Origin of the sequence: Massilia litorea (assembly GCF_015101885.1) — a bacterium.
GTDB lineage: Bacteria > Pseudomonadota > Gammaproteobacteria > Burkholderiales > Burkholderiaceae_D > Telluria > Telluria litorea.
Genome location: NZ_CP062941.1, coordinates 1,139,098 through 1,196,768 on the forward strand (window position 1 = coordinate 1,139,098; position 57,671 = coordinate 1,196,768).

Sequence of the window (57,671 nt, forward strand, 5' to 3'; positions counted from 1 at the left end):
TGGCGCCCGTGATGCGGCGCTGGTCGAGGATGTTACGGCCGAACACGGCCGCTTCATACTTGCCATTTGCCCAGGTGTAACCCAGGCGCAGGCCGCCTTCGGTCAGCGGCTTGCCGGTGAACTCGGCCGCTTCGTACAGGAAGAAATTGATCTTGCTGCGATACGACCAGTCGGTAAACACGAACACCTCGCCGTCGGCGACCGGCGCGCTCCAGCGCGCGGTGGCGTTGACGATCCAGCGCGGCGCCTGCGGCAGCATGTTGCCGTTGATGACGACGCGGTTGGCGGCGTTGATCGGATCCAGGATGGTGCAGGAACCGCAGCGGTTCACCGACAGGCTGGCGTCGCGGATTTGCGTGTAGTTGTAGCTGGTGCTGCCGGTCACGCGCAGCGACGGGCTGATCGCCGCCTCGACGTCGAGCTCGACACCGCGGCCCTTGGTTTTATCCGCGTTGATCAGGCGGTTGACGTTCGAGTTACCGCCCACGACGGTCAGCTGCTGGTCCTTGACCGTGTAGTCGTAGACCGAGAAGGCGACCCGGCCGCGGCGGTCGAACAGGTCGGCCTTCACGCCGGCTTCGACCGAGGTGATGGTCTCGGCATCGGCCACCGTGATCGGCACCGAGGCCGAGGCCGCCGCGATACTCGGCGCGCGGAAGCCGGTGGCGACGCGGCCATACACGTTTACGGACGGGGTCAGCTTGTAGGTACCGGACAGGTCCCAGCTGACCTTCGCCTTACTGGTGTTCACGCCGGTGTCGCCGATCTGCACCACGTTTTCGTTGACGACCGTATTGAAATCCTTCTTGTCCTTCGTGTAGCGCAGGCCGCCACGGACATCGAACACGCTCGAGACTTTATAAGTGGCCGAACCGAACACGGCCCAGGCCGTATTGTCCTGGCGGCTGAACAGGCGCGAGGTGCGCGCGCCGGTCGTGCTGCTGAAATTGTCGCTGCCGCCGGTAGCCGATTCGTCGAACCAGTACACGCCTGCCTGCCAGTTCAGGGGGCCGGCGTATTCGGATTCGAGGCGCACTTCCTGGCTGTACTGCTTCAGGTCCTCGATCTTGCTGGCGGTCTCGACCTGGAAAGGGATGAAGCCGGGACCGGCCGGGGTGCCGCCGTCGATGTCGCCGCGGCTGTTGTAGTCGCCAATGGTCTCGTAGCCGGTGACCGAATACAGTTTATAGTCGCCCAGGTCCCAGGACAGGCGGGCGTTGGCGCCGCGGGTGGTCAGATTCTGGAAGTTCTGCGCGTTCGTGACGATGCGGTCGAGATCGAGGCCGTCGGCGATGTCGTTCGTGCCCTTGCGGATCAGGTTGGCACGGAACAGGCGCGCGCTGCCGCTCGTGGTGCGCTGGTGCAGGTTGAACAGGGCGCTGAAGGCGCCGGCCGGCTTGTACAGGAATTGCACGCGTTCGGCGTGTTCGTTGTAGCCGTCGAGGTCGCCGCGCTTCTGGGTCTGGGCGAGGTCGGCGAAGTTTTCCACGTAATCGTCGCGGTGCTGGCGCAGGGCCGAGAAGCGCATCGCCCATTCTTTCGAGAGCGGCACGTTGACGGCGCCGTCGACGTTGATCGTGTTGTGGGTTGCAATGGAGGCGTTGTAATAGCCTTCGAGCTTGTTCAGGCTCGGCTTCTCGGATTCGAATTTCACCACGCCGGCCGGGGTGTTGCGGCCGAACAGGGTGCCCTGCGGCCCGCGCAGCACTTCGACGCTCTGCAGGTCGAAGATCGGGAAGCCTTTCAGAATCGGGTTTTCCTGCACCACGTCGTCATAGATCAGGGAGACCGGCTGCGAGGCGAAGGTGTTGAAATCGGTATTGCCGTAGCCCCGGATGTAGAAACGCGGGAAGGTACGGCCGTTCGACGATTCCACGTTCAGGCTCGGGAGCTTGCCGGCCAGCAGGCGGATGTCCTCGCCGCCCGACACCAGCACGTCGAGCTTTTCGCCGCGCAGGGCCGAGACCGACACCGGCACGTCGCGGATGTTTTCGGTGCGCCGCTGGGCGGTGACGGTCACGGTCTGCAGGGCGCCGGTGCTGGCGGCCGGGGCTGCTTCCTGGGCCAGGGCCGAACCGGCCGGAAAGGCGGCGCCCAGCGCCAGCAGAGCGTGCGCGTGCACGACGCGGCGGTGCATCTTGGACATCTTGATCATGTTGTTCCTTGAAGTGAGAAAAAAACGCGATGCCGCTACTTCCTCCATGCGCCGCCAGGCGGCCGGCGGTTTACCCGCCACGGCACCTGCATCTTTGTCGATGTCTCAAGATTGCCGCTGAATCAAGCCGCTATTGTTTCCGATGGCGGGCTGGCAAGGCAAGCGCGGGAGGCCTTGCACGACCCGATTAACAACACTTCCTTCAACCACCGGTACTGCCGCCGAAAACGGGGTTTTCCACTTTTTTAGAAAAACCCTTGCATATCCGCGAAGCCATACGCTATGATTCGGGCCTCTTCAGACGCGATGACAAACGTCAGACGAACAGAATACGGTGAGCGGGGCGCTTAGCTCAGTTGGTAGAGCGGATCCCTTACAAGGATTAGGTCGGGAGTTCGAGCCTCTCAGCGCCCACCAGCATTCAGTTCGAAACGAGGAACCGATCAGTAAAAACGGAGCGGTAGTTCAGTTGGTTAGAATACCGGCCTGTCACGCCGGGGGTCGCGGGTTCGAGCCCCGTCCGCTCCGCCAGCATCAAGGAAAAAAGGTCCGATTCGTCGGGCCTTTTTTCTTTTCCGTTTCCGTTTCTCTTTCGTACGCGTTCGCGAACGAACAGTCAGCCGCTGCCAGGCCATGATATTGATGAACTTTAGCCGGCCTTCGCCACGCCCCTGCCGGCAACCGCAGACCTGGACTCTTGATGCAGCATACCTCCCCTAGCGCTCCCCTCCTCGACACCAACGCCCTGGGACTGCAACTGTTCGAAAGCAGTCCCGATTGCCTGAAACTGCTCAGCAATGACGGCCATATCGTGGCGATGAACCGGAACGGCATCTGCGCCATGGAAATCGACGATTTCAAGCGCTTTGCCGGGGCGCTATGGAAATCCTTCTGGCCACAGGAAAGCCAGGCGGCGGTCGATGCGGCGCTGGCGCTGGCGCGGGCCGGCGGCATCGGCCAATTCAAGGCCTACTGCCCGACCGCCGCGGGCACCCCACGCTGGTGGGAAGTCATGGTCACCGCGGTGCGCGCCGAAGACGGCCAGCTGCAACATCTGCTGGCGGTCTCGCGCGACGTGACTGCGGCGCATGAGACCGGCGTCGAGCGCGAACGGCTGCTCAAGGAGGTGCAGGCCACCAACGCGCGCATGGCCGACATCTTCAACCAGACACCCGCCTTCATGGCCGTGTTCAGCGGCCCCGACCACGTCATCGAGCTGATCAACGAACGTTACCAGCAACTGGTCGGCAAGCGCGACCCGGTCGGCCAGCCGATACGCCAGGCGCTGCCGGAAGTCGAGGGCCAGGGGTTTTTCGAATTGCTCGATGAGGTCTACCGCACGGGCGAACCGTTCACCGGCACCGACATGCCCGTCATGCTGCAGCGCCAACCGGGTGCGGCGCTGGAGGAACGCTTCATCGACCTGGTCTTCACGGCCCTGCGCGATCCGGACGGCGCCATTACCGGCCTGCTGGTCCATGGCGTCGACCAGACCGAGCGCACGCTCGCCGCGGAAAAGCTGCGCGCCAGCGAAGAACGCTACCGGACCCTGTTCGAGTCGATGGACCAGGGTTTCGCCATCCTCGAGATGATCTTCGACGCTGGGAACAAGCCGGTCGATTACCGTTTCCTCGAGATGAACGGCATGTTCGAGCGCCACACGGGCCTGGCCGAGGCCACCGGCAAGACGGCCAGGGAACTGGTGCCGGAACTCGACCGATTCTGGTTCGATACCTACGGCCGCGTCGCGCTGACCGGCGAAGCGGTCCGCTTCGAGAGCGAAGCGGCCGCGCTCGGACGCTGGTTCGATGTCTACGCCACGCCGATCGGCGGCGCCGGCAGCGGCAGGGTCGCCCTCCTGTTTTCCGACATCACGGCCAGGAAGCGCTCCGACGAGCAGCTGCGCCACCTGGCGGCCGACCTGTCCGAAGCGGACCGGAGAAAAACGGAATTCCTGGCGACGCTGGCGCACGAGCTGCGCAATCCGCTGGCGCCGATTCGCAGCGGCCTGGGTCTCATGCGCCTGTCCGGCGACAATGCCGGCGCGGTGCGCAGAGTGCGCGAGATGATGGAGCGGCAGGTCGGCCACATGGTCCACCTGATCGACGACCTGCTCGACGTGGCCCGCATCAGCGGCGGCAAGCTCGAACTCAAGCGCGAGCGGGCGGGCCTGGCCAGGATCCTCTCGAGTGCGGTGGAAACGAGCATGCCGCTGATCGAGGCGGCGCGGCACCGCCTGAACGTGGCGCTTCCCGACCAGGAACTGGTGGTCGATGCGGACGTCACCCGGATCGCCCAGGTGGTGGCGAACCTGCTCAACAACGCCGCCAAGTACACCCCCGCCGGCGGACGCATCGACCTGTCGCTGCGCGACGACGGGGAATTTGCCGTCGTGACCGTGTCCGATACCGGGGTCGGCATCCCGGCCGATTCCTTGATCAGCGTGTTCGACATGTTCAAGCAGGTCGAGCGCCACGTGGAACGTGCCCAGGGCGGCCTCGGCATCGGGCTGTCGCTGGTGCGGCGCCTGGTCGAGATGCACGGCGGTTCGGTGACGGCGGCCAGTGCCGGCGCCGGCAAGGGCAGCACCTTCGAAGTCAGGCTGCCGCTGGCCGCCAGTGGCGCCACGCAGGCGCCTGCCGCCCAGGCGGGAGACGCCGGCGCGGCAGCCGGCCCGTGCCCGGGCTTACGGGTGCTGGTGGTCGACGACAACGTGGATGCGGCCTTGACCCTCTCGATGATCCTCGAGGCCAGCGGACACACGACGCGGGTGGCGCACGACGGCGTGGCGGCCCTGCAGGCGGCCGTTGAATTCATGCCGCAGGTCGCCTTCCTCGATATCGGCATGCCCGGGCTGAACGGGTATGAAACCGCCAGCGCCATGCGCATCAAACCGGGACTGGAAAGCATCACCCTGGTCGCGCTGACCGGATGGGGGACCGACAGCGACCGCCTGCGCTCGAGCGATGCGGGTTTCGATCACCACCTGACGAAACCGGCGCAATTGGGCGCGGTGCAGGATCTGCTGGCGCGCCTGGCGCACGCGTGATATCAGGCGCGGCGCCGGCCCACTAAACCGGCCTCGACCCGATTGCGTCCGTTTCTCTTGGCCTCGTACAGCGCGTGGTCGGCGCGCGCGAGTGCGGTGGCTAAATCTTCCTCGGGGTCGATCAGGACCACGCCGACGCTGACCGTCATCGTATAACTGTTGCCGCAGGTGAGCAGGCGGGTGTCGAGCACGCCCTGGCGCAGGCGCTCGGCGGCGTGCATTGCGCCGCCGAGGTCGGTGCCCGGCAGCGCCAGCGCGAACTCTTCTCCGCCCAGGCGGCCCAGGATGTCGTGCTCGCGCAGCGAATCCATGCAGGTCGCGGAAAATTTGACGAGCGCCTCGTCGCCCGTCGCATGGCCGAAGCGGTCGTTGAGCTGCTTGAAATGGTCGATGTCGAGCATCAGGACGGTAATCGGCTGGCGCAGGCGCAGCGCGAGGAGGCGCGCCGCCTCGGCGCGGGCGAAGAAGGCGCGGCGGTTCAGCAGGCCGGTCAGGTCGTCGGTCGTGGCCAGGCGCTCCATGCGCGCATCGTCGCGCTGCTTGCTCATCAGGATGAAACCGCAGCCGTTCACGATCAGCAGCAGGTAGCCGGCGATATACGCCATCGCTTCGCCCCATTGCGGAACGGAATGGCCGGCAAGCACAATCACCGCCCAGACCGCCAGGGTGGCGCCGGCGCCCATGTCGGTGGCGCCGATCAGGCGTTGCAGGGCGGTCGCGCCGGGCAGGCGCGGATGCATCAGGATCGCGCCTGTCGTGAATGACCCGAGACCCATCGCCAGCGATACATAGACGATCAGCTGCAGGTGCGGCAAGCCGTTCAGGGAGGCGGCGCAGGCCAGCAGCAGGTAGAGCGCCGAGACCGGCACCAGGTAGCGCCGCAACTGGGGATAGCCGAAGAACATGGCATAGGCCGCCGCCTCGAGCATCAGGCCGGCGATCCAGCCCGCCGATTCCGCGATCGCCAGCACCGGCAAGCCCGTGGCCGGACGCACCACTGCCAGCAGCTGGGTCGCGCCGAAGGCCATGCGCGCCCACATCCATACCTTCAGGCCAGGGGTCGCGCCGGTGCTGCGCAAATAGGGCACCATCAGCAGGGCAAACGCAATGTTGCCGATGCCGACTGCCAGCATGTAAAGGTGATGATCGATCACTGCAAAATTCCTTGTGGGCGAGCTGTGGCCCGCAAGTGGCGCAGGCTTATTTCGGCAATCGCCAGAGCGATCGAAATCTTATTCAACAGCTAACAACTGTTTCCCAAAGGAATTATCTTACACGGTTTCGTCAAATACCTTCATACACTTCATTGCTTTAGTGGGTGTGCTCGGTAATCGATGCAGCGCGACGGTGCAAGGCCGACAATGTTACGTCGCCAGTGAGCAACAAGTCTCCGCAAATAAAAAAACCGGCCCCTGCATTGCTGCAGGAGCCGGCCTTTTTGCCGATCTTGAGGATGGCAGACCTATTTGCGCGGACCCTTGGGCTTGGTCTTGATGGTCGCCAGGATCGACGGCCGCGCCCGCTCGGGTGCAGCAGGCGCCGCACGGCCGCCGGCCACTGCCCGTTCCGGCTTGCGCTTCGCATTGGCGGCGATCTGGTGCGCCTGCACCGGGAGTTGCGGCATGCCGCCTTGTCGCTTGCGGTCGCCCGCCACGGCCGTGCCGGTCTCTTCCGACGGATGCCAGGCCGGCACCAGGTGGCGTTCACCGTTGCCGATGAGGTCACCCCGGCCCATTTTGACCAGGGTTTCGCGCAGGATCGGCCAGTTTTCCGGATGGTGGTAGCGCAGGAACGCCTTGTGGGCTTTGCGCATCTTGCCGCTCCTCGCCGTTTCCACGACTTCCGAATCTTCCGTTACCTTTTTCAGCGGATTTTTACGGGTGTGGTACATCGTCGTCGCCATCGCCATCGGCGTCGGCGTGAAGGTCTGCACCTGGTCGAGTTTAAAATTGTTCTTCTTCAGCCAGAGGGCGAGATTGAGCATGTCCTCGTCGGTACTGCCCGGGTGCGCGGCAATGAAATACGGGATCAGGTACTGCTTCTTGCCGGCCTCGATCGAATACTTGTCGAACATGCGCTTGAATTCGTCGTAAGCGCCGATGCCCGGCTTCATCATTTTTGACAAGGTGCCCTGCTCCGTGTGTTCCGGCGCGATCTTCAGCAGGCCACCCACGTGGTGCGTCACCAGTTCCTTCACGTATTCGGGCGAGCGCACGGCCAGGTCGTAGCGCAGGCCGGAACCGATCAGGATTTTTTTGACGCCCGGAATCGCGCGCGCCTTGCGGTACAGCTGGATCAGCTTGCTGTGGTCCGTGCCCAGGTTGCTGCAGATGGTCGGATACACGCAGGACAGGCGGCGGCAGGACTCCTCGATGCTCTTTTCCTTGCAGGCGAGGCGGTACATGTTCGCGGTCGGGCCGCCCAGATCCGTAATCGTGCCGGCGAAATTCTTCGTCGTGTCGCGGATCAGCTCGATCTCGCGCAGGATCGACGGCTCCGAGCGGCTCTGGATGATGCGTCCCTCGTGCTCGGTGATCGAGCAGAAGGTGCAGCCGCCGAAGCAGCCACGCATGATGTTGACCGAATAGCGGATCATTTCCCAGGCCGGGATGTGGGCCTTGCCGTAGCTCGGGTGCGGATTGCGCGCATACGGCAGGTCGTAGACGTTGTCCATCTCGTCCATCGCCAGCGGCAAGGGCGGCGCGTTCAGCCAGACGTCGCGGTCGCCGTGCGACTGGACGAGGGCGCGCGCATTGCCCGGGTTCGATTCGAGGTGGAACACGCGCGAGGCGTGCGCGTACATCACCGGATCTTCGCTGACGGTTTCAAAACTCGGCAGGCGCACCACGGTCTTCATCGCTTTTTCGCGCGCCGCGGCTTGGCGCTGCTCGCGCGTCATGATGATCACCGGTTTGACTTCCGGCTCCGGCTGCGCGTTCTCGGTGGCGCAGGCTTTGACATCTTCCTGGGCCATCGCATACGGGTTCGGGTGCGTGTCGACCCGGCCCGGCACGTCCACGCGGGTGGAGTTATGGACCGACCATTCGGCGTCCGGCAGCCAGCCCGGTTGTACCAGGAAAGCGGTGCCGCGGATGTCGCGGATCTCCTTGATGCTCTCGCCTGCCGCGATGCGGCGCGTGACGTCGACCAATGCGCGTTCGGCATTCCCGAAGATCAGCAGGTCCGCCTTCGATTCGAACAGCACCGAACGGCGCACTTTATCGGACCAGTAATCGTAGTGGGCGATGCGGCGCAGCGAGGCCTCGATCGAACCGATCACGACCGGCACGCCGGGATAGGCTTCGCGCACGCGCTGGGCGTAGACGGTCACCGCGCGGTCGGGGCGCTTATTCGGCTCGGCGTTCGGTGTATAGGCGTCGTCGGAACGGATTTTACGGTCGGCCGTGTAGCGGTTGACCATCGAGTCCATGTTGCCGGCGGTGATGCCCCAATATAAATTCGGCTTGCCCAGTGCGCGGAAGGGTTCCGCGGAATGCCAGTCCGGCTGGCTGATGATGCCGACCCGGTAGCCCTGCGCTTCCAGCAGGCGCCCGACCAGCGCCATGCCGAAGCTCGGATGGTCGATGTAGGCGTCGCCGGTGACGAGGATCACGTCGCACGAATCCCAGCCCAGCGCATCCATTTCGGCGCGGGTCATCGGGAGGAAAGGCGCGGCAGGTGCGCGGCTGGAGCGTTTTGGGACGCTTGCGAAGAGATTGGTTGGGGAGTTCATTGGCCGGTATTCTACCGGAAAACCGGTTGTCCGGCTGCTCCCCTCCCTGAAAATGGCTTATCTATCAATGACTTGTGGTTGAGATCCCACCTTAAATGCCCATGCTCGACAGGATATTCCCGAGCTCGCGCAGCGTGGCTGCCACATTCGGGTGGCGCGCGGTGAAACGGGCACTCAGTTCCTGGGTGCGCGAGCCGAGGCCATAGGTGTTGGTATCGAGGTCGGCCTCGGCGCGGCGTTCGAGCACCTGCTTGATGTCGCCGTCGAGCTGGCGCAGCAGCATTTGCAGCTCTTCGTCGACCTCGTCCGTTTCGGCGAGGCTGCGGTGCAGCGTTTTTAAATGCGCCTTCAGGTTCGAATCGTTCTCGTTCAGCATGTCGTTCTCGCTAGTTGGTGAAGCGGGTTTCGAGGTACAAGGCCTCGACCTGCTCGCGCGCCCAGGGGGTGCGGCGCAAAAACTTCAGGCTCGACTTGATGCTCGGGTCTTTCTGGAAACAGTTGATGTCGATCCGGCGGCCGAGTCCCTCCCAGCCATAGTGCTCGACGAGGCGGGTTAACAGGGATTCTAAGGTAATACCGTTCAAGGATTGAACACTCATCGCTGGGGTGGTCTTTATCGTGGTTGGATTCAAGGGATTTATACACCACGTCGGGTGTGCACGGGCACGAAAAACGCGTGGGCTCGAGAGCCCACCCTACGGTGCACAACGGCCACTGGCTGTCGCGTAACGTAGGGTGGGCTCTCGAGCCCACGCGTATCGGACTCTTGAGCATTCGCGACGGTGACAAACGACTGCCACCTTCAACGAACCATCACTGCCCGGTCAAGCCACGACGCTCCAGCAGCGGCTGCACTTGCGCATCGCGCCCGCTGAAATTGCGGTACATCTGCATCGCGTCCATCGTACCGCCGCGCGACAGCAGGGTCTTGCGGAAGTGGTCGCCGTTCTTGCGGGTCAGGCCGCCGTGTTCCTTGAACCAGTTGACGGTATCGGCGTCCAGCTTCTCGGCCCACAGGTAGCCGTAGTAGCCGGCCGAGTAACCGCCCGAGAAGGTGTGCGAGAAATAGGTGGTGCGGTAGCGCGGCGGCACCAGGGCAAAGTCGACGCCCGCCTTTTTCAGGGCCTCGGCCTCGAAGGCCACCACGTCGGTCGGGATCTGGTTCGGCGACAGCTGGTGCCATGCCTGGTCCAGCAGCGACGCGGCCAGGTACTCGGTGGTGCGGAAGCCTTCGTTGAACTGCTGCGACGCCTGCACCTTCTCCAGCAGTTCTTTCGGCATCGGCGCGCCGGTCTGGTAGTGCTTGGCATAATTGGCCAGCACTTCCGGATACGCCATCCACATCTCGTTCACCTGCGACGGGAACTCGACGTAGTCGCGCGGCACGCGCGTCAGGCGTGGGTATTTCACGTCCGAGAACATGCTGTGCAGCGCGTGGCCGAACTCGTGGAAGGTCGTGCGCACTTCGTCGTAGGTCAGCAGGGTCGGTTCGCCCGCGGCCGGCTTGGGGATGTTCAGGTTGTTGGCGATCACCGGCCGGGTACCCAGCAGTTTGCTCTGCGCGACCCAGGCGTTGGCCCAGGCGCCGCCACGCTTGGTCGAGCGCGCGTACGGGTCGAGGGTGAAGATCGCGAGCTGCTTGCCGTCGGCGTCGAACACGTCGAAAGTCCGCACGTCGGCATCGTAGGTCGGCAGGTCCTTGCGTTCCTTGAAGCTGATGCCGAATTCCTTGTTGGCGGCGAAGAACACGCCGTCCTGCAGCACGCGGTTCAGCTCAAAATAGGGGCGCAGTTGCGAGGCGTCGAAGGCGTAGCGCTGCTGGCGCACCTTGTCGCTGTAGAAGGCCCAGTCATGGGCCGCGGCCTGGAAGCCGCCCTTCTCGGCATCGATCACCTTCTGGATTTCGAGCGCTTCCTTCTTCGCGTTGTTCACCGCCGGCTTGGCGAATTCGGCCAGCAGGCTGTTGACGGCGCCGGTGGTCTTCGCGGTCTGCTCTTCCAGGTTGTAGGCCGCGTAGTTCGGGTAGCCCAGCAGCGCGGCGCGTTCGGCGCGCAGCTTCGCGATCTTGAGGACGACGTCGCGGTTGTCGAATTCGCCGCCGCGCGAACCGCGTCCCATCGATGCCGCCAGCAGCTTTTCGCGGGTGGCGCGGTTGGTCAGCACCGACAGGCCGGCCTGCTGGGTAGTATTCACGACCGGGATCGCGAACTTGCCGTCCATGCCGCGCTTTTTCGCTTCCGCAGCGGCCACGGCGATCTGCTTGTCCGACATGCCGGCCAGTTCGTCGGCGCTGTCGACGATCAGCGCCGAGGCATTCGCTTCCTTCAGCACGTTCTGCGCAAACTGGGTCGACAGCGCGGCCAGCTCGCCGTTCATGGTCTTGAGTTTCTGCTTGTCGGCGCTGGACAACTTGGCGCCGGCGCGTACGAAATCGGTGTGGTAGCGCTCGACCAGGTATTGCGACTCGGCGTCCAGTCCCAGCCTGGTGCGCTTGTCGTACAGCGCCTTGACGCGCGCATACAGTTTCGGGTTCAGGCGGATCGCATCGCTGTGGGCCGACAGCTTCGGCGCCAGTTCCTTGTCGAGGGCGATCAGGGTGTCGTTGGTGTACGAGCCGGTCAGGGTGTTGAAGGCGCTGCCGACGCGGTTCAGCAGCCGGCCCGAACGTTCCATCGCGACGATGGTGTTATCAAAGGTCGGCGCCGCCTTGTTGTTGGCGATCGCTTCGATTTCGGCGGCCTGCTGGCGCATGCCTTCGGCGTAGGCGGGTGCGAAGTGTTCGTTCTTGATCTTGTCCCAGGCCGGGTAGTTGAACGGCAGGGTGCTCTGTTTCGCGAAGGGGTTCGATGCGTCCAGCAGGGAGGCCGGCTCGGCATAGGCGAGGTTGGCCACGGCGGCGGTGGCGGCGACGAGCAGGATGTGATGACGATTCATTGTGTCTCTATCTTGTGGTGGTAGTGCGGTGAAAATTCGATGGCAATGCGGTGCGTACGTCCGCGTGGGCACAAGTGCCCACCCTACGGTGCACTACCGTCCGTTGAACTGGCGAGGGACGGTGGTGCACCGTAGGGTGGGCTCTCCGAGCCCACGCGGAACGACGATCATCAATTCCCGGTCAGTCCGCGGCGCTCGAGCAGCGGCTCGATGATCGGATCGCGCCCGCGGAAATCGCGGAACAGGTTCATCGCCTCGGTGGTCCCGCCGCGCGAGAGCAGGGTCTTGCGGAAATGGTCGCCGTTCTTGCGCGACAAGCCGCCGTTTTCCTTGAACCACTCGACGGTGTCGGCATCGAGCTTCTCGCTCCACAAATACGCGTAGTAGCCGGCCGAATAGCCGCCGTTCATCGAGTGCGAAAAATACGTCGTGCGGTAGCGCGGCGGTACCGGGGCGAAGTCGACGCCGGCATCTTTCAATGCGCTCGCTTCGAAGGCCAGCACGTCGGTCGGGATCTGCGCCGGGGTCAGCTGGTGCCAGCGCTGGTCAAGCAGCGAGGCGGCCAGGTATTCGCTGGTAATGAAGCCCTGGTTGAACTTCTTCGACGCGACGACCTTGTCCAGCAGCGCCTTCGGCATCGCCTCGCCGGTCTTGTAGTGCTTCGCGTAGTTCGACAGGACTTCGGGCCAGATCGCCCACATCTCGTTGACCTGGGATGGATACTCGACGAAGTCGCGCGGCACGTTCGTGCCCGAGAAGTGCGGGTACTTCACGTTCGAGAACATGCCGTGCAGCGCGTGGCCGAACTCGTGGAAGGCGGTGCGCACTTCGTCGTAGGTCATCAGGGTCGGCTCGCCGGCTGGCGGCTTCGGGATGTTCAGGTGGTTCGCGACCACCGGGTGCTTGCCCAGCAAATGCGACTGCGACACGTATTCGTTCATCCAGGCGCCGCCCTGCTTGTTGGCGCGGGCGTAGGGGTCGAAGATGAAGATCGCCAGCTGCTTGCCGTCGGCGTCCATCACGTCGAAGGTGCGCACGTCTGGGTCGTAGACCGGCAGGTCCTTGCGTTCCTTGAACGACAGGCCGAACTCCTTGTTCGCCGCAAAAAACACGCCGTTGGTCAGCACGTTGTTCAGCTCAAAGTATGGGCGCAGCTGGTTCTCGTCGAAGTTGTACTGGGCAGCGCGCACTTTATCCGTGTAGAAGGCCCAGTCGTGGGCGGCGATCTGGAAACCACCTTTTTCGGCATCGACGATCTTCTGCATCGCCGCCGCTTCCTTCTTCGCATTGCCGATCGCCGGCTTGGCCAGTTCGGCCAGCAGCTTGTTCACGGCGGCCGGGTTCTGCGCCGTTTCCAGTTCCTGCGAATAGGCCGCGTAGTTCGGGTAGCCGAGCAGGGTCGCGCGTTCGGCGCGCAGTTTGACCAGTTTCAGCACCACGTCGCGCGTGTCGAACTCGCCGCCGCGCGAACCGCGCGCCATCGAGGCGGCCTGCAGGCGCTCGCGTACCGCGCGGTTGGTCAAATGGGCCAGTGGCGCCTGGATCGTCGTGTTGGCGATGGTCAGCACGTACTTGCCGTCCAGGCCGCGCTTCTTCGCCTCGGCGGCGGCGGCCGTGATTTCGGCGTCGGACAGGCCGGCCAGCTCGTCGCGCGTGTTCAGCACCAGGGCCGAGGCATTCGCTTCCTTCAGCACGCGCTGCGAGAATTCCGATTGCAGCGAGGCGATCTGGCCGTTATAGGCTTTCAGTTTTTCCTTGTCGGCGGCGGACAACTTCGCACCGGCGCGCACGAATTCCTTGTAGTAGCGCTCCAGCAGGAACTTCGCTTCCGCATCCAGGCCCAGCTTCTCGCGCCTGGCATGCAGGGTCTCGACGCGCTTGAACAGCTTCGGGTTCAGGTAGATCGCATCGTTGTGGGCAGCCAGCTTCGGCGACATCTCGCGGTCGACGGCGTCCAGGCGGTCGTTCGTGTTGGCGGTCTGCAGGTTCGAGAACACGGCCGACACGCGCGCCAGCATCTGGCCCGAGCGCTCCATGGCGACGATGGTGTTGTCGAAAGTCGGCGCCTTCGGATTGTTGGCAATGCCTGCTATTTCCCGCAGCTGCTCGCGCATGCCGGCGGCGTAGGCCGGCAGGAAGTGTTCGTCCTTGATCTTGTCGAAGGCCGGGTAGTTGAACGGCAGCGCGCTCGGCTTGGCGAAGGGGTTCGACGCGTCAAGGACGGTCCCGGATCCAGTGGGGGCTGCGAAGGCTGCGCCGGCGAAAGCCAGGCTGGCTGCGATGATGAGCATTTGTGGGCGTTTCATGGTCTCTCTCACGAACTCGAAAGGGCTGCCCGCGGGATCGCCGCCGACAGGTGCGCGGAGGATCATAGCAGGGTTTATTGCCGTATCGTCACAGTGAAACAAAGCGCATACAAAGATGTATAGACAAGACAGCGGCAGTCCACTTCATCCCGTGTAAATTGCTTGGAAGATAACATTCCGGCTAAGATGGTGGCCTTGCCGCAGATCGGCAGAGCCCCATCCCAACCGGAGCGCGAATTGAAACAGCTTGTCTTTGGATTTGCCCTGCTGGCCGCGGCCGGCGCCGCATCGGCACAAACCCCGGTGCCGTACACGCTCGAGAATACCGAGGTGCGCGAGCTGCACGCACGCAAGCTCAAACGCGATTACCAGGTTTTCGTGGCGCTGCCCGATTCCTACCAGGGCAGCACGCGCAGCTATCCGGTGGTGTTCGTCACCGACGCCAACTACGCCTTCCCGATCGCACGCAACATCACGCAGCGCTTGACGAAACATGCGGGCATGGAAGAGACGATCGTCGTCGGCCTGTCGTATGCGAAGGGAGATACCGGCGTCTACAGCCGCCGCCGCGACTACACGCCGACCGTGCCGCGCAAGCACGACTACCGCTCCGACATGCCCGGCCGGAACGTCGCGCTTGGCGAAGCGCCGGCCTATGCCCGTTTTATTGCCGACGAGGTGATCCCGCTGATCGCGAAACACTACCGCGCCGACATGAAGCGCAAGTTTTTCGTGGGCCACTCCTACGGCAGCCTGCTCGGCCTGCAGATCCTGTTCAGTGAACCGCGCATGTTCGAGCATTACATCCTCGGCAGTCCATCGCTGTGGTACGACGGCGGCGTGATGTTCGACCGGCTCGAAACCTACGGCGAGCGCCACCGCGATTTGCCGGCGAACGTCTTCTTCGGCATCGGCGCCCTGGAACGGCTGGCGCCGGGCAAGAAGCGTTCGCGCGACGAAGACAATGCCGACATGGTGGCCGACCTGCGCGACTTCGACAGCGCGTTAAAAGCGCACCGTTATCCGGGCCTGCACACGCAAGTCAAAGTGTTTGCGGAGGAGGACCACGCGAGCGTATTCCCGCTGGTGCTGACGCACGGGCTGCGGGCGGTGCTGCCATCGAAGAAGTGAGGTTTGACGAGGCGTGCTAGGATCACGCCTTCCCCCCGCCTCTTCCCCCATGCCTCCAGCCTTGCGTTCCTCGTATGATGCGATCGTCGTCGGCAGCGGTCCGGGCGGCGCCGGCACGGCGCGCGAACTGGCGCGGCGCGGCATGCGCGTGTTGGTGCTGGAACAGGGCGGCGCCGCCCCCTTGACAGGCACCGTGGGCCAGATGGCGTCGATGGCGGCCGTGCCCGGCAAGGGCGCCTATATCCACCGGGACGCCTCGCTGCTGGTGGCCGGCATTACGCTCGGCGGAAGCTCGGCCATCAACTTCGCGACGGCCGCGCCGCCGCCTGCCGCCATGTTCGAACGCCATGGCATCGATCTCGCACCGGCGCTGGCCGCATTGCGTGCCGAGCTGCCGCTGGCTCCCCTGCCCGATCGGCTGGTCGGCCCGATGGCCGCGCGCATGATGAGCGCCGCGCGCGCTTTGTCTCTCGACTGGCACAAGCTCGACAAGATGATCCGTCCTGAAACCTGCCGCAGCGGCTGCTGGCGCTGCGTCTACGGCTGCCCGTTCGGCGCAAAATGGACGGCGCGCGATTTTATCGACGAGGCCTGCCGCCATGGCGCGCAGCTGTCCGACCGGACGCGCGCGCTGCGGGTGCTGGTCGAGAACGGGCGCGCGGCCGGCGTCGAAATCGAGCGCGACGGCAAGCTCAGCACCGTCAGCGCCCCGGTCGTCGTGCTGGCCGGCGGCGGCCTGGGCAGCCCGCGCCTGCTGCATGCCTCCGGCCTGGGGCCGAAATACGTTCCCTTCTTCAGCGACCCGGTGGTGGCGGTGATGGGGACCGTGGACGACATCGAGGGCGGCGCCGAGGTGCCGATGGCGGGCGGCCTGCATCTGCATGAGGAAGGGGTAGCGCTGGCCGACCTGACGCTGCCGCAACCGATGTATGCGGCCTTTGCGCTGCAGGTTGGCCGTGTCGACCGTATATTCGCGCACCGCCGCACCCTGTCGATGATGGTCAAGATCCGCGACGAGATCGGCGGCCAGGTTGGCCCGCGCTGGGCCGATAAAACGCTGCAGGAATCAGACCGCAAGAAACTGGCGCACGGGGTCGGACTGGCGAAAGCGATCCTGCGCGAGGCGGGCGCGCATCACATTTTTAAAAGCTGGCATTTCGCGGCGCACCCGGGTGGCAGCGTGCGCATCGGGGAAGGCGTCGATGCCGATCTGCAGACGTCCACGCCTGGGCTGTTCGTGTGCGACGCGTCTGTGATTCCCGAGCCATGGGGCTTGCCGCCGACCCTAACTCTGCTGTGTCTCGGCAAACGGCTCGGCGGGTGGCTTGATCGTGGGGTGGCGTCCTGACTCCCCGCCGCGGGGCTGCATGAATCGATCCCGCAAGCGCAGGAATGGCCGCTCCACCATCAGATACAGCAGCGTTGCCACCAGCAGCGCGGCGGCGATGTACACGCCAGACGCGATCACATCCGATCCTCCCGACGCCTCTCCAATACGATCGCGTACGACGTGAAAGACTGCTTTATGGGTCAGGTACAAGCTGAACGCAATCCTCGCCAGGAACATTGACCCCGGCACCCTCATCCGCCCGAGCCAGCCGCGTTCCGTGGCCGCCGCAACCAGCATGCCGCCAAAGCTGAGCGCCACCAGCGGAAACACGACCACGGCGCCCCAGAAGCTCGCCAGATCGACACGCGTCGCCGCTACCAGGCCCGCGAGACCAAGCGCCAGAAAAACAGCGCTGCGCCGCGTGGCCCATGCCCACCACGACGGACGGAACACCTGCACCGCCGCCAGCGTCACGCCGGCCAGCAATCCGTCCAGGCGCGCATAAGTCGGGTTGTAGATCAGCGCGACAAAGCGCGCGACATAACCGCCCTCGCCGAGATGAGGCGCGACGCCGGATTGCCAGAGCGCGCCACGCAGCAGCATGCCGCCGACAAGGACCGCCAGCGCGACGGCGGCCGTGCGGCGCATGCCCGGATACCGCGCCAGCAGCCACACGACGGGCGGCAGCAGCACATAAAAATGCTCTTCCACGCAGAGGGACCAGGCATGCGAGAACGCCAGCCGGTCAGCGTCCGGCACCAGGTTGACCGTAAAACTCAGGAACTGCCAGAGCGGGCGCAGGCCGGGGCTTTCGCGTACGGCCGGTACGGCGGCGTAGATGGCCAGCACTGCCAAATAGGCGGGCAGCACGCGCAAGGCGCGGCGCAGCAGGAAGCCGCGCCAGGAAGGCTGGCCGCCGACGGCAAGGGGCCGCAGCAGCTGGCCGCCGATCAGGTAGCCGCTCAGCACGAAGAACAGGTCGACACCCATCCAGCCATGCTCCACCACACCCGGCAAGGCGACGCCATAGCTGGTGAGGTGGTACAGCATCACCCACAGGATGGCCAGCGCGCGCAGCAGATCCAGTCCGCTCTGGCGCGGCCTCATCGGTGATCGGACCGCATCAATAATGCGGCGGCCGTTCGTTCACCGGAGTTTGCCGCCCGATCTCGCGCATGGCCCGTAAATGCTCGGCCAGCTGCTGCACGATGCCCTCGAGCTGGTCGATGCGGCGCGCCTGCTGGTAGACGGTCCCGTTCAACGAGTCGACCAGGTCTTCCATGTGCGCCAGCTTGATTTCGATATCGACAAAACGGTCTTCGTGTTCCACGGCGGTTCCTGGCATTTTTAACGAGCGCGCATTATGACATCAGCTTGCCGGCATCCGGCTTCGGCGTATTCAGCAAGGCTTTCAAACTGGCCAGGCGGTCCTTCGGGCTGATCACCTCCGACTCGAGCGGCACGGCAATGCCCTCGTCGAGCGCCATCTCCTTGATGAAGCGCGAGGGGTCGCAGTGCACCAGCTCACCGGCGCGCTTTCTCTTCTTGCACCAGGTGACCTGCAGCGTGCGCTGGGCGCGCGTGATGCCGACGTACATCAGGCGCCGCTCTTCCTGGATGCGGGCGGCGATCTTTTCGATCGGGTCGTCCGGGTCGCCTTTATGGGGCAGGATCCCCTCTTCCACGCCGACCAGGTAGACGTGCGGATACTCGAGTCCCTTGGAGGCGTGCAGGGTCGACATGCGCACCGCGTCCTGCTCTTCATCGGAGCCTTCGAGCATCGACATCAGCGCCACCATCTGCGTCAGTTCGAGCAGATTCTTTTCTTCGCCGGTGCCGTCGCGCCCGCCGTTGCCGCGCTCCTTCAGCCAGTTGGTGAATTCTATGACGTTCTGCCATTTCGCCTGGGCCGCACGGTCATCGAAGTTCTCGTACAGGTAGTGCTCGTAATTCATCTCTTTCATCATGTCGTCGAGCACCTGGGCGGCGTTTTCTCCGCTGCCCGAGGGTCCCGGACGGCTGGCGCGCGCTTCGAGCTCGTTGATGAAATGGCAGAAGTCGCGCAGCGGGTGCAGTTGGCGGTCGGCCAGCTTGCCCTCGATGCCGCCCTTTAAAGCCGCTTCGAACAGCGAGCAGTTCCACTGCTTGGAGAATTCGCCCAGCACCTCCAGGGTCGCCATGCCGACCCCGCGCTTGGGCGTCGTGACGGCGCGGATGAAGGCAGGATCATCGCCCTCGTTCGCGATCAGGCGCAGATAGGCGATGATGTCCTTGATCTCGGCTTTATCAAAAAAGCTCTGGCCGCCGGAAATCGTGTACGGAATGCGTTCCTTGCGCAGCGCCTGCTCGATGATGCGCGCCTGGTGATTGCCGCGGTACAGGATCGCGAAATCCGACCATTTATTCTTGCGCTGGAAATGGTCGGACGAGATCATCATCGCAACCTGGTCGGCTTCCTGCTCGTCGCTCTGCATGCCGAGCACTTTGATGGGCTCGCCCAGTCCATGTTCCGACCACAGGGACTTCTCAAAAATCTTCGGGTTGTTGCCGATGACGGCATTCGCCGCCTGCAGGATGCGCGTCGTCGAGCGGTAGTTCTGCTCGAGTTTGATCACGCGCAGGTCCGGGAAATCGGTCTGCAGCGTCTTTAAATTTTCGACCGAGGCGCCGCGCCAGGCGTAAATGGCCTGGTCGTCGTCGCCGACGGCGGTGAACATCGGCTTCTTGCCGAGACCCGTCACCAGCAGTTTCACCAGTTCGTACTGGCAGGTATTCGTGTCCTGGTACTCGTCCATCAGCAGGTAGCGCAATTTACGTTGCCAGCGGTCGCGGATCGGCTCGTTATTCCGGAACAGTTCCACCGGCAGGCGGATCAGGTCGTCGAAATCGACCGCCTGGTAGGCAGCCAGCGTGGCGACGTAGCTGCGGTAGATACGCCCGGCTTGCGCTTCGTCCTCGTCCTTCGCGTTGTTGATCGCGTCTTCAGGATCGACCAGGCCGTTCTTCCACAGGGAAATTGAATTCTGGATGCGGCGGATTTCCTGTTTATCGGTCGTCAGGCCGAGGTCGGACACGATCGTGTAGCAGTCATCGCTGTCCATGATCGAAAACCGGTCCTTCAGGCCGACGCCGGCCGCTTCCTGGCGCAGGATTTTCACGCCCAGCGAGTGGAAGGTCGATACCGTCAACTGCTTGGCCTGCTTCGGCTGTTTCAACAGCTTGGCAATGCGCTCCTGCATCTCGAGCGCAGCTTTATTCGTAAACGTCAGTGCGGCGATGGTGCGCGGATCGTAGCCGCGGTCTTCGATCATGTACGCGATCTTTTGCGTGATCACCCGCGTCTTGCCCGAACCGGCGCCGGCCAGCACCAGGCAGGGGCCGTCGAGGTAGAGCACGGCTTCGCTTTGCGGCCCGTTCAGGCCGAACTTTGGTGCATTGGACATGGGAAAAATTCTGGAAGACAGCTGAGCATTGTAGCGACGAACGCGGCGGCGCGTGGCGGAAAGCCGGCGTGAAAAGCCGCATCTGGCGCATCCGGCAACTTTTTTGCACAGATTTGCAACGCCGCTGAATTCCTTGTTGCGCCGGGAAAGTTGAATTTCAAGTGAGCGGACGCATATACGGAAATCCGCTGTCGAACGCGGCCCAAGATCGGCTACCATCGCCCTTTCGGCGCCGCGCGCCACCCACTACGAGCACGAACGATGAAATTCGAACACCTGATTGAAATTAACGACCCACTCAACCCGCTGGTCGACACCATCACGCGCGAACAACTCTGGCGCGGCCTCGTCATCCGCGCCGAAGCGCCGAAGCTGTTCATTCCGCATCTGGACGAGTGCGACATCAGCGATCGCGAATCCGGCAGTTTCAAACGCCGCCTGCGCTATGGCGACCTGGTCGTCGAGGACACGGTCCTGCTGACCCCGCTGCAGGAAGTGCGTTACGAAGTCCCGGCCCAGGGCGAGATCAGCGCCTCCACTCTCGTCATGACGATCGAGGCGCCCACCAATGCGATGCTGTACGTACGTTTTTCCTACGACGACGGCAAGGAAGAGTCGCAGGACCAGGCCAGCAAGATGTACGACGAATTCAAGAAGTCCGCTTACCAGGAAGCCGATATCGACACCGTGCGCATCGTGCGCCAGATGGCCGAGCAGGGGAACCTGGATGCGAGTTATTTGAATTGAATGCAGCGCCGTTTTCGAACGGCGCCGTATTGCAGCCGATTAAAGCGCGTCAGGTCCCTGGCTCCGAATCCGCCGCATCCGTGTGATTCGTCGCCTTCGCTAAATTTGCCGCCAGGTCGCGCAGCGCCGTGCGCACGCCCTCTTCGATCACGGGGTGGTAAAACGGCATGTCCAGCATCTGCGGCACCGTCATGTGCGCCTGCACCGCCCAGGCCAGCAAATGCGCGATGTGCTCGCCGCGCGGCCCGATCATCTCGGCGCCCAGGAAGCGGCAGGAACCATATTCGGCATACACCCGCAGCATCCCCTTGTTCTGCAACATGACGCGGCTGCGGCCCTGGTTCTCGAACGAGACCTGGCCGATCGCGAACTTCGGACGCCCGCCCTCGCACAGCGTTCGATAACTCTTGCCGAGCGTGGCGATGTTCGGCTCGGTGAAGGCAATGCCCAGCATGGCGCGGCGCAGGCCGGGACGTACGTCCGGATAGCGGCCCGCATTCTCGCCGGCGATCTTGCCGTGGTCGGCCGCCTCGGCCAGCAGCGGCAGCTCGTTGTTGGCGTCGCCTGCGATGAAAATATGACTGGTCCCGCACTGCATGGTGCGGCTGTCGAATTCCGGCACGCCGTTCGGCATCAGGGTCAGGCCGGTCTCTTCCAGCCCCAGTCCGTGCACGTTCGGCGTGCGGCCCGTGGCCAGCAGCACGTACTGGAATTGTTCGCTGGTTTCCTTGCCGAGCGCGTCGCGCGTGGTGAGCAGTACTCCCTGCTCGCCTTGCTGTACTGCGCGCACGACTTCGGTCTGGAAGCGCAGGTCGAGTTCCGCGCTCAGCGTACGCGTGGCCGCGTGCAGCACTTCCGGGTCGCTCAGCTGGGCGACGCTGCCGCCGCGCGCGAAGATGCTGACTTTTACACCCAGGCGGCTCAGGGCCTGGCCCAGTTCCAGTCCGATCACGCCGGAGCCGATCACCGCCACCGAGGCCGGCAGATCGTCCCAATAAAACACGTCGTCGCTGGTCACGATGCCGGGCCCGACCTCCTTCAGTTGCGGCAGGATCACCGGCGAGGAACCGGTGGCGATCACGATGCGCGCCGCCTCGATCTCGGTGTGCTCGTCGATCTGCAGCGTGTGCGGACTCGTAAAACGGGCATGGCCGCGAATGCGGTCGCTTTCCGGAAAACTCTCGACGCTCTCCAGCACGAAGCCGACGAAGCGGTCGCGCTCGCGCCGCACGCGTTCCATCACGGCGCGGCCGTCGATGCGTTTTTCGCCCGGGTGCACGCCGAAGCCGGGCGCGAGGTCGAGCATGTGGGCGGCGTCGGCGGCGGCGATCAGGAGTTTGCTCGGCATGCAGCCGACCCGGGCGCAGGTGGTGCCGTAATGGCCGCTCTCGATGACGACCGTGCGCGCCCCTTGCGCGTGCGCGGCGCGATAGGCGGACATGCCGGCGGTGCCGGTGCCGATGACTGCAACGTCGACGTGTAGTTTGTTCATGTTAATCCTTTGGTATCAAGCATGACGATACGCCGTTTCCGCTTTAAATGTCGAGCGGGTCCACTTCCAGCGACCAGCGCACGCGCGTCTTCATCGACCGCAGCAGGGACAGCCACTCCTTCAAAAAGGCCTGCAGCGCCGGGCGCGACGGCGACTCGACCAGCAGCTGGGCGCGGTCGACGTTGTGAACGCGCGTCATCGTCATCGGGATCGGGTCGTTGATGGTGACTGCATCGGTCGGCAGGATGTCGCGTGCCTCTTCGAGGAAGGTGATGGCGGTGGCCAGTTCCGGCGCCTCGGCGCGCAGCAGCGCCTGGTACATGTAGGGCGGCAGCGCCGCCTGATGGCGTTCTTCCAGCAGGTTGCCGGCAAAACGGTCGTAGTCGTGGCGCACCACGGCCGCATACAGCGGGTGCTGGGCATAGCGGGTCTGGATCAGCACTTCGGAAGCGAGCCCCGCGCGGCCGGCGCGCCCCGCCACCTGCATCAGCTGGGCGAACAGGCGCTCGCTGGCCCGATAGTCCTGGGAGAACAGGGCCGTATCCGGATTCAGGATGCCAACTAAAGTCAGCTTTTTGAAATCGTGGCCCTTGGCGACCATTTGCGTGCCGATCAGGATGTCGACTTCCCCCCGGTGCACCGTATCGAAGGCTTCCTGGGCGCTGCCCTTTTTTCTCGTCGAATCGGCATCGATGCGCAGGATGCGCGCCTCGGGGAACATGGCGCTCAAACCCTCCTCGAAGCGCTGGGTGCCGCGCCCGAGCGGCTGCAGGTCGACGTTGCCGCAGGTCGGGCAATGTCTCGGGATGCGCAGTTCGAGGCTGCAGTGGTGGCAGCGCAGCCGGTGCTCGGGTTTATGGAGCACCATGAAGGAGGTGCAGCGGGTGCAGTTGCTGATCCAGCCGCAGGCTTCGCAGGTGATGACGGGGGCATAGCCGCGCCGGTTCAGGAACAGCAAGGACTGCTCGCCGCGTTCCAGCCTTCCGCGCAGGGCGGCCAGCAGGCCGCTGGTCAGCCCGTCCTTCGGCTTGTCGCGCTCCATGTCGAGCAGGCGCACGGTCGGCAGCACGGCGTCGCGCACGGCACGCTCGCGCAGTTCCAGCTTGCGGTAGCGGCCGGTGCGGGCGTGGTGCCAGCTTTCCAGCGAAGGCGTGGCCGAACCGAGCACGATCGGAATGCCCAGCTGGTGGGCGCGCCAGACGGCCAGGTCGCGCGCCGAATAGCGCAGCCCTTCCTGCTGTTTGTACGAGGGGTCGTGCTCCTCGTCGATGACGATCAGTTTTAAATTGGGCAGCGAGGCCAGGATCGCCAGGCGCGTGCCGAGCACGATGCGTGCTTGTCCCTGGTGGGCCGCGAGCCAGTGCAGCATGCGCTCGCCTTCCGACAGGCTCGAATGCAGCGTGGCCAGCATCAGGCCGGGGAAGCGGGCGCGGATATTCCCCTCGAGCTGCGGGGTCAGGTTGATCTCGGGGACCAGGATCAGGATCTGCGCCTGCGGGTCGCGCGCCAGTACCTGGGCGCAGGCCTGCAAGTAGACCTCGGTCTTGCCGCTGCCGGTGACGCCGTACAGCAGCAGCGGCGTAAAACCGACTGCGCCGCCGATGGCGTCGGCCGCTTCCTGCTGGGACGCGTTCAGCGGCGGCATGCCCGTCGGAGCAGGGTCGCCCGGGGGCGCCAGCTTCGCCATTTTTTTCAGGGCGCGATCGAGTGCGACGGTGGTCGACACCCGCAGATTCTTCGGCAGGCCGGGCAGCGCAACTTCGCCCAGTGGGCGCTGGTAGTAATCGGCGGCGAAGCTGGCCAGCGCCAGCCATTGCGGCGACAGTGGGGATAACTGGTCGCGCACGGCGATCGCATTTTTCAGCTTGTCGGGCGGGACTTCGGTCTCCTGCACAACGGCGACGATCAGGCCGACGGCTTCGCGCCGCCCAAAACTGACCAGCGCCAGCTGGCCGACCTGGGGAGTTGCCCCCTCTTCATGCGGCCAGCCGTAATCGAAGACGCTGTTCAGCGGCGTATCGAGTGCAATCCGAATAATGCAGTGCGCCAATGTCCGACCTTGTATAAAAGCTGTGGAAAACTTTGTGGAGAATGAACTGCTTGACCGGTGGAGAAGTTTACGTTAAGTCAAATGATGTACGGATCAGCCAAAAACAAGTCCAAATAAACCATTTATATTCAAGGACTTGGGATTACCGAAGTAGTCCACAGCAACTCGCTTCCCGCAGTGCAAGAATTGTGTATAACTGCGCTTTTTCTTATCGTAAATCCTTGAGCGCTATGAAGATTTAAACAAGACTCTGCGATGCGTCACGTAAGTACTTGTCAACACTCATATTTTTATGGCTGAGTTGAACAGCCTGTGCATAACTTTGTGAACAAGGCTAGGGAAACCGGGATTTCTTTACTGGAAAACTCGCTTCCAAGTGGTTATGTGCGTGGGGATTTAAAGATAAATCCCAGCAATTTCAAACACTTATGATTTCCCATCCACATGTCCACATGTCCACAGCTTGCGTTTACGCTGTTTCGCAACATGTGAACAAGTGTGAGAATGCGCTTCGTTTCAGTGCATTCTGCGGGGCGCCACGCATGTGGCGCCGCACCATTCCGGCTCAGCCAGCCCGCTGGCGGCGGCTGAACGTGTGCACGGCGTCGACCATCGCCGTCACCGATTCCGGCGGGGTGAATTGCGAGATCCCGTGACCCAGGTTGAAGACGTGGCCATGGCCATGCGAGGGCGCGCCGTAGGCCGTCAGCGAGCGCTCGACTTCCGCGCGGATCTGCTCCGGCGACGCAAACAGGATCGCCGGATCGAGATTGCCCTGCAGGGCTACGCGGTCGCCCACGAGCGCGCGGGCGCGGCCCAGGTTCACCGTCCAGTCCAGGCCCAGCGCATCGGCGCCGATATCGGCCATCTCGTCCAGCCAGATGCCGCCGCCTTTGGTGAAGACGACCGCCGGGATGCGCACGCCATCCTTTTCGCGCTGCAGCTGTTCGAGCACGCGCTGCATGTAGCGCAGCGAGAACTCCTGGTAGGCGCCATCGGCCAGCGCACCGCCCCAGGAGTCGAAGATCATCACCGCCTGGGCGCCGGCGTCGATCTGGGCGTTCAGGTACTGGGCGACGGCAGTGGCATTGATCTCGAGGATGCGGTGCATCAGGTCCGGGCGCGCGTACAGCATCTTTTTGATGGTGTGGAATTCGCGCGAGCCCTGGCCCTCGACCATGTAGCAGGCCAGCGTCCACGGGCTGCCCGAGAAGCCGATCAGCGGCACGCGCCCGTTAATTTCGGTACGGATTTGCGTGACGGCCTTGAAGACATAGTCGAGCGATTCCATATCCGGTACGTTCAAGGCCATCACCTCGGCCTCGGTGCGCAGTGGACGCTCGAACTTCGGGCCTTCGCCGTCGGCGAAATACAGGCCCAGGCCCATCGCATCGGGAACCGTCAGGATGTCCGAGAACAGGATCGACGCGTCCAGCGGGTAGCGGTCGAGCGGCTGCAAGGTCACTTCGGTCGCGTAGTCCGGGTTCTTTGCCAGGCCCAGGAACGAACCGGCGCGCGCACGGGTGGCGCGGTATTCCGGCAGGTAGCGCCCCGCCTGCCGCATCAGCCAGACGGGCGTGTACTCGGTCGGCTGGCGCAGCAGCGCGCGCAGGAAGGTGTCGTTCTTGAGCGGGGCAAATTGTGGCATGGCTGACAATAATGGACGTCGGAGGACGGCTATTATCGCATTCTCCGCCGCGCCTGCGACAGGCCCGGCGAACGCCGCCCGGCGCGCCAGACTCTTATAATGCGGTTCCACCTTCAAAGCGCAGACACCACCATGACCGAGCCAATCCGCAAGCAGGCCGCGCCCTGCGGCACCTGGACTTCCCCGATCAGTGCCGCCATCGTCGCGGCCGGCGCCGTGCCGCTGTCACAGATCGCCCTCGACGGTGACGATGTGCTGTGGCTGGCCGGCCGCGCCAGCGAAGCGGGCCGCACCACGCTGCAGAGACTGCGCGCGGGAGCAACGAGCGAACTGACGCCGAACCCGTTCAATGTCCGCACCCGCGTGCACGAGTACGGCGGCGGCGCCTATACGGCCCAGGGCGGCACGGTCTGGTTCTCGCACTTCGCCGACAACCGGCTGTACCGGGTCGACGAAGGCGGCGAACCGGTGGCCCTGACGCGCGAGGAAGCGGTGCGCTATGCCGACTTCGTGCCGGACAGCGCGCGCCAGCGCCTGATCGCGGTGCGCGAAGACCACCTGGCCGGCGAAGCCTATCCCGTGAATACGATTTGCGCGGTCGGCTTCGATGGTGTGGAGACCATCCTTGTCGACGGCAATGACTTCTATGCCGCGCCGCGCCTGTCACCAAGCGGGCGCCAGCTCGCCTGGCTGTGCTGGGACCACCCGCGCATGCCATGGCAGGGTACGGAACTGTGGGTGGCCGACATTGCGCCGGATGGCAGCCTGGTCGACGGGCGCCTGATCGCCGGCGGCCTGGACGAGTCGATCTGCCAGCCCGAATGGTCGCCGGATGGCCTGCTGCACTTCGTCTCGGACCGCAGCGGCTGGTGGAATTTGTACCGTTTCGAGGACGGCGTCGTGCACCCGCTGTGCCCGCGCGAGGCCGAATTCGGCGGACCGCAGTGGAATTTCGGCGGCTCGATGTACGGTTTCAGCGCCGATGACGAAATCATCTGCACCTATATCGAGGACGGCATCAGCCGCCTCGGCCGCTTGTCGACAAAGGGCTGCAATCTGACCCCGATCGAGACGCCCTATCAGGAGATCCGCGAGCTGCGCGTCTCACCAGGCAGGGTCGCGCTGCTGGCCGGCTCGCCGACGATTGCGCTGGAGCTGGCCCTGATCGATCCCGCCAGCGGTGCGCGCACCGTCCTGATGCAATCGATCGCGCAATTGCCGCCGGTGGAGGAATTGTCCGTCCCGCAGAGCATCCGCTACCCGAGCGCGAACGGCCGCAGCGCGTATGCGTTCTACTATCCGCCGGCGAATGCGCACTTCGAGGCCCCGGCAGGCGAACTGCCGCCCCTGATCGTGATCGGCCACGGCGGCCCGACCAGCATGGCAACCAGTACCCTGAAACTCGCGACCCAGTTCTGGACCGGCCGCGGCTTCGCCGTGCTCGACGTGAACTACGGCGGCAGCTCCGGCTTCGGGCGCCGCTACCGCGATTTGTTGAAGGGCCAATGGGGCGTGATCGATGTCGAGGATTGCGTGGCCGGCGCCCGTTACCTGGCTGAGCAGGGCGTGGTCGACCCCGCGCGCCTGCTGATCCGCGGCGGCAGCGCCGGCGGCCTGACGACCCTGAACGCCCTCACCTTCCACGACGTGTTCAAAGCCGGCGCCAGTTACTATGGCGTGTCCGACCTGGCCGGCCTGGACGCGGATTCGCACAAGTTCGAATCGCACTACAACGAATACCTGATCGCGCCCAAAGCCGAAGCGCAGGCGGTCTACCGCGCCCGTTCGCCGATCCACCATACCGATGCGTTGAAACGGCCGATGATCTTCTTCCAGGGCCTGGACGACAAGGTGGTGCCGCCGCAGCAGTCGGAGACGATGGTCGACGCCCTGCGCGCACGCGGGGTGCCGGTCGCCTACCTGACGCTCGAGGGCGAGGGCCACGGTTTCAGGAAAGCCGAGAGCGTGGTGCGCACCCTGGAAGCCGAGCTGGCGTTTTACCTGCGCGTGTTCGGCATTCCTCTGCCGGCAGGACTGCCGCAGGTGGAGATCGAGAACCTGGCTCCATACCAGGCTGCATGATCGGTACGGAACTGTTCGACGCCTTCGCCACCTGCTCGGCGCGCGACAAGCTGATCCTGGGCCTGCTGGCGCTGGCCGGGGAGCCGCTCGGGCGCACGCGCCTGCGCGAGCACCTCGAGCTGCTGCAGGCCTTTCCCGGCGAAGACGAACTCACCGAAACCTTGTCCCTGCTGCGCGAGCGCGGCCTGGCCGGCGAGATCGCTTCGCGCGGCAGCGTCATTGCGCCCGGCGCCGCCTGGCCGGCGATCGCCTTCCTGCTGCGCGAAGGCCGCCTGACCGAACTGCGCGAAATCTACGAGGCCGTCAATCCGCTACGGAGAGATTGGCAAGGCAACCCCGTGCTGCGCAGCTACCGCCAGGGCCTGGCGCTGCTGCGCATGGCGCTCGTGGCCGGAGAAGGCCCGAAGACGATCGCGCCCCTGCTGACGGCCTGCATGCGCTGCCACGAGGCGGCCTACCTGCATCCGCTGGTCGAGATCTGCGCGCGGCCCTTCGTCCCCGACTTCGTCGAGCACATCAACCCGGCGCTGCGCGACGAGGTGCTGGCGATCCTGGTCGACCATGTCCAGCGCGAGCCCCTCACCGCGCCGGCGGTGCGGGAGTACGCCGAGGCGCACGTGGCGCAGGGCGGCGCCTCGATGGCGCTGCGCATCGCGCTGGCGGAGCACCTGATCCTGTGCGGCCGCCTCGACGATGCCGGCGTCCTGCTGCAGGACCTGGACGATTCCTCCGCCCTGTACTACCGCAGCGTGCTGCTGCTCCTGCGCGACCACATCGACGAGGCGCTGGCCGGCTTCGACGCGGCCTTGAAACAGCTGCGGCGCGAGACGGGCAGGAGAAAGCAGGTTTTCGCAGGCATCGGCGGCCACCTGTACGTGGCGGCCCTGCTGCGCCGCGGCGATACGAAACATCAAAAGGCGGTCGAGAGCTATCTGGATCACGCCACCCGGGCCGTGCAGAGCCATGACACGGCCGTCTACCAGCAACTGAGCATGCTGCGCCAGATCCGCGGCGGCACGGTCGATGCCGAGGTGCTGCCGTCGCGGAACTGGGAGACGGCGCTGCAGCCGGTAATGTTCCGCGCCCTGCTGCACTGGTGGCTGGCGATGCCGCAGTTGTCGCAGCAGCGCCCGCGCCTCGAAGAAGCCCTGGCCCTGGCGGAGGCCGCCGGCTTCGATTTCCTGAGCGCCCAGCTGGCCGGCATCCTCGGCCAGCTCGGGGCCATCGGCCACGAACAGCGCGCGATCGCCCTGCGCCAGCGCCACAGGCTCACCGACATGACCCACTGGTTCGAGCGCGAGCAGCCGTGGGAGCGCCAGCTGAACGCGCTGATCAACCTGCAGCCGGCGGTGAACGTCGAAGTAGTGAAAGAGTCGCGCCTCGTCTGGCTGATCCGTTACGACGCCCACCTCGGCGTGCAGGAACTGGAACCGCGCGAACAGAAGAGAGATACCCAGGGCGCCTGGAGCCGCGGCCGTCCGATGGGACTGAAACGCCTGACGGACGATGCGGCCACGCTCGACTTCCTTACCGCGCAGGATCTGCTTGCCGTCTCCAGCATCGGCGCGGCGCGCCAGTACTACGGCAGCGGCCTGCGTTACGAATTCGACCTCGACAAGGCTTTATCCGCCCTGGTCGGCCACCCGCTGCTGTTCTGGTTCGACGCGCCCGGCACCCGGGTCGAGCTGTTGCCAGGCGAGCCGGAATTGCTGGTCAAGGCCGCCCGCGAGCACGTGACTATCTCCCTGCGTCCGCCGGTACAGGAAAACAGCGGCGAGGTCGTCGTCACGCGTGAAACGCCGACGCGACTGCGCGTGGTGCGCATCCGCGACGAGCACCGCCGCATCGGCGCCATCGTCGGCGAAGGGCTGGAGGTGCCTTTGGCGGCGGAGATGCGGGTGCTGCAGGCGATCGGCGCGATCTCCTCGATCGTCACCGTGCAGTCGGACATCGGCGCAAGCAGCGCCGATATCGAACGCATCGATGCCGACGCGAGAATGCACCTGCACCTGCTGCCTTATCAACAAGGCCTGCGCCTGCGCATCCTGGTGCGGCCGCTGCCGGAGGGCGCCTATTACGCGCCGGGCAGCGGCGCCGAGCGCGTGATCGCCGACGTGGCCGGGGTGCGCACTGAAGCGAAGCGCGACCTGAATGCCGAGCGCGAGGCCGAGCGCCAGCTGGTGGCGTCCTGCCGCGCGCTGGAAGGGGCGGAAGAAGAACATGACGAATGGCTGCTCGCGGCGCCGATTCACTGCCTGGAACTGGTGAGCGAACTGCAGGAACTCGACCCGGCGCAGGCCGTGATCGCCTGGCCGGAAGGCGAGCCTTTCCGCGTCAGCAAGAAGGCAAACGCAAAATCGGTGCGCATCAACATCAAACGCGACAAGGACTGGTTCGCCGCGAACGGAGAAATCGTCATCGACGAAGGCCGCGTGATGGATTTGCGCGAGCTGCTCGACAAGCTGAGAAACAGCGAGGGCCGGTTCATCGCGCTGGGCGACAACCAGTTTTTGGCCCTCACCAGCGAACTGCACCGGCGCCTGACGGACCTGGCCGCCTACACCGACGCCGGCAAGGATGCGTTACGGGTGCATCCGCTGGCCAGCTTCGCGCTGGAAGAACTGGCTTTGGAAGCGGGCGGGGTCGAAGCCGATAAAGCCTGGCGCGCGCACATCAAGAAAATGGCCGACAGCGCCGCCTACAAACCGCAGCTGCCCTCGACCCTGCAGGCCGAGCTGCGCGACTACCAGCTGGAGGGTTTTGAATGGCTGGCGCGCCTGGCGCACTGGGGCGTCGGCGCCTGCCTGGCCGACGACATGGGGCTCGGTAAAACTTTACAGGCACTGGCCCTGATCCTGCTGCGCGCGCCCAGCGGGCCGACCCTCGTCGTCGCCCCGACCTCGGTCTGCACCAACTGGATCGCGGAAGCCGAGCGCTTCGCGCCGACTTTACGGATCAAACTGTTCGGGCCGGGCGAACGCGCCGAGATGATCGATGGCGCCGCCGAGTTCGACGTGGTCGTCGCCAGTTACGGCCTGCTGCAACTGGAAGCGCCGCTGTTCGCGAAAAAGCGCTGGCACACGATCGTCATGGACGAAGCCCAGGCGTTCAAGAACGCCGCAACCCGGCGCTCGCAGGCGGTGATGGCCTTGCAGGGCGATTTCCGCATGGTCGCCAGCGGCACCCCGCTGGAAAACCATTTAGGCGAACTCTGGAACCTGTTCCGCTTCATTAATCCGGGCCTGCTCGGCACCGCCGACCAGTTTCAATTGCGCTTTGCCGGCCCGATCGAAAAGGCGCAGGACAAACGTGCGGAAAGCGCCGCGCGCGCGCGCCTGCGGCGCCTGACGCAACCGTTTATTTTGCGCCGGACGAAAAGCCAGGTGCTGACGGAGCTGCCGCCGCGCACCGAGATCGTGCTGCCGGTGGAGCTCAGCGCCGAAGAGACGGCGCTCTACGAATCGCTGCGGCGCGAAGCGCTCGATAAACTGGCCTCGCTGGAAGCGCCGCAAAGCCAGAAGTCGATCGCGATCCTGGCCGAGATGATGCGATTACGCCGCGCCTGCTGCAATCCGGAGCTGGTCGCGCCCGGCCTCGGCATCGCCAGCAGCAAGCTGGCGACCTTCGCGCATTTATTGGACGGCCTGCTCGAGAACCGTCACAAGGTGCTCGTGTTCAGCCAGTTCGTGGATCACCTGTCCCTGATTCGCAAGCACCTCGATGCGCGCGGCATCGGCTATCAATACCTGGACGGCTCGACGCCCATGCAGGAGCGTAAAAAACGGGTCGATGCCTTCCAGGCCGGAGAGGGAGATTTATTCCTCATCAGCCTGAAGGCGGGCGGCGTCGGCATCAACCTGACCGCAGCCGACTACGTGATCCACATGGACCCGTGGTGGAACCCGGCGGTCGAGGACCAGGCTTCGGACCGCGCGCACCGCATGGGCCAGCAGCGGCCGGTGACCATCTACCGCCTGGTGGCGCGGCATACGATCGAAGAAGGCATCGTCGACCTGCACCGCCACAAGCGGGATCTGGCCGACAGCCTGCTGGAGGGCGGCGATCTGTCGGCGCGCATGTCGCCGGGCGACATGCTGGCGATGCTGCAGCAGGGACTGGGACGTTGATCGGCCGCGCATTCCATGTGATCATGCCGCTTTTGTAACGGAACACCTCCATGGAAGAACAGAACGCGCCCGCCCTGTCGAAGGCCGACGTCATCGGTATGAAATCCTGGCTGGCCTATGCCGGCGTGCTGGCGCTGGCGATCGTCCTGTTCGGCGTGCTGCTGCCGCTCGCCTTCCTCTGGCACGAGCTGGCGGCGCTCGCGGTGCTGATCCTGTCGGCGCTCGTGGTCGGCTACGAATTCCTGCTGGTGCGCAGCGTGCAGCTCTACATGGACGACCTCGGGGTCTGGGTGCACGCGGGCGTACTGCCCTGGAAGAAGGGCGTCTCCGGCGTGAAGTGGCGCGACATGGATGAAGCGACTTTCATGAACGGCTTTACCAGCTGGGCCACGCGCTCGTACACGGTGCGCATCGGCCACCGCTTCACCAAGGACAGCGAGATCGTGCTGACGAATATCGCGCGCGGCAAGGAGGCGGTCGCCGTCGTCAACGCACGTCACCAGGCCCTGATCCGGGCAGGCGTGGTCGATTGATGGACGCGGCGGCGGCGCTGGCTTTCGTGCGCGAACATGGCGTCGTGCTGGCCTCGGCGCGCGGGCCGGTGCCGACGCTGACCCATGCGATCGCGGGCGAGGCCATTCGCGGCAGCTGGTGGGGTCACCCGCAGGGCAAGCAGATCTTCGCGGTGCTGGAGACGGTGAGCCATGACCCTGACATCCTCGTCTGCCGCCTGGTCGACAAGAAGGTCACGCTCGTGCACCGGCGCCTGTGGCCGGCGCTGGCGGCGGCCGCGCCGGCCTTCGATGCGGCGCTGCTCGCGCGGGTGCGCCAGGAGCACAGTGCGCGCGGCCACCATGAAAACACCGAGACGCCCTTCCCCGGCTGGCTGCCCGCCAGCGTCATGGAAGAGGCAAAGTCGATCGGCCTGGATGCGGCGCTGGCCGCGCTCGGGCCAACATTTGTTACAAAGCCGCGGACGCGCAATCCACGCGAATAATGCTAATCTGGCGCGCTGCCGCGTTTGCGCGCAGGGCGGAAGCAGCTGCGCGCAAACGCGACATCTCCATCTTTACGGGCCGAATACGATGATGAAAACGAAACTCGCGCTGGCAGCCATGATCGCCAGCCTCGCGCTGGCGCCGGCCAGCGCCAAGCCAGCCAAGACCTCGAAGCCGAAAGCGGCCAAGGTCGTCCAATCGAAGGCATCCGCCAAGCGCGCCGCCGCACCCGTCGCCAAGGCGAAGGGCAAACCAGCCAAGGGCAGCAACGGCAAAGCCGTTGCCGGCAAAGCCGTTGCCGGCAAGGCCGTTGCGGGCAAGGCCGCTGTTGCCGCTACCGTCGCTGCCGCCACCGCAGCCGTGGCTGCGGCGCCCGCGCGCGAGCAGGTGCAGGCCCCCGCAGCGAACGAGAAGCGCCTCGACCGCCGCGCCGACGCCCTCGCCATGCAGTACCTGACGGCGCTCTGGCGCGTCGATCCGGAAGGCGGGATTGCGGTCGGCAAGTTCGACGCCGCCGCCAACCTGACCATCCCCGACGATGCGACGCGCGCGAAAAAGCTCGCCTTCGCCGACGAGTGGCTGGACAAATTCCGCAAGATCGACACCCGTCAACTGTCGCCGCGCCAGCGCACCGACCTCGCCCTCCTGATCAACAAGCTCGAGACCGACCGCTGGCGTTTGACGACGCTGCGCGAATTCGAGTGGAACCCGGCGCTCTACAACATCGCCCAGCCGCTCGACCTGATCGCGAATACCGATTACGCGGCCAAGCCGCAGCGCCTGCGCACCATCCTGAAACGCCTGGCCAATGTGCCCGCCTATTACCAGGCGGCGCAAGCGAGCATCGTCAACCCGACGCGCGAACACACGCAGCTGGCAATCGCGCAGGCCCCGGGCACCCTGGTGGTACTGGCCGACCTCGGCCTTGCCGTGCAAGGCTCGATCCTGAATGCGCAGGAAAAGGCGATCTTCGCCCAGCGCATCGCGAATGCCGGTAGCGCAGTGCTCGGCTATGTCGACTTTTTGACGAACCTGGAAAAGACGCAGGCGGCAAGCGGCAAGGCGCGCCCGTTCAGGTTGGGCAAGGCCTTGTATGAGCAGAAGTTCGCGCTCGAGATCCAGTCGGCCAGCAGCGCCGAGCAAACCTACCGCAAGGCGCTCGCCGCGCGCGAGGAACTCCTGACGCGCATGAACGCGATCTCGGACGAACTCTGGCCGCGCTACATGGCCGACAAGACGAAGCCGAACGACCGCTTCCAGAAGATCGGCATGCTGATCGACAGGCTGTCCGCCCGCCACGTCGCCCGCGAAAACTTCTTCCCCGAGATCCGCAGGCAAATCCCGCAGCTGCAGGACTGGGTGATCAAGAACGATCTGCTCACGCTCGACCCGGACAAGCCGCTCGAAGTGCGCGAGACCCCGATGTACCAGCGCGGCGTGGCCGGCGCCAGCATCGACGCGCCGGGCCCGTACCGGCCGAAGGACAAGACCTATTACAACGTCACGCCGCTGGATGGCTTGTCTGCCGAGCAGGCCGAGAGCAGCCTGCGCGAGTACAACGAATGGATCCTGCAGATCCTGAACATCCACGAGGCGATCCCCGGCCACTATGCCCAGCTGGTGCATGCGAACCGGTCGCCGTCGCTGGTGAAGTCCCTGTTCGGAAATGGCGCGATGGTCGAGGGCTGGGCCGTGTACGGCGAGCGCATGATGCTCGAATCGGGCTACGGCGGCAACGCGCCCGAGATGTGGCTGATGTACTCGAAATGGAACCTGAGAAGCGTCACCAACACCATCCTCGACTACTCGGTGCACGTGAACGGCATGGGGCGCGAAGAAGCGCTGGATCTGCTCACGCGCCAGGCCTTCCAGACGCGCCAGGAAGCGGTCGAGAAATGGCGCCGCGTGCAGCTGTCCTCGGTGCAGCTGACCAGCTATTTCAGCGGCTATGCGGAGATCATGGAACTGCGCGAGCAGCGGCGCCAGCAGCTGGGCGAGCGCTTCAACCAGAAGCAGTTCCACGACCAGTTCCTCAGCTACGGCAACGCGCCCGTCAAGATGATCGCGGAACTGATGCGCGATTGATCGCACGGGCGATCGCACAACCGGAGCCGCGGCTCCGGTTTTTTTATGCCCGCACCAATGCTGTGCAAAACCGCACAAACGGCGTGCCTGCGCGCCGCTTGTGCGCCTTGTCCCGAGGTCTAGAATAAGTTGGCGACTTCCCGTCGCATACATAACAACGATACCGACAGCGGAGACCAGCCATGACCCTTCATTCCTCGCCTAGCTCCTAGCGTTCATTCGCAGCTGCCTGCTTTTCCGTCATCCATCCGGCCGGCGCATCACGCCGTCGCGTCCGCGCAGGTCCGGGTTTTTCGCAGTGCACCACGCAACGCAATGGAGGCTTCAATGGCAAGTTCGTTTCAACAGGCCGCCCGCCGGGCCGTCTTCCTCGCCGCATTGCTTCCCTGGGCAGCCGCCCAGGCGCAAGTACAGGCCGGTCCCGGCACCTGGAGCAGTAACCAGACCTGGGCCACCGACACCGTCAACGGCGGCGCCCTCACCGGCTACTACTACTGGCCCGCCACCAACCCCACCTTGGCCGGCAAGCGCGCCCTGGTGCTGGTGCTGCACGGCTGCGCGCAAACGGCCGCCGGCGACGTCATCGACAGCGGCACCGACAAGGGCTACAACTGGAAAGGCGTGGCCGACCAGTACGGCGCCGTGATCCTGGCGCCGAACGCCACCGGCAACCTCTATGGATCGCACTGCTGGGACTGGGCCAAAAGCACCCACAGCCGCACCACCGGCCACTCAGGGATCCTGCTCGACCTGATCAACCGTTTCGTCAGCAACCCGCAGTACGCGATCGATCCGAAGCAGGTGTACGTCGCCGGCCTGTCTTCGGGCGGCGCCCAGACCATGGTGATGGGTTGTCTCGCGCCCGACATCTTTGCCGGCGTCGGCATCAACGCCGGCCCGCCGCCGGGAGTGTCCACGACCCAGATCGGCGCCGTTCCCTCCGGCTACACGGCCACCACCGCCGCGAACAACTGCAAAAACCTGGCCGGCACCAGCGTCTCCGAATTCGCGACGCAGGTGGCGGGCGTCATCTGGGGCACCAGCGACTACACGGTGGCGCAGGGCTACGGTCCGCTCGACGCGGCGGCGATGCGCATCGTCTACGGCGGCACGTTGACGAAAGGCGCTGCCGTCAGCGTAGCGACCGGCGGCAGCAACCTCCCCTATACGGACGCCAACGGCAAAGTGCGCACCTCGGAGATCACGGTGACCGGCATGGGCCACGCCTGGCCGGCCGGCACGGGTGGCCAGAACAGCAATTACGTCGATGCGACCAAGGTCAACTACCCATCCTTCGTGATGGACTTCTGGTTCAGGAACAACCTGCGCGCGGCGCGCGCGGCGGCGCCGACGATGAACTCCTGCAGCGCCAGCGTCTCCGGTTCCACCGTGACGGTGAACGGCGCGGGCACCAGCACCAGCGGCACCATTGGCAGCTACCGGGTGGTCCTGAATGGCCCGACGCCGGTCGACGACGCGGCCGCCGGCAGCGGCGCGAGTTTTACGAAAGCCTACACGGCACGCGCCGACGGCTACTACAGCGGCAGCGTGACCGCGACCGACAGCGCCACCGGGCTGACCTCAAGCGCTTGCACGATCTCCCAGTTCCTGGTCGGTACCGCGCCGGCCCTGCAGCCACCGGGCGGCCTGGCGGTCGGGGCCAGTACGGCCAGCAGCATCGCCCTGTCCTGGAACGCGGTCAACGGCGCCACCGGCTACAACCTGTATCGCAACGGCGTCAAAGTCAATGCGGCGGCGCTCACCGCCACCGGCTATACCGACACCGGCCTGGCGGCGTCGACCAGCTACAGCTACCAGGTCTCTTCTCTCGGCAACGGCGGCGTCGAAAGCGCGCGCTCAGGCAGCGTCACCGGCAGCACCAGCTCGGGCTTCGTCTGCACCGCGACCACCGCCAGCAATTACGCGCACGTGCAGGCCGGGCGTGCCCACGACAGCGGCGGCTATGCGCTGGCGAACGGCTCGAACCAGAACATGGGCCTGGACAACACGTTTTATACGGCCACGCTGGCGCAGACATCGAGCGGCTACTACATCATCGGAAACTGCCCGTAATCGATCAGGTGCAGGACTTTGCCGGGGCCGCTGCCCCGGTTTTTTTTCGCCTTTCTCCTCGATCCATCTCAATAAATTTTTCACCAAGGCAACAATTGGTGAGAATTTTCCATCGCTCCGGCGCTTAAAATAGCGGCAGCTTTTTTCCCCCACCGCCGGTGCTGTCGCCGGCCAGCCATGAGGAAGTCATGAAGACTGCTCTGTTTGCACGCACCTGCGCCGCTGTCCTTGCCGGCACGCTCGCCTTCGGTACCAGCCCCGCGCAAGCGGCCAGGATCGACCAGGAAGCGGAAATGAACACGGCGCTGGCCGCAGCCAGGGCCGCTTCGCAATCCGGTCCCTCCGAGATTGCCCTGGGCAGCCAGGCGAAGCTGAAACTCCCGCAGGGTTATTCCTTCATTCCGCAGCCGCAGGCAGGCCAGCTGCTCAAGGCAATGGGCAATGGCGAAGACCCCACCCGCCTCGGCATCATCATCCCGCCCGACAGCGACAGCTTCGTGGTCCCGCGCTATATCGACGCCGGCTATATCAAGGATGACGAAGCGGCCGAGTGGAAGGCGGACGAACTGCTCAGCGGTCTGAAGGAAGGCACCGAAGAAAACAACAAGGAGCGCCAGGCGCGCGGCCTGACCGAGATGGAGATCGTCGGCTGGAACCAGAAGCCCAGCTACGACAAGGGCGCGCACCGGCTGGTGTGGTCGATCGAAACCAAAGACAAGGGCACGGCCAATGGGGAACACGGCGCCAACTACAACACCTATGTATTGGGCCGCGAAGGCTATCTGTCGATGAACCTGGTGTCCGGCTTCGATGCGCTGGCGGCCAATAAACCCTTCGCTCAGACCCTGCTGGCCCAGACCAGCTTCAATCCGGGCAAGACCTATGCCGACTTCAATTCCTCGACCGACAAGGTGGCGGAATACGGCATCGCGGCCCTGGTGACGGGCGTCGCCGTCAAGAAGCTGGGCCTGTTCGCGGTGATGGCGGCCTTTTTCGCCAAGTTCGCCAAGCTGATCGCCATCGCCGCCTTCGGCCTGGTGGCCGGCGCCCGCAAATTCTTCAAGCGCAGCGAGACCTGAGAGCGCAAGGCGGCACGCGTGAAACTGCTCCTGCTCCTCCTCAGCGCCGGCAAGCTCGGCAAGCTGCTCACCAGCGGCGGGACGATGCTGCTGTCCGTGCTGGCCTATGCCTTCGTCTACGGCTGGTGGTATGCGCTGGGTTTCGTGGCCCTGCTGTTCTGCCACGAGATGGGCCATTTTCTCGCGGCCCGCCAGCGCGGCCTGCCGGTCGGTCTCCCGACTTTCATTCCCTTCGTCGGCGCCTGGATCGAGATGAAGGAGCTGCCGAAGGACGTCGAGACCGAAGCCTATGTCGGCATTGCCGGGCCGGTCGCCGGTACCGTCGCCGCGCTGGCGTGTTACGCGCTGGCGCGCGAGTTCGACAGCCGCTTGCTGCTGGCCCTGGCGTATGCCGGCTGCTTCCTGAACCTGTTCAATCTGATTCCGATCTCTCCTCTCGATGGCGGGCGCATCACGGCCATACTGTCTCCGCGCCTGTGGCTGCTGGGCGTGCCGGTGCTGGCGGCGGCCTTCTTCTGGCGCCCGAGCCCGATCCTGATCCTGATCGTCATCCTCGCGCTGCCGCAACTGAAGGCGGCCTGGAACTGGGATCCGGCCGCCGCCGGCAACCAGGCCTACTACGCGGTGAGCAGCGAGGACAAGTTCACCTATGGCGCCTTCTATGTCGGCCTGATCGTCTTTCTCTGCCTGATGGTGCACGGCCTGCACACGGAACTGGGGCCGGCGCGCTGACACCTCTCACCCAGGACCGCTTCCGATCGGCAATTGCCCATGAGGTGAGAGGTGTGAGCTGTGCCGGGCGCAAGCCCGGTTTTCATGAGATGGTCATCCTTCCACCCTACGAGTTACCAGACTTGTAGGGTGTTGTTCTTTCTGGATGGAGACCATCATGCAAGACCTTACGCTCATCGGCATTCATCTCGGCAAGCACAGCTTTCACATGCAAAAAGAGGGTGACCATCGATTTACGCCGTCGCGCGCCGGCTCACGCTATTTGCTGGGCATCGAGACGATTTCGCACAGCCTGGACGAAGGTCCCCGGTTCGTCAACGTAGACGAGGACATAACGCACATCCTGCTGCGCAATCTGGTATTTCTCGATTTTTACCGGTATTGATTTCTTCAGCACCAACGCGACATTCGGTACGTCGACCGGGGTACAGACCACGGTTTCCAACGGATCGAATCCGCTACGCCGCAGCCATGCCCTTTTGGCTTCCGAGAGTTCCTTCGCAATCTGGACAGGATAGGCAGTTTCGACGGCCTCCCACGGAATCTGGGCGTGGAAACGGGCACCGACTGATAAATGCAGGCGCTGCGGCGCCAGTACGTGGCGCGTGTGCTTCACCAGATACCGGTCCCCCAGCATCAGGACCATCGTATAGGCCACCGTTGCGAGCAAGGCCCAATGGGCATACTGCGCCGCCACCGGATCGTTCAATATAATACCCATCAGCAGATAGGAAAGCGGCACTTCGGTCACGCAACACAGCATCGCGATGAGGAAGATCGTCGCGTATTGACTGCCTTGGTAGTATTCGAAGCTTTGACCGGCGATTCCGGTCGTCGCCGGCGGCCTGCGGCGCAACCAGGTCACGAAGCCACGCTGTGTCGCACGTTCGAGACGGAACAGGCCGATGAGCTCTGCCGGCACCAGATTACGCACCCCTTCCACAGTCGACGCGCCGTTTCGGCGTGCCTGGGCATAGCACCGGAGCGCTTCCGGAAAACCGATGAGAATTTTCAGAACGAGCACGCCCGCCGCCAGAGCCCATATCTGGCTCTTGGTGAGCAGTTCCGGGAAACACCAGCGCGTGACGGTTCCCGCAACATGCACCACTAGCGCCAGGGCAAATATCCGTTCCCAACCTAATTTTGTCTCGGCCATCCTCATCTTTATACGTTCTTTCGCACAATATCCTGAATAAACTGGGACTTGTCGTCCCTGATCGCTGCGGGAAGCAAACCTTGCATTTCCGGATCTATCTTGATGGCGCTCGACAACGCGGCAGCTCGCGTCCTCTGACACGGGTGTTTCTCAGCAATTGTCAGCAGAATGTCCGCTGTATTCTCGTTACCCAAGCTGCCGGCCAGCCCAATGAAGAACGCTCTCCTGGATGAGATGGTACCGGCGGGGAAACCAGCAATGCGCTGGTTTTCCACGTCGTATTCGTACTGGTCACTTAACCGGTCCCGGTCGGAGACGACGAGTACATTCAAGGAAACAGAATACTCCTCCGGAGAGTGCTGCGTGTGAATGTCGCGCTGCCGCCGAAACAGCATCTGCTTTCCCGGCTCGAGCCTTGTGCGTTCAAGGAAATTCAAGGGCACGTGTTCGCCGGAATAACCGCGTACCGATGCGGGGTCGATGCATTCCCAGATATCCGTCACATAACCCGGACCAAAATAATTCGCAGTTAAAAAACTGAAATTATGGTCGTGTGGCAGCTCATATGAAAACAATGCCTCTTCGATCGTGCGCACGGAGGAGTCGCCGGCGGGAGGCCACATATTCGCCCGGATAATAAACGGCTGTTTCCTGCCAGTTCCCATCACGGTCGACGCTTGCGAATAAGATGCCCCCGTGCTGCTATTGTATTTCATAAGATCGCGATTAAAAATCCCGATCAGGGCTTGCTTATTGTTTGCCAGTCCCTGCAGCATTTCTGCTGAAGAAAAAAGACTCTCATCGTCGCACACGTCGATATTCGCATCGATATAATCGACAAGCTCTTCAGTAGAAACAATCTTGTCATTTTTACAGAAAGAAGTGAAGGCCATTATGCGTCTCCCATTTGTGCAAGCGTTTTCTGCGAGGCCGCCCTGACGTGGGGATGCGGGTCGTCTTTTAACTTGTCGAGCACGATGGAAAGTGCTTCGACATCACATTGACCGAGTGCCTTGGCCACGTCCCAACGGACATGGTGAAATGGATGCGTCACCAGATGGCTGATGGCGCCAACGCTGTCCTGGTTTCCGTATTTGGAGAGGAAACGCAGGATGAAGGAAACAGTCGTCGATTGCAATGTGGCTGCGTGCACCCGCATCGCTGTCAGGTCGGCACGGCTGAATTCCCACATGAGTCCCACCTTGGACGGCGCAACGATTTTCAATACCAGCGATCCGCTCGACGCATAGTCGAAGACACTCGTGGGCGGAGCCAGTACGGTCTCTCCCCAGGCGCAATGACGCTGCTGCGGCGCCCCTAGCCTCGTCTCCAGGGAAAATACTTCCGGGTTCCAGTCAGCGGGGATGTCGTGAAAACGATAGGAAAAGCCCTCGCTGGACAAGCATCCGAGCAAGGCTTCGGACGTCGACGAATAGAGTGGCGATTGGGAAGTTGCGGCCTCTGTACGCCCGATTGCAACGGCAAGTCCGCCGAAGTCGTTGCAGAGCATGATGTGGCCATCCGTCATGAAGGGCGGGTCCGCGTCGGGATTCGCAGCCAGCTCGGCAACACATTTGTTCATGATGAGCACGGGCTCGTCGCTGCAAAGGAAACGCTTCAGCTCCTCGTCCACAACGGAAAGCGACTTATTGGCGGCAACGGCATCTCTTGCACTACGAATAATAGCGCTAATAAGAGGAAATTCGACGACATAATCTGAAAAGATATTCATATAGCTAAAAACACGTTGATGCGTCAATCGATTAGATTACTTGGATTGTATTAAGTTACTTTGCGACGTAGACAACGATGATCACCATCGCTGCAGTCATGAGCTTAGTAGAGCCTTCGGCACCTGCTGGAAGAACAACGGTTTCGAGATCGCACACTTCGATTGCTTTTTTCATTTTATCTCCGGATTGTTTATTTGATTGCGCATCAACGCAAAACAAAGTCTATTGATCGAAAATATGCGTGTCAAGAAAATTAAATCAATTTTTTCGGTGTGAATTTCGGTGATATTTATCCTGCATAATGCGCGCAAATAACGACCCGGCACGATCCTCTTCGTTTCAAGAAGCAACGCTTTTTTTAATACCGGAAATATGCGCGATGGGTATTCGGCGTAATTATTAGTGAGAATTCCAGCGCCGCCCTGCACCCAAACCTATCGATAACTTACATCGGACAACCGCTGCCTTGCAGGCGCTTCCCCCGGGGGCGCAGCGACTTCCGAATTCCCGGCTTTTAATGTGCAAAACTTTCTTTTCCTGCTATTCTCTTCCGCGCCGCGCCTGAGATACTGTTACTAGGGAGACTAAAATGGAACTGACCAATAACGCACCGATCGCCAGCGCTTCGCCAGCCGGCGCCTTCACCAGCATGTTTTACGAGCCAAGCCGTACTTTCCAAAAAATGGAACATAAGCCAAAGGGCTGGTTCCCGCTGGTCATCCTGATGGTGACGACAGGCGTGCTGATGTTCTGGTATTTCTCGACGGTCGATTTCAGCTGGCTCCTCGACCAGATGCTGGCCGGAATGAAGTCGGCCGAACAGCGTGAGCAGGCCGCCAAGGTGATGTCCAAGAACATGATGCTTGGTTCCACCCTCGGCACGACGCTGATCGGACTGCCCTTGTTTTTCGTGGTCATGGGCGTCTACCTCATGATCGTCTCCAAATCCCTGTCGCACGGGATGTCGTTTTCGAAGAGTTTCGCCCTGGCGGCCTGGTCCGGCGTGCCCAGCGTGCTGCTGTTCCCTCTGGGCGCCATGCAAATCCTGATGGCCTCAAATGGGCAACTGGGCATGTCCGAACTCAATCCCATCTCGCTTAACAGCCTGCTGTTTCACTACGACATGGCCCACCCGCTCTCCGGCCTCATGGATGGCCTGAGCCTGACGACCTTCTGGAGCATGTTCCTGCTGGTGATCGGCTTCCAGACGTGGGCCAAGGTGAAGCGCTCGACCGCGATCATGGTCGTGCTGATTCCCCATGTCCTGGTTTATGGCGCACTGTTCGCCTATGGCATGAGCAAACTTGCATGAAAAAGCAGCACATCCTCGGGATCGTGCTGGCCGCGATCTTTTGCGTCCCCATTGCCATGAAGCTCACGCGGGCCGAACCGGCGCGCGCTGTGGACGTCGAAAAAATTGCCTATCGCGATATCAAATCCTCGGTACTCGCCTCCGGCCACCTGCTCTATGAGGAGCAGGTATTGCTGTCCCCGGAAGTGATCGGCAAGGTCAGCACCATCTTCGTGAAGGAAGGCCAGCAGGTTGCCAAGGGTGATTTGCTGCTGCACCTGGACGATCAGAGTTACCGGGCAGAAGTGGCCCAGCAAGAAGCGGCCGTCAAGCAGCAGCGCATCAATATCGAGCAGCAACAGCTGAACCTGGCGAACCAGGAAAACCAGCTCAGACGCAAGACCGAACTGCACCGCGTCAAGATGATCTCGGATGCCGTCATCGAGGACGCCCGTTTCGCGGTCGATGCCGCGCGCATCGAGCTGCGCAACAGCCGCTCGCGCCTGGAACAGGCTTCGGCCATCCTGAAGCAGTCGAACGAACGGCTGGCCAAGACCACGATCCGATCCCCGATCGGCGGCACCATTACCGCGCTCGACATCAAGGTCGGCGAAACGGCGGTCGCCAGCCAGGTTGCGATCGCCGGCTCGAGCCTGATGACAATTGCCAACACCTCGACCATGATGACCGAGGTGAATGTCGACGAAGCCGATATTGGCAAGATCGTCCTCGGTCAGGAAGTGGCGATCCATACCGCCGCCTATCCGGACACGCCATTAAAAGGCGAAGTGGCGATCATTCCGCTGTCGCCCAAGCAAACATCGGGCGCGCCGCAGGCCGGCGCCTCGCTGGCGCGCACCTATAACGTCAAGGTCAAGCTGCCCGACACCAAGGGGCTGATGCTGCGGCCCGGCATGACCTGCCGCGCCGAGATCTTCACCGCCAGTTCCGGCAAGTCGCTCGCGCTGCCCTTGCAGGCCGTGCTGTCGAACAATGACGAGAACACGGAAGTGGCCAAGAAAAAGGGGTCGCGTCAAAAAGTACAAGTCAAGACCGAGCACTGGGTATTCGTGAACAAGGGCGGCAAGGCGGAAAAGCGCGTCGTCACCGTCGGCGTCTCGGACGACAGCCAGCAGGAAATCCTGGGCGGCGTGAAAGCGGGCGAAGGCGTCATCACCGGCCCATATAAAATCCTGCGCCACTTGAAGCCCGGCGACGCCGTCAGCACGGACACGACGGGCACGAGCAAGACATGAGCGGTGTTGCGGCATTGATCCGCCTGCAAGGCATTGCCAAGCATTACCAGATGGGCGGCGAGACGATTGCCGCCCTGAACGGCATCGACCTGGAGATCGCGCGCAACGATTACGTCGCCTTCATCGGCTCGTCCGGCTCGGGCAAGTCGACCATGATGAATATCCTCGGCTGCCTCGATACCCCGACCACGGGCAAGTATTTCCTGAACGGGCACGATGTGGCCAGCATGAGCGAAACTGACCTCGCCATTACCCGCAACCAGGAAATCGGCTTCATTTTCCAGAGCTTTAACCTGTTGACCCGGGCCACCGCGCTGCAAAACGTCATGCAGCCCCTGATCTACCGCGGCATCCGCCCGGCCGAGCGGGCGCGGCGCGCGAAAGAGGCCATGGCCCGTGTCGGCCTGGAAAAGCGCATGGACCACCTGCCGAACCAGTTGTCGGGTGGCCAGCGCCAGCGCGTGGCCATTGCCCGCGCCCTGTGCAGCGATCCCTCGATCCTGCTGGCCGACGAGCCGACCGGCAACCTCGATTCCTCGACCGCGGCCGACATCATGTCCCTGTTCGACGCCCTGCATGCGGAAGGCCAGACCGTCGTCATCGTTACCCACGAACCGGACATCGCCGCCCATTGCCGGCGCGCCGTGCGCCTGGCCGACGGCAAGGTCTTGAGTGACGTCATCAATACCGAGCGCCTGCCCTTCCACGCGTGCGAAGGTGCCCATGTTTAGCGTGATCGAGAGCTTCCGCTCGGCATTGCAGAGTATCCGTGCCCACAGCCTGCGCAGCTTCCTCACTTCGCTGGGCATCATCATCGGTGTCGCCTCGGTCATTGCCGTGGTGTCGATCATCCAGGGCCTGTCGGCCTCGATCAGCAGCGAATTCAAGGGCCTCGGCGCCAACAGCCTGACCGTGGCTGCCGACACGCCCTTTGAAGAGGCGATGCAGGGCAAGCGCAACGTGCTGACCATGAACGACTTCGACAAGATCGTTTCCCACCTCGACGACATCAGCAACGTGTCGCCCGCCTTCGGCCCCTTCGGCGACTTCGGCAGCACCGTGCGCCACGCCGGCCAGTCGACATTTACACGCGTTACTGCCGTGACTGCGGCCTACCAGGAGGCGAGCCAGTCGTTTCCCGAGTACGGCCGCTTCATCCGCGCCAGCGACGACCAGTCGCGCCGCAAGGTCTGCGTGATCGGGCCCAAGGTGCGCGACAAGCTGCAGTTGCCGGAAAACCCGGTCGGCAAATTCATCGAGATCGGCGGCGAATGGTTCCGGATCATCGGCATGAACGAGGCGCAGGGCGAAAGCTTCGGCTTTAGTAAGGACGACTATGTCCTGATCCCGTTCATGGTCGGCAGCGCCATGGCCGGCAACAACACCAAGCTTGACATCAACATCACCTTCACCGTCGACGACATCGCGCAGCTCGAGGCCGTGCAGGGGCGCTTGACGGGCCTGCTGCGCACGGCGCACAAACTCAAACCCGGCCAGCGCAACGATTTCAAGGTGCAGACCGCGGCCCAGCTGGGCGAAACCTTCGAAAACATCATCGGCATGATGACGATGGTCCTGGGGGGCATCGTCAGCATTTCGCTGCTGGTGGGCGGCATCGGCATCATGAACATCATGCTGGTCTCGGTCACCGAGCGCACTCGCGAGATCGGCATCTGCAAGGCCCTGGGCGCCCAGCGCCATCACATCCTGCTGCAGTTCCTGATCGAGGCCACCACCTTGTCTCTGCTCGGCGGCCTGGTGGGATTGGGGCTGGGCTATCTGCTGGGATTCGGCGCCGCAAAAATGATCCCGAACTTCCCGGATGCCTTCGTACCTTGGTGGGCGATCGCGATGGCGATCGGTTTTTCAAGCGTGGTCGGGATCGTGTTCGGCATCATGCCGGCGGCCAAGGCGGCCAATTTACACCCGATCGACGCCTTAAGGTACGAGTGAGTGTCAGCAGCGAGGACAAGTTCACCTATGGCACCTTCTATGTCGGCCTGATCGTCTTTCTCTGCCTGATGGTGCACGGCCTGCACACGGAACTGGGGCCGGCGCGCTGACACCTTTCATCGGCAGACGCCGTTGATGAAGACCGGGGCCACCGCCCCGGTTTTTTTTCGCCCGTGCTGACGATGCCGGGCGAATCCGTTGCAAACGTGCCCACAGGATCATGCTCCGCTTACATTGCTTTCCGATTAACTCTAGAATAAAACCGCATAGTAAATCTTGGTTTCGCTATGCAAAACAATAATTTATGGAGACAATCGATGAACAAGCAGCTCAGCATTTTCAGTGCACGTCGACTCATACCGCCGCTGCTGGCGGCCCTCGCCCTGTCCGCCTGCGGCAGCGATGACGATCCCGCGCCGCCGCCGCAGCAGGCAGCGGTCACCCCGATTCCTTTTACACCGGAACCCGAATCGACCCGCGCGCAGGACGGACGCACGTTCTCGGTGGTCCAGACCCAGCCGGCCCTGGCGGCACTCAGCGGCGCGCCCGAGACGGACCGCTGGACGGGTGTGCTGAACAATGCGAGTTACCAGGTGGAGGTGCCGAAGAACTGGAACGGCATGCTGGTGATGTACGCGCACGGCTATGCGGGAGAGGGCGCGAACCTGTCGGTGTCGCCGCCGGCGATCCGGCGCTACCTGATCAGCCAGGGCTATGCCTGGGCCGCCTCGAGCTACAGCAAGAATTACTATGACGTGCGCGCCGGCGTGGAAGACACGAACGCCCTCGCCATCGCCTTCGTCGGCATCGCGCGCCAGAACGGCCGGACCCTGGCGGCCCCCTTTAAAACCTACATCATGGGCGTGTCGATGGGCGGCCACATCTCGGCCGCCGCCGTCGACGAGGAAAACATCGCCACCGCCGTCAACCGGATCCGCTATAACGGCGCGGTGCCGATGTGCGGCGTCCTCGGCGACACGGAACTGTTCGATTATTTCGCCGCCTACCAGACCGCCGCCCAGCAGGAAGCCGGCATGCCGGCCACCAGCTGGCCGGTCGCGGACTGGGCCACCATCGGACCGCAGGTGAATGCGAAACTGTTCTCCAGCTTCCCGAGTGCCGCCACGCCGACCGCGCAAGCCGTGCCGACCGCCCAGGGACTGCGCCTGAAACAGATCGTCCAGAACCTGACCGGCGGCGCGCGCCCGATGTTCGACAACGGCTATGCCGGCCCGCTGCAGGCCACCGTCTGGGGCGTGTTCGGACGCGACGGCAAAGTCAACGGCATCCTCAACCAGGACCTGGTGTCGACGAAAGACATCGTCTTCCAGCTCGATGCCGACCCGGCCCTCAGTGCCGAGGAGCAGGCGTACAACGCCGCCATCTACCGGGTGCAAGGCTCGCCCGAGGCGAACCGCCTGCGCCGCGACGGCCTGCGCTGGATTCCGAAGACGAACGCCCAGATCAAGGTCCCGGTGGTCACCATCCACACCCTGGGCGACATGTACGTGCCCTTTAAAATGGAGCAGATCTATAAACGCCGCGCCGATGCCAACGGCACCTCCAACCTGCTGGTGCAGCGTGCGATCCGCGGTATCAGCCACTGCGATTTCACGATCGCCGAACAGGTGGGGGCCTTCGAGGCGATGGTCAAATGGGAGCAGCAAGGCGTGAAACCGGCGGGCGACGACGTGCTGACGCCGTCGGTGGTGGCCGATCCGAAGTACGGCTGCAAATTCACGGACAACACGCCGTCCCCCGACGACAGTGCGAACACGCTGCGAGTACGGGCTTCGCTGCCGCAGTGCAGCGGGAGCTGATTCGCGCGCGTCTCTGCACTGCAGGCCGGCCTTCCGGGGCCGGCTTTTTTTGCCCGGGGAGGTCCCCCGGCGGCTGGCTTGAAACTTGCGTACGTACGATCGGGACCTGAACGAGAAAAGGATCGTCGTATGCTGCTTCGAAACGATTTACTCGAATACGCCGGTGAGCGTCCGCTTACGCTGCGGATCCTCTGGATCGATGCCGCCCGGTGCCTGGCCTACACCTATGCGCTGGGCGAACGCGGCGCCAGCCCCTGCGCCGCCTCGCTCGACACGCTGATCGGCCACGTGCAGGCAAGGCATGCGCGCTTGCTGCCGCTGGACCCGTATCGCCCGACCGTCGACGCCGCCACGCTGCCGCCGAAATACCTGGCGCTGCGCGACAGCGCCTGGGCCATCGTCCAGGCGCTCACGCGCGACGAACCCGGGGTGTATCAGACGCGCACGCGCGGCCGGCTGGTGGCGGCCTGCCGCGCCGAACATGGCGTCTCGCATCCGACCATCTACCGCTATCTGCGGCGCTACTGGGAGCGCGGCCAGCATCCGGACGCCCTGCTGCCCGACTATGCCAACTCGGGCGCACCGGGGAAGACGCGGCGCGCCAACGCCGACGTCAAACGCGGCCGTCCCAGTAAATCGGGCGCGGCCGGCATGAATGCCGACGCCGCCATCCGCGACACCATGCGCGCCGCCGCCCTGCGCTACGCGGCCACCCACGAGGCCTTCTCGCGGCGCGGCGCCTACCGCCAGATGCTGGCCGATTATTTCGGCGCCGGCGCCCAGGCAGCCCCGACCTACGGCCAGTTCAGCTACTGGCTCGACCGCGACGGCGGCCTCCTTCTCCCCCGCTGATCCTTTTACTTTCCAACGCAGCCCGGCAGCCTTCCGACGTGCATTGCGCGTGTCGGGAGGCGCTTTGTTCTTCCGTGATGCGTTTTGGCAAAAAAACCCTATCGCGGTGCGGGCCGGATCAAAATGGTGCGGCGCATCAATTCAGTTCGGCGACCAGGCGCAAAAGGCTTGTCCACGTGCTTTCCGGCGGACGAAAAATAAAGTCTGCTCCGCTGAATATAGTGTTTTCTCCGTGCCAGCCGCCTGCATGCTTCCTACTCATCTCCATGTAAAAACATTGTTTGGCTGCGTGTTGCAATGCAATGCGCGAGCCTGAAACGACATTGTTTTTTCATGCAGATCGGGTCGACTTGCCCATGATTTTGGCACGCGGCTTGCTATGTATTTCCTCGTAACAACACAAAAAGAGGTGATCTATGGCGGGTTCGGACAAGGGGATGAGGACGCGGCGCGATTTTCTGTACCGGGCGGCCGCGGTCGGCGGCTCGGCACTGCTGCTCAACACGATGAACGCCTGGGGCATGGGCATCGCCTCGCGCGTGAGCGCACCGCCGCAGCTGAGCGGCAGCGGCAAGGGGAAAAAAGTACTGATCCTGGGCGCAGGCCTGGCCGGCATGACGGCGGCCTATGAACTGGGCAAGCTCGGCTACGAAGTGCAGGTGATCGAAGCCCGCAGCTTCGCCGGCGGACGCTGCCAGACGGCCCGCAAGGGTTTTCAATTGCAGGAGCTGGGCGGCCAGATGCAGGAGTGCCGCTTCGACGAGGGGCACTACATCAACCACGGCCCGTGGCGCATCCCGATGCACCACCAATCGACCCTGCACTACACGCGCCTGTTCAAGGTGCCGCTCGAGGTGATGGTCAACGAGAACGACAACGCCATCATCTATCTCGAACAGGGCGGACCGCTGGCGAAGCAGCGCCTGCGCGGCGCCCAGGTGAAATCGGACCTGCGCGGCCATGTGGCGGAACTGTTGGCCAAGTCCGTCAAAAACGATCAGCTCGACGCCCAGCTGAATGCCGGCGACAAGGCGCTGCTGCTCGACTATCTCGCCAACGAGGGCCACCTCGACGCGGGCGACCTGCGCTACAAGGGCAGGAGCGGGCGCGGTTATAAAACCAATCCCGGCGCCGGCATGCTGCCCGGTCCCGGCGAGGCCTCCGATCCGCTCGGTTTCCGCGATCTGCTCGCCTCGAAGGTGGGCAAGGTGTACAGCGCGGTGCAGGACTTCCCGATGCAGAACACGATGTTCCAGCCGGTCGGCGGCATGGATCAAATCGCACGCGCCTTCGAAAAGCAGGTGGGACGCACCATCCGCTACGGCGCCGAGGTGCAGACGATCCGCCAGGACGCGAACAAGGTGACGGTCACGGTCAAGGACGCCGCCAGCGGCAAGCTGTCGTCCCTGAACGCTGACTACTGCCTGTGCACGATTCCCTTGTCCGTGCTGCGCATGATCGACACCGATTTCTCGCCGCGCTTCAAGGACGCGGTGAAAGCCGTGGCCTATATGCCGGTCGGGAAAATCGGCCTGCAGATGAAGCGCCGCTTCTGGGAAGAGGACGACCAGATCTACGGCGGCCACATCGTCACCGACCTGAAAGGCATCAATGTGATCTCGGTGCCCTCGTCGAACTGGCAGAAGCAGAAGGGGGTCCTGCTCGGCTACTACAACTACATGCTCGACGCGATCGAAACCAGCGCCTTGAGCCCGCCCGCGCGCGCCGAGTTTGCGCTCAGCGCCGGCCAGCAGATCTTCCCGGCCTACCGCAGCTCCTTCGAATCGTCCTTCTCCGTGGCCTGGCACCGCGTCCAGTACAACCTGGGCGGCTGGGCCGAGTGGACCGACGAAAGCCGCAAGGCGGCCTACCCGATCCTGAACGAGGGAGAAGGCCGGATCCTGCTGGCCGGCGAGCACCTCAGTTACCTGACGGGCTGGCAGGCCGGCGCCATCGAATCGAGCTGGCAGCAGATCGAACGCATCCACGCGAGGGCACAGGCATGAAGACCCATCACCTCATCCTCGGCGCCCTGCTGTGCGCCGCTGTTCACAAGGCCGGCGCGCAAGCGATGGACGGCAAGGCGCTGTTCACGAAGAACTGCGCCGCCTGCCACCAGGCCAACGGCAAGGGCATTCCCGGCGCCTTTCCCGCGCTGGCCGGGAACACGCTGGTGCAGGGCGCACCGGCCGACGTCGCGACCGTGCTGCTCAAGGGCCGCGGCGGCATGCCGGATTTCAGCGCCAGCCTGTCCGACGCCGACATCGCGCAGGTGCTCAGTTATGCCCGCAGCAGCTGGGGCAACAAGGCCACTGCTCTTTCCCATACCGAGGTGGCGGCGCTACGCGCCTCACTGCAGGCCGCGCAGGCCGGCACCGGACGCCTGAGCAACAAGCACTGATCCCTCTTATCCCTATCAGGAACGCACCATGAAGACACGTTTGAACGCCCTCCTCGCCGCCCTGCTGTGCGCAACGACCCTGCCGGCACTCGCCCAGGACATCGTGCGCCACAAGATTCCCGGCTCCGACTTCCCGATCGCCCAGGCCGTCACGCTGCCGCCCAACGCGACCATCCATTTCATTAGCGGCCAGGTGCCGCCGGTGGTCGACAAGAACGCGCCCGCCGACTCGCTGGCCGCCTTCGGCAACACGAAACAGCAGACCGTCGGTGTCCTCAACAAGATCAAGGACATCCTCGGCGGCATGGGTTTATCGATGAGCGACGTGGTGAAAATGCAGGTGTTTATCGTCGGCGACCCAGGCAAGGGCGGCAAAGGCGACGTGGCCGGCTTCATGGAGGGCTACACCCAGTTCTTCGGTGGCGCCCAGCCGAACCTGCCGGCGCGCGCCGTGTTCCAGGTGGCCGCGCTCAGCAATCCAGGCTGGCTGATCGAGATCGAGGTGGTCGCCGCAAAAAAATAAATCGCTCGCTGCCGTCCGCCATTCGTCGTCAACCAATTCAGGGGAATTCCATGCTCAAGGCCACACTCACAAAAACCGCCGCCGCCGTCGCCATCCTCATGCTGCAATCGGCCTATGCCCAGGAAGCGCAGCTCGCCATGGCCGACCCAGCGCCTGCGCTGCCGAATGCCGAAGCCGGACTGACCACCACCGGCGTCGTGATCGTCACCGGCACCCGCGCCTCCGGTTTAAAGGTCGAGAACAGCGCTTCTCCGATCCAGGTGCTCGATTCGGCCTCCCTGAACCGCACCGGCCAGGCCGACCTGCGCCAGGCGCTCGGCCAGAACCTGCCCTCGTTCACGATCCAGGCTTTTGGCTCCGACATGGCGGCGATGACCTTGTCGGCGCGCCTGCGCGGCCTCAGTCCCAACAACACGCTGGTGCTGGTCAACGGCAAGCGGCGTCACGGCACCGCCAACCTCGCCGTGCTGGGCGGCGCCTTCCAGGGCGCGGCCGCGGCCGACCTGAACTACATCCCGCTGGCGGCGATCGATCACGTCGAGGTGCTGCAGGACGGCGCCGCGGCCCAGTACGGGACGGACGCGATCGCGGGCGTCATCAACATCATCCTCAAATCGAACAGCAGCGGCCTGTCGGGCAACCTCAACGGCGGCGGCTACTATGACGGCGGCGGCCACACCGGCAACGGCAGCGCCAACATCGGCCTGTCTCCCTTCGAGACGGCCTACCTGAGCCTGACGGCGGAAACCAAGTACCACGGCTTCAGTAACCGCGGCGGGATCGACCCGCGCGTGGCCGACCCGGCGACCCTGGCCGCCCAGCCGCAGCTGACCCGGGCACCCGGCTACCCCTACCTGAACAGGATCCAGGGCGACGCCCAGTACCGCCAGCACGTGGCCGCCATGAACTTCGGCTTCGACCTGGGCACCAGCGCCAGCTTCTACAGCTTCGCGACCTACGGCGAGAAAGACGCGCGCGCCTACGAAAACTACCGCATGCCGAGCCGCGTGCCACGCGCCTACCCGCTCGGTTTCAGTCCCTTGGAGACCTTCGACGAAAAAGACTACGCGCTGACCGCCGGCGTCAAGGGCAGTCTTGGGGGCGGCTGGAAGTGGGACCTGTCCAGCACCTACGGCAAGGACGTGACCAGGATCGGGGTCGACCATTCCGTCAACGTCTCGCTGCTGGCCGATACCGGCTTCTCGCCGACGACGTTTGCCGCCGGCCAGTTCAAGGCCAGCCAGTGGACCAACAACCTCGACCTCAGCCGCGAGTTCGACCTTGGCTGGGCCGCGCCGCTGAACTTTGCGATCGGCCTCGAACAGCGCCGCGACACCTACGAGATCGTGGCCGGCGACCCCGCCTCGCGCTACAAGGAAGGCTCGCAGTCGTATCCGGGTTTCCTCCTGACCGACGCCGGCAAGCATGACCGCGACAACGAAGCCTTCTATGTCAACGTCTCCTCGCAGCCGATCAAGGACTTAACGGTCGACCTGGCCGCGCGCTATGAACACTTCAGCGATTTCGGCAACGCGAAAGTCGGCAAGCTCACCTCGCGCTACGATTTCTCTCCCGCCTTTGCCCTGCGCGGCACGGTCAGTAACGGTTTTCGGGCGCCGACCCTGGCCGAATCCTATTATTCGGCCACCAACGTCTCGCCGCGCAGCGCCTTCGTGCAGCTGGCGCCGAATTCGCCCGGTGCGCGCCTGGTCGGCATCGACGGCCTGAAGCCGGAAAAATCGACCAACCTGTCGGCCGGTATCGTCCTCAACCCGGCGCCCGGCGTCACCGTCACGCTCGACGCCTACCAGATCAAGATCCGCGACCGCATCGTCGGCAGCGGCGCCCTGTACGGTTCGGGCGGCGCGGTCAATTCGCCGGCGGTGACGGCGGCGATCCTCGCCAACGGCAACGTGCTCGATCCGACCGTGGTCGAAACCGGCATCAACATCTTCTCGAACGCGATCGACACCCGCAGCCGCGGCCTGGAACTGGTCGCCACCACCAGCAGCAACTACGGCGCCTGGGGCCGGGTCGACTGGTCGGCGGCGGCCAACTACAACCAGGTCAAGGTCATGAAGATCAACCAGGCGCCGCTCCAGCTGCAGCCGCAGCTGCTGCTCGACCAGACCGCGATCTCGGACATCGAAACGGCCTCGCCGAAGATGCGCCTGAACCTGGGCGCCTTGTGGAAGGCAGGCGCATGGACGGTCAACCTGCGCGAAGCGCTGTACGGCAGCTCGTCGGAGATGCAATCGCCCGACGGCGGCGGCACGTATTACAAAACCGGGATCGGCAAACTGGCCGTGACCGATCTCGAGGTCGCCTATAAATTCAACAGCAACTGGACGCTCGCGCTCGGCGCCAACAACCTGTTTAATAAATACCCGGACGGGATCAACCCGGAGGTGCTGGCGATCCAGCGCGCGAACCTGGACAACTCGGCGGTGACGATCTATCCCTCGTTCTCGCCGATCGGGATCAACGGCGGGTATTACTACGCACGCGCGAACTTTAAATTCTGAGTTCCCGGTTCGATCGGTGTAAACAGTATAAAAAAAACCGGCCCGATGAACGGGCCGGTTTTTCATTGGGACGTCAGATCAGAAATTGACCTTGAACTGGGCGCCGAGCGTGCGCGGCTCGTTCAGGATACCGGTCAGGTTGTCGAAGTCGATGGCGCCAACCACTTGCACGCGGTCGGTGATGTTGCGCGCGAAAGCGGCCACTTCGTATTTGCCGTCGCCCCATTTGTAGCCGACGCGCAGGCCGCCTTCGACCAGGGACTTCGCCTTATATTCCTTGGCTTCGTACAGGAACATGTTGTAGGTCGAGCGATAGGCCCAGTCGGTGTAGGCGAAGAAGTCGCCATTGCCCACGGGGACGCTATAGCGCAAGGTGAAGTTGGCCTGCCACTTCGGCGCACGCGGCATCGGGTTGCCGTCGATGCGCACGGTGCCCGGGAAGGGACCGGCAGGGTCGGTCACCGTGCAGCCGGCGCGCCCGCCCGTGTTGGCGAAGTTGCCGCACTGCTGGACGAACAGCGAGCCATCCTTGATTTCGGTATCGTTGTAGCTGCCGCCCAGGGTCATGCGCAGCGAATCGGTCAGCACGGCCTGCAGGTCGAGTTCGACGCCCTGTCCCGTGACTTTATCGGCATTGATCAACTGGTTCATGTTGATCACGCCGCTGCCGGCGGTCAGCTGCTTGTCTTTCACGCGGTACTGGAACACGCTGGCCGAGACGCGGGCGCGGCGGTCGAACAGGTCCTGCTTGATGCCGGCCTCGTAGGACAGGGCTTTTTCGGCGTCGGCAAAGGACGGGCGGTCCGAAAGGCCGTTCAGGCGGCCCTGCATGCTCGGTGCGCGGTAGCCGGTGGCGATGCGCGCGAACAAATTCGTGTCCTTGTCCAGCGCATAGGTGCCGCTTGCATCCCAGCTGACGTTGTTCGAGTCGCTGTTGATGCCGAACGGGCCGGCCGTCGTCGCCTCGACCCGCTTGGCCGAGAATTCCTTGCGGTCGCTGGTGTAGCGCAGGCCGGCGCGCAGTTTCAGCTTGTCCGAGACCGAATAGTTCAGCGAACCGAAGGCCGCCCACGAGCGGGTGTCCTGGGTCTGGGTCGCGTAGAACGGATTTTGCGGATTGCCCGGGGCCAGCGAATCGAAGCTGATGCTGTCGATCCGGATGTCTTCCTTAAAATAGAACAGGCCGCCGATCCATTGCAGCGGACCGGGCACGTTCGACTCGGCGCGGAACTCCTGGGTCAGCTGTTTGTGGTTCGGCAGCAGGTCGGCCGTCTCCACCACGAACGGAATGTAGCCGGGACCCATCGGCTGCGCGTACACGGCGCCATAGCCGCCGTCGACGTCGGCGCGGCTGTAGAAATCGGCCGACTCGTAGCCGGTGATCGAGTGCAGGGTCACGCGGTCGAAGTTCCAGCGCAGGCGCATGTTGGCGCCCCTGGTCTTCAGGGTCTGCTCGTTGATGCCGTCGGTCGGATAGGAACCGTAGTCGAAACCGTCGACCAGGTTATTCGTGCCCTGCTTGATGATGTTCGCGCGGAACAGGGTGGCGTTGCCGTCGAGGTCACGGGCATGGACGTTGAACAGTGCGCTGAACTGTTTATTCGGCTGCACCAGCACCTGGATGCGGCCGGCGTTGTCGCTGTAGTCTTCCAGGTCGCGGGTGCCGGTCGGACGTGGGTTGTGCACGCGGTTGTCGCGGTTCTGCGTCTGCAGCGAGACGCGCGCGGCGACGGTATCGCTGATCGGCAGGTTGTAGGCGCCTTCGACGTTGAAGGCGCCGTAGTTGCCGAAGCCGCCGACGACATAGCCCTCGGTCCGGAACACCGGCTTCACCGAATCGAATTTGACGACGCCGGCCGGAGAGTTACGGCCGAACAGGGTGCCCTGCGGGCCGCGCAGGACCTCGACCTGCTCGACGTCGAAGACCGGGAAGCCTTTCAGCATCGGGCTCTCCTGCACGATGTCGTCGACCACCAGGCCGACCGGCTGCGATGCGTTCAGGTCGAAGTCGGTATTGCCCTGGCCGCGAATATAAAAGCGCGGGAAGGAGCGGCCGTAATCGGATTCCACGTTCAGGCTCGGCGAGCGCCCGGCCAGGAAGCGGATGTCCTGGCCGCCGGCGGTCACCGCCTCCAGCTTGTCGCCGCTGAGCGTGGTGATCGCCATCGGCACGTCCTTGATGTTCTCGGCGCGGCGCTGGGCCGTCACGATCACGACGTCCAGGCGCTGGCCGTTCTTCGTGTCGGCCTGGGGGGCAGGCGCTTCCTGCGCCGCGGGTGTCTCCTGCGCCAGCGCGGACTGCAGCGGGAAGGCGCCGGCGACAGCCATGAACATGAGGGTGCGGCAAGTGGGGAGCGACAAGCGGGAGCCTGGACGTTTCATGCTATTCCTTGATGGTGGAGAACCGGCGACAATGCGGTGCGGCGGCGCAGAAAACGGCCGCGCTGCGCGAAATTGTAAAAACGCAATTATATCAATGCGTTAACTTGTAAAGACAGGCAATTCGGTACGATGATGTTTTTTTGCACAGGATAGACAGATGGCCCAGGACAAACCAAACCCTCCCGACGCGCTGGGAGCATTGCGCGCCCGCTTCGAAGCGCAGTCGCGCAAGGCGCAGGCGTATTACGCCGTCATGCACGCCGTCCGGAGCATCGTCGGAAGCGACGAGGCGGCAAGCAGCTGGATGGAGTCGCCGCAGGCGGCATTGGAAGGCCAGACGCCGGCGCAGCTGATTGCGGCAGGCCGCGAGGACGCCGTGCTGGAACAGGTTCAGTCCCTGCAAGCTGGGCGCTGACGGCGCCGCAGCAGGCGCAAAGCGGGCGAAAAAAAACCGGGCAATGCCCGGTTTTCCATTTCATGGATCCTGTTACGCCGGCTCTTCCGGCGACTGCGTCATGCGCACGAACAGCGGCGAGACCAATAAACCCAGCTCGAACAGCAGGCACATCGGGATGGCCAGCGACA

Annotated in this window: 41 protein-coding genes and 2 tRNA genes (2 of these 43 only partly in view); 25 read left to right on the forward strand and 18 right to left on the reverse strand. The window is 63.8% G+C overall.

What is annotated here, in order from left to right:
- Positions 1-2,155, reverse strand: partial view of a TonB-dependent receptor gene (locus LPB04_RS05030; protein ID WP_193687647.1) — the 5' portion only. The gene continues 74 nt to the left of window position 1, outside the view; the window shows 2,155 of its 2,229 coding nt (coding positions 1-2,155); the start codon lies at positions 2,153-2,155; the stop codon falls past the left edge of the window.
- Positions 2,156-2,496: 341 nt separating this feature from the next.
- Here LPB04_RS05030 and LPB04_RS05035 point away from each other — a divergent pair.
- The 3 genes from LPB04_RS05035 to LPB04_RS05045 all read left to right on the forward strand — a co-directional run bounded on the left by LPB04_RS05035 (position 2,497) and on the right by LPB04_RS05045 (position 5,204).
- Positions 2,497-2,572: transfer RNA gene (locus LPB04_RS05035), tRNA-Val, on the forward strand.
- 37 nt (positions 2,573-2,609) lie between these two features.
- A tRNA-Asp gene (locus LPB04_RS05040) sits at positions 2,610-2,686 on the forward strand.
- A 169-nt stretch (positions 2,687-2,855) separates the two neighbouring features.
- Positions 2,856-5,204, forward strand: a complete 2,349-nt coding sequence (locus LPB04_RS05045; protein WP_193687648.1) for a PAS domain-containing protein — start codon at positions 2,856-2,858, stop codon at positions 5,202-5,204.
- 2 nt (positions 5,205-5,206) lie between these two features.
- Here the strand turns inward: LPB04_RS05045 and LPB04_RS05050 are convergent, their stop codons facing one another.
- The 6 genes from LPB04_RS05050 to LPB04_RS05075 form a co-directional block, all read right to left on the reverse strand.
- The gene (locus LPB04_RS05050; RefSeq protein ID WP_193687649.1) at positions 5,207-6,358 is read right to left on the reverse strand and encodes a GGDEF domain-containing protein; all 1,152 of its coding nucleotides are present in this window, start codon (positions 6,356-6,358) and stop codon (positions 5,207-5,209) included.
- A gap of 308 nt (positions 6,359-6,666) precedes the next feature.
- Positions 6,667-8,862, reverse strand: coding sequence for a YgiQ family radical SAM protein (locus LPB04_RS05055; protein ID WP_227496732.1), 2,196 nt, complete (start codon positions 8,860-8,862; stop codon positions 6,667-6,669).
- A gap of 166 nt (positions 8,863-9,028) precedes the next feature.
- Positions 9,029-9,313: a DUF4404 family protein gene (locus LPB04_RS05060; protein ID WP_193687651.1), complete on the reverse strand. Its 285-nt coding sequence runs from the start codon at positions 9,311-9,313 to the stop codon at positions 9,029-9,031.
- Between the two features lie 10 nt (positions 9,314-9,323).
- Positions 9,324-9,536, reverse strand: a complete 213-nt coding sequence (locus tag LPB04_RS05065) for a VF530 family protein (RefSeq protein ID WP_193688855.1) — start codon at positions 9,534-9,536, stop codon at positions 9,324-9,326.
- Positions 9,537-9,750: 214 nt separating this feature from the next.
- Complete coding sequence (locus LPB04_RS05070; RefSeq protein ID WP_193687652.1) at positions 9,751-11,871, reverse strand: M3 family metallopeptidase; 2,121 nt, start codon at positions 11,869-11,871, stop codon at positions 9,751-9,753.
- A 170-nt stretch (positions 11,872-12,041) separates the two neighbouring features.
- Positions 12,042-14,177 carry a M3 family metallopeptidase gene (locus LPB04_RS05075; protein ID WP_227496623.1) on the reverse strand — a complete coding sequence of 712 codons (2,136 nt, stop codon included), beginning with the start codon at positions 14,175-14,177 and terminating at the stop codon, positions 12,042-12,044.
- A gap of 237 nt (positions 14,178-14,414) precedes the next feature.
- Here LPB04_RS05075 and LPB04_RS05080 point away from each other — a divergent pair, with 237 nt between their 5' ends.
- On the forward strand, positions 14,415-15,308 hold the full coding sequence (locus LPB04_RS05080) for an alpha/beta hydrolase (protein ID WP_227496624.1): 894 nt from the start codon (positions 14,415-14,417) through the stop codon (positions 15,306-15,308).
- A 61-nt stretch (positions 15,309-15,369) separates the two neighbouring features.
- The gene (locus tag LPB04_RS05085; RefSeq protein WP_307727359.1) at positions 15,370-16,656 is read left to right on the forward strand and encodes an FAD-dependent oxidoreductase; all 1,287 of its coding nucleotides are present in this window, start codon (positions 15,370-15,372) and stop codon (positions 16,654-16,656) included.
- On the opposite strand, the gene LPB04_RS05090 is transcribed toward LPB04_RS05085, so the two are convergent.
- The 3 genes from LPB04_RS05090 to LPB04_RS05100 are packed head-to-tail and all read right to left on the reverse strand — an operon-like array spanning position 16,594 to position 20,081.
- The gene (locus LPB04_RS05090; RefSeq protein ID WP_193687654.1) at positions 16,594-17,745 is read right to left on the reverse strand and encodes an acyltransferase family protein; all 1,152 of its coding nucleotides are present in this window, start codon (positions 17,743-17,745) and stop codon (positions 16,594-16,596) included. The two genes, LPB04_RS05085 and LPB04_RS05090, sit on opposite strands and share 63 nt — an antisense overlap.
- 16 nt (positions 17,746-17,761) lie before the next feature.
- On the reverse strand, positions 17,762-17,968 hold the full coding sequence (locus tag LPB04_RS05095; protein ID WP_193687655.1) for a SlyX family protein: 207 nt from the start codon (positions 17,966-17,968) through the stop codon (positions 17,762-17,764).
- Between the two features lie 31 nt (positions 17,969-17,999).
- Positions 18,000-20,081, reverse strand: coding sequence for a UvrD-helicase domain-containing protein (locus tag LPB04_RS05100; protein ID WP_193687656.1), 2,082 nt, complete (start codon positions 20,079-20,081; stop codon positions 18,000-18,002).
- A gap of 261 nt (positions 20,082-20,342) precedes the next feature.
- Here LPB04_RS05100 and LPB04_RS05105 point away from each other — a divergent pair, with 261 nt between their 5' ends.
- Entirely contained in the window at positions 20,343-20,828 is a 486-nt protein-coding gene (locus LPB04_RS05105) for an SRPBCC family protein (protein ID WP_193687657.1), read from the forward strand.
- 49 nt (positions 20,829-20,877) lie between these two features.
- On the opposite strand, the gene LPB04_RS05110 is transcribed toward LPB04_RS05105, so the two are convergent.
- The 3 genes from LPB04_RS05110 to hemE form a co-directional block, all read right to left on the reverse strand.
- On the reverse strand, positions 20,878-22,320 hold the full coding sequence (locus tag LPB04_RS05110; protein WP_193687658.1) for a dihydrolipoyl dehydrogenase: 1,443 nt from the start codon (positions 22,318-22,320) through the stop codon (positions 20,878-20,880).
- A 43-nt stretch (positions 22,321-22,363) separates the two neighbouring features.
- Positions 22,364-24,370, reverse strand: coding sequence for a primosomal protein N' (locus tag LPB04_RS05115; protein ID WP_193687659.1), 2,007 nt, complete (start codon positions 24,368-24,370; stop codon positions 22,364-22,366).
- Between the two features lie 565 nt (positions 24,371-24,935).
- Positions 24,936-26,018, reverse strand: coding sequence for a uroporphyrinogen decarboxylase (gene hemE / locus LPB04_RS05120; protein WP_193687660.1), 1,083 nt, complete (start codon positions 26,016-26,018; stop codon positions 24,936-24,938).
- A 132-nt stretch (positions 26,019-26,150) separates the two neighbouring features.
- On the opposite strand from hemE, the gene LPB04_RS05125 reads away from it, so the two are divergent.
- From LPB04_RS05125 to LPB04_RS05160, 8 genes are all read left to right on the forward strand, one after another.
- A complete protein-coding gene (locus LPB04_RS05125) occupies positions 26,151-28,100 on the forward strand; it encodes a S9 family peptidase (RefSeq protein WP_193687661.1) in 1,950 nt (649 codons plus the stop codon).
- Complete coding sequence (locus tag LPB04_RS05130; RefSeq protein WP_193687662.1) at positions 28,097-32,227, forward strand: DEAD/DEAH box helicase; 4,131 nt, start codon at positions 28,097-28,099, stop codon at positions 32,225-32,227. The genes LPB04_RS05125 and LPB04_RS05130 overlap by 4 nt, the downstream gene beginning before the upstream one ends.
- Before the next feature lie 50 nt (positions 32,228-32,277).
- Positions 32,278-32,760, forward strand: a complete 483-nt coding sequence (locus tag LPB04_RS05135) for a hypothetical protein (RefSeq protein ID WP_193687663.1) — start codon at positions 32,278-32,280, stop codon at positions 32,758-32,760.
- Entirely contained in the window at positions 32,757-33,224 is a 468-nt protein-coding gene (locus LPB04_RS05140) for a hypothetical protein (protein WP_193687664.1), read from the forward strand. The genes LPB04_RS05135 and LPB04_RS05140 overlap by 4 nt, the downstream gene beginning before the upstream one ends.
- Before the next feature lie 88 nt (positions 33,225-33,312).
- Complete coding sequence (locus LPB04_RS05145) at positions 33,313-35,310, forward strand: DUF885 domain-containing protein (protein ID WP_193687665.1); 1,998 nt, start codon at positions 33,313-33,315, stop codon at positions 35,308-35,310.
- 315 nt (positions 35,311-35,625) lie between these two features.
- The gene (locus tag LPB04_RS05150) at positions 35,626-37,383 is read left to right on the forward strand and encodes an extracellular catalytic domain type 1 short-chain-length polyhydroxyalkanoate depolymerase (RefSeq protein WP_407943877.1); all 1,758 of its coding nucleotides are present in this window, start codon (positions 35,626-35,628) and stop codon (positions 37,381-37,383) included.
- A 188-nt stretch (positions 37,384-37,571) separates the two neighbouring features.
- Positions 37,572-38,462: a DUF2167 domain-containing protein gene (locus LPB04_RS05155; RefSeq protein WP_193687667.1), complete on the forward strand. Its 891-nt coding sequence runs from the start codon at positions 37,572-37,574 to the stop codon at positions 38,460-38,462.
- A gap of 18 nt (positions 38,463-38,480) precedes the next feature.
- The gene (locus tag LPB04_RS05160; protein WP_193687668.1) at positions 38,481-39,194 is read left to right on the forward strand and encodes a site-2 protease family protein; all 714 of its coding nucleotides are present in this window, start codon (positions 38,481-38,483) and stop codon (positions 39,192-39,194) included.
- Between the two features lie 253 nt (positions 39,195-39,447).
- On the opposite strand, the gene LPB04_RS05165 is transcribed toward LPB04_RS05160, so the two are convergent.
- The 3 genes from LPB04_RS05165 to LPB04_RS05175 are packed head-to-tail and all read right to left on the reverse strand — an operon-like array spanning position 39,448 to position 42,109.
- Positions 39,448-40,350, reverse strand: a complete 903-nt coding sequence (locus LPB04_RS05165; protein WP_193687669.1) for a hypothetical protein — start codon at positions 40,348-40,350, stop codon at positions 39,448-39,450.
- A gap of 8 nt (positions 40,351-40,358) precedes the next feature.
- Complete coding sequence (locus tag LPB04_RS05170) at positions 40,359-41,243, reverse strand: hypothetical protein (protein WP_193687670.1); 885 nt, start codon at positions 41,241-41,243, stop codon at positions 40,359-40,361.
- The gene (locus LPB04_RS05175) at positions 41,243-42,109 is read right to left on the reverse strand and encodes a HEAT repeat domain-containing protein (RefSeq protein WP_193687671.1); all 867 of its coding nucleotides are present in this window, start codon (positions 42,107-42,109) and stop codon (positions 41,243-41,245) included. The genes LPB04_RS05170 and LPB04_RS05175 overlap by 1 nt, the downstream gene beginning before the upstream one ends.
- A 563-nt stretch (positions 42,110-42,672) precedes the next feature.
- Between LPB04_RS05175 and LPB04_RS05180 the strand changes: the two genes are divergently transcribed.
- From LPB04_RS05180 to LPB04_RS05225, 10 genes are all read left to right on the forward strand, one after another.
- The gene (locus tag LPB04_RS05180) at positions 42,673-43,395 is read left to right on the forward strand and encodes a YIP1 family protein (protein WP_193687672.1); all 723 of its coding nucleotides are present in this window, start codon (positions 42,673-42,675) and stop codon (positions 43,393-43,395) included.
- The gene (locus LPB04_RS05185) at positions 43,392-44,630 is read left to right on the forward strand and encodes an efflux RND transporter periplasmic adaptor subunit (protein WP_193687673.1); all 1,239 of its coding nucleotides are present in this window, start codon (positions 43,392-43,394) and stop codon (positions 44,628-44,630) included. Before LPB04_RS05180 ends, LPB04_RS05185 begins: the two co-directional genes overlap by 4 nt.
- A complete protein-coding gene (locus tag LPB04_RS05190; protein WP_193687674.1) occupies positions 44,627-45,361 on the forward strand; it encodes an ABC transporter ATP-binding protein in 735 nt (244 codons plus the stop codon). Before LPB04_RS05185 ends, LPB04_RS05190 begins: the two co-directional genes overlap by 4 nt.
- Positions 45,354-46,583, forward strand: a complete 1,230-nt coding sequence (locus LPB04_RS05195) for an ABC transporter permease (protein WP_193687675.1) — start codon at positions 45,354-45,356, stop codon at positions 46,581-46,583. The genes LPB04_RS05190 and LPB04_RS05195 overlap by 8 nt, the downstream gene beginning before the upstream one ends.
- A 317-nt stretch (positions 46,584-46,900) precedes the next feature.
- Positions 46,901-48,403 carry an alpha/beta hydrolase gene (locus tag LPB04_RS05200; protein ID WP_193687676.1) on the forward strand — a complete coding sequence of 501 codons (1,503 nt, stop codon included), beginning with the start codon at positions 46,901-46,903 and terminating at the stop codon, positions 48,401-48,403.
- Positions 48,404-48,532: 129 nt separating this feature from the next.
- On the forward strand, positions 48,533-49,255 hold the full coding sequence (locus LPB04_RS05205; protein WP_193687677.1) for a hypothetical protein: 723 nt from the start codon (positions 48,533-48,535) through the stop codon (positions 49,253-49,255).
- Positions 49,256-49,671: 416 nt separating this feature from the next.
- Positions 49,672-51,261, forward strand: coding sequence for a flavin monoamine oxidase family protein (locus LPB04_RS05210; protein WP_193687678.1), 1,590 nt, complete (start codon positions 49,672-49,674; stop codon positions 51,259-51,261).
- Positions 51,258-51,656, forward strand: coding sequence for a c-type cytochrome (locus LPB04_RS05215; RefSeq protein WP_193687679.1), 399 nt, complete (start codon positions 51,258-51,260; stop codon positions 51,654-51,656). Before LPB04_RS05210 ends, LPB04_RS05215 begins: the two co-directional genes overlap by 4 nt.
- A gap of 28 nt (positions 51,657-51,684) precedes the next feature.
- Complete coding sequence (locus LPB04_RS05220; RefSeq protein ID WP_193687680.1) at positions 51,685-52,179, forward strand: RidA family protein; 495 nt, start codon at positions 51,685-51,687, stop codon at positions 52,177-52,179.
- 50 nt (positions 52,180-52,229) lie between these two features.
- Entirely contained in the window at positions 52,230-54,704 is a 2,475-nt protein-coding gene (locus LPB04_RS05225; RefSeq protein WP_193687681.1) for a TonB-dependent receptor plug domain-containing protein, read from the forward strand.
- Positions 54,705-54,782: 78 nt separating this feature from the next.
- On the opposite strand, the gene LPB04_RS05230 is transcribed toward LPB04_RS05225, so the two are convergent.
- Positions 54,783-57,086, reverse strand: coding sequence for a TonB-dependent receptor (locus LPB04_RS05230; protein ID WP_227496625.1), 2,304 nt, complete (start codon positions 57,084-57,086; stop codon positions 54,783-54,785).
- A gap of 157 nt (positions 57,087-57,243) precedes the next feature.
- Between LPB04_RS05230 and LPB04_RS05235 the strand changes: the two genes are divergently transcribed.
- On the forward strand, positions 57,244-57,501 hold the full coding sequence (locus LPB04_RS05235; protein ID WP_227496626.1) for an MbcA/ParS/Xre antitoxin family protein: 258 nt from the start codon (positions 57,244-57,246) through the stop codon (positions 57,499-57,501).
- A 72-nt stretch (positions 57,502-57,573) separates the two neighbouring features.
- On the opposite strand, the gene tatC is transcribed toward LPB04_RS05235, so the two are convergent.
- Positions 57,574-57,671, reverse strand: the end of a protein-coding gene (tatC, locus tag LPB04_RS05240; RefSeq protein WP_193687682.1) for a twin-arginine translocase subunit TatC. 661 nt of this gene lie beyond the right edge of the window; 98 of the gene's 759 nt are visible here — the last part of the coding sequence; its start codon lies off the right edge, out of view; the stop codon is at positions 57,574-57,576.

Bases quoted from the DNA above. Each gene is read 5' to 3' on its own strand.
- LPB04_RS05045 (WP_193687648.1), top strand. From the start codon at position 2,856: ATGCAGCATACCTCCCCTAGCGCTCCCCTCCTCGACACCAACGCCCTG.
- LPB04_RS05055 (WP_227496732.1), bottom strand. From the start codon at position 8,862: ATGACCCGCGCCGAAATGGATGCGCTGGGCTGGGATTCGTGCGACGTG.
- LPB04_RS05060 (WP_193687651.1), bottom strand. From the start codon at position 9,313: ATGCTGAACGAGAACGATTCGAACCTGAAGGCGCATTTAAAAACGCTG.
- LPB04_RS05065 (WP_193688855.1), bottom strand. From the start codon at position 9,536: ATGAGTGTTCAATCCTTGAACGGTATTACCTTAGAATCCCTGTTAACC.
- LPB04_RS05070 (WP_193687652.1), bottom strand. From the start codon at position 11,871: ATGAATCGTCATCACATCCTGCTCGTCGCCGCCACCGCCGCCGTGGCC.
- LPB04_RS05075 (WP_227496623.1), bottom strand. From the start codon at position 14,177: ATGAAACGCCCACAAATGCTCATCATCGCAGCCAGCCTGGCTTTCGCC.
- LPB04_RS05090 (WP_193687654.1), bottom strand. From the start codon at position 17,745: ATGAGGCCGCGCCAGAGCGGACTGGATCTGCTGCGCGCGCTGGCCATC.
- LPB04_RS05100 (WP_193687656.1), bottom strand. From the start codon at position 20,081: ATGTCCAATGCACCAAAGTTCGGCCTGAACGGGCCGCAAAGCGAAGCC.
- LPB04_RS05105 (WP_193687657.1), top strand. From the start codon at position 20,343: ATGAAATTCGAACACCTGATTGAAATTAACGACCCACTCAACCCGCTG.
- LPB04_RS05110 (WP_193687658.1), bottom strand. From the start codon at position 22,320: ATGAACAAACTACACGTCGACGTTGCAGTCATCGGCACCGGCACCGCC.
- hemE (WP_193687660.1), bottom strand. From the start codon at position 26,018: ATGCCACAATTTGCCCCGCTCAAGAACGACACCTTCCTGCGCGCGCTG.
- LPB04_RS05125 (WP_193687661.1), top strand. From the start codon at position 26,151: ATGACCGAGCCAATCCGCAAGCAGGCCGCGCCCTGCGGCACCTGGACT.
- LPB04_RS05130 (WP_193687662.1), top strand. From the start codon at position 28,097: ATGATCGGTACGGAACTGTTCGACGCCTTCGCCACCTGCTCGGCGCGC.
- LPB04_RS05135 (WP_193687663.1), top strand. From the start codon at position 32,278: ATGGAAGAACAGAACGCGCCCGCCCTGTCGAAGGCCGACGTCATCGGT.
- LPB04_RS05145 (WP_193687665.1), top strand. From the start codon at position 33,313: ATGATGAAAACGAAACTCGCGCTGGCAGCCATGATCGCCAGCCTCGCG.
- LPB04_RS05150 (WP_407943877.1), top strand. From the start codon at position 35,626: ATGGAGGCTTCAATGGCAAGTTCGTTTCAACAGGCCGCCCGCCGGGCC.
- LPB04_RS05155 (WP_193687667.1), top strand. From the start codon at position 37,572: ATGAAGACTGCTCTGTTTGCACGCACCTGCGCCGCTGTCCTTGCCGGC.
- LPB04_RS05165 (WP_193687669.1), bottom strand. From the start codon at position 40,350: ATGGCCGAGACAAAATTAGGTTGGGAACGGATATTTGCCCTGGCGCTA.
- LPB04_RS05170 (WP_193687670.1), bottom strand. From the start codon at position 41,243: ATGGCCTTCACTTCTTTCTGTAAAAATGACAAGATTGTTTCTACTGAA.
- LPB04_RS05180 (WP_193687672.1), top strand. From the start codon at position 42,673: ATGGAACTGACCAATAACGCACCGATCGCCAGCGCTTCGCCAGCCGGC.
- LPB04_RS05185 (WP_193687673.1), top strand. From the start codon at position 43,392: ATGAAAAAGCAGCACATCCTCGGGATCGTGCTGGCCGCGATCTTTTGC.
- LPB04_RS05190 (WP_193687674.1), top strand. From the start codon at position 44,627: ATGAGCGGTGTTGCGGCATTGATCCGCCTGCAAGGCATTGCCAAGCAT.
- LPB04_RS05195 (WP_193687675.1), top strand. From the start codon at position 45,354: ATGTTTAGCGTGATCGAGAGCTTCCGCTCGGCATTGCAGAGTATCCGT.
- LPB04_RS05200 (WP_193687676.1), top strand. From the start codon at position 46,901: ATGAACAAGCAGCTCAGCATTTTCAGTGCACGTCGACTCATACCGCCG.
- LPB04_RS05205 (WP_193687677.1), top strand. From the start codon at position 48,533: ATGCTGCTTCGAAACGATTTACTCGAATACGCCGGTGAGCGTCCGCTT.
- LPB04_RS05210 (WP_193687678.1), top strand. From the start codon at position 49,672: ATGGCGGGTTCGGACAAGGGGATGAGGACGCGGCGCGATTTTCTGTAC.
- LPB04_RS05215 (WP_193687679.1), top strand. From the start codon at position 51,258: ATGAAGACCCATCACCTCATCCTCGGCGCCCTGCTGTGCGCCGCTGTT.
- LPB04_RS05220 (WP_193687680.1), top strand. From the start codon at position 51,685: ATGAAGACACGTTTGAACGCCCTCCTCGCCGCCCTGCTGTGCGCAACG.
- LPB04_RS05225 (WP_193687681.1), top strand. From the start codon at position 52,230: ATGCTCAAGGCCACACTCACAAAAACCGCCGCCGCCGTCGCCATCCTC.
- LPB04_RS05230 (WP_227496625.1), bottom strand. From the start codon at position 57,086: ATGAAACGTCCAGGCTCCCGCTTGTCGCTCCCCACTTGCCGCACCCTC.
- LPB04_RS05235 (WP_227496626.1), top strand. From the start codon at position 57,244: ATGGCCCAGGACAAACCAAACCCTCCCGACGCGCTGGGAGCATTGCGC.